This is a genomic window from Mycobacterium pseudokansasii (genome assembly GCF_900566075.1).
Taxonomy (GTDB): Bacteria; Actinomycetota; Actinomycetes; order Mycobacteriales; family Mycobacteriaceae; genus Mycobacterium; species Mycobacterium pseudokansasii.
The window spans coordinates 3,342,662-3,398,254 of record NZ_UPHU01000001.1 but is presented as its reverse complement, the minus strand read 5'-3'; the positions used below and the strand labels follow the sequence as shown (position 1 = coordinate 3,398,254).

Annotated in this window: 56 protein-coding genes and 3 pseudogenes (1 of these 59 running past the window's edge); 30 read left to right on the top strand and 29 right to left on the bottom strand. The window is 66.4% G+C overall.

The window, feature by feature from the left end; translation table 11 throughout:
* Nucleotides 1-17: 17 nt before the first annotated feature.
* Entirely contained in the window at nt 18-419 is a 402-nt protein-coding gene (locus tag EET10_RS15465; protein ID WP_122502281.1) for a type II toxin-antitoxin system VapC family toxin, read from the bottom strand.
* Nucleotides 416-709 (bottom strand): type II toxin-antitoxin system Phd/YefM family antitoxin, encoded by a 294-nt coding sequence (locus tag EET10_RS15460; protein WP_036405403.1) that lies wholly within the window; start codon nt 707-709, stop codon nt 416-418. Before EET10_RS15460 ends, EET10_RS15465 begins: the two co-directional genes overlap by 4 nt.
* A gap of 315 nt (nt 710-1,024) precedes the next feature.
* On the opposite strand from EET10_RS15460, the gene EET10_RS15455 reads away from it, so the two are divergent.
* Complete coding sequence (locus EET10_RS15455) at nt 1,025-1,618, top strand: TetR/AcrR family transcriptional regulator (protein ID WP_036405402.1); 594 nt, start codon at nt 1,025-1,027, stop codon at nt 1,616-1,618.
* A gap of 52 nt (nt 1,619-1,670) precedes the next feature.
* Here the strand turns inward: EET10_RS15455 and EET10_RS15450 are convergent, their stop codons facing one another.
* Nucleotides 1,671-2,633, bottom strand: a complete 963-nt coding sequence (locus EET10_RS15450) for a carbohydrate kinase family protein (RefSeq protein ID WP_244601960.1) — start codon at nt 2,631-2,633, stop codon at nt 1,671-1,673.
* 148 nt (nt 2,634-2,781) lie between these two features.
* Between EET10_RS15450 and EET10_RS15445 the strand changes: the two genes are divergently transcribed.
* Both EET10_RS15445 and EET10_RS15440 read left to right on the top strand, forming a co-directional pair.
* Nucleotides 2,782-3,411 carry a nitroreductase family protein gene (locus EET10_RS15445; RefSeq protein WP_051490664.1) on the top strand — a complete coding sequence of 210 codons (630 nt, stop codon included), beginning with the start codon at nt 2,782-2,784 and terminating at the stop codon, nt 3,409-3,411.
* A 96-nt stretch (nt 3,412-3,507) separates the two neighbouring features.
* Nucleotides 3,508-4,275: a fructosamine kinase family protein gene (locus EET10_RS15440; protein WP_063466665.1), complete on the top strand. Its 768-nt coding sequence runs from the start codon at nt 3,508-3,510 to the stop codon at nt 4,273-4,275.
* Between the two features lie 68 nt (nt 4,276-4,343).
* On the opposite strand, the gene EET10_RS15435 is transcribed toward EET10_RS15440, so the two are convergent.
* Nucleotides 4,344-6,131 carry a PE family protein gene (locus tag EET10_RS15435; RefSeq protein WP_122502280.1) on the bottom strand — a complete coding sequence of 596 codons (1,788 nt, stop codon included), beginning with the start codon at nt 6,129-6,131 and terminating at the stop codon, nt 4,344-4,346.
* Between the two features lie 849 nt (nt 6,132-6,980).
* On the opposite strand from EET10_RS15435, the gene EET10_RS15430 reads away from it, so the two are divergent.
* A complete protein-coding gene (locus EET10_RS15430; protein ID WP_167480182.1) occupies nt 6,981-7,958 on the top strand; it encodes an NAD(P)H-hydrate epimerase in 978 nt (325 codons plus the stop codon).
* Between the two features lie 40 nt (nt 7,959-7,998).
* Here the strand turns inward: EET10_RS15430 and EET10_RS30240 are convergent, their stop codons facing one another.
* Nucleotides 7,999-8,208 carry a hypothetical protein gene (locus EET10_RS30240; protein ID WP_136624737.1) on the bottom strand — a complete coding sequence of 70 codons (210 nt, stop codon included), beginning with the start codon at nt 8,206-8,208 and terminating at the stop codon, nt 7,999-8,001.
* A gap of 94 nt (nt 8,209-8,302) precedes the next feature.
* Between EET10_RS30240 and EET10_RS15425 the strand changes: the two genes are divergently transcribed.
* The gene (locus EET10_RS15425; protein ID WP_036405395.1) at nt 8,303-9,358 is read left to right on the top strand and encodes an LOG family protein; all 1,056 of its coding nucleotides are present in this window, start codon (nt 8,303-8,305) and stop codon (nt 9,356-9,358) included.
* Nucleotides 9,359-9,422: 64 nt separating this feature from the next.
* Here EET10_RS15425 and EET10_RS15420 read toward each other — a convergent pair whose 3' ends face one another.
* The 4 genes from EET10_RS15420 to EET10_RS15405 form a co-directional block, all read right to left on the bottom strand.
* Nucleotides 9,423-11,246 carry an adenylate/guanylate cyclase domain-containing protein gene (locus tag EET10_RS15420; protein WP_063466514.1) on the bottom strand — a complete coding sequence of 608 codons (1,824 nt, stop codon included), beginning with the start codon at nt 11,244-11,246 and terminating at the stop codon, nt 9,423-9,425.
* Between the two features lie 225 nt (nt 11,247-11,471).
* Nucleotides 11,472-12,005, bottom strand: a complete 534-nt coding sequence (locus tag EET10_RS15415; RefSeq protein ID WP_063466515.1) for a phenylacetate--CoA ligase family protein — start codon at nt 12,003-12,005, stop codon at nt 11,472-11,474.
* Between the two features lie 25 nt (nt 12,006-12,030).
* On the bottom strand, nt 12,031-12,849 hold the full coding sequence (locus EET10_RS15410) for a hypothetical protein (protein ID WP_122502279.1): 819 nt from the start codon (nt 12,847-12,849) through the stop codon (nt 12,031-12,033).
* Complete coding sequence (locus EET10_RS15405; RefSeq protein WP_063466517.1) at nt 12,846-13,304, bottom strand: TetR family transcriptional regulator C-terminal domain-containing protein; 459 nt, start codon at nt 13,302-13,304, stop codon at nt 12,846-12,848. The genes EET10_RS15410 and EET10_RS15405 overlap by 4 nt, the downstream gene beginning before the upstream one ends.
* A gap of 337 nt (nt 13,305-13,641) precedes the next feature.
* Between EET10_RS15405 and EET10_RS15400 the strand changes: the two genes are divergently transcribed.
* Nucleotides 13,642-14,247 carry a Crp/Fnr family transcriptional regulator gene (locus tag EET10_RS15400; protein WP_036405385.1) on the top strand — a complete coding sequence of 202 codons (606 nt, stop codon included), beginning with the start codon at nt 13,642-13,644 and terminating at the stop codon, nt 14,245-14,247.
* A 21-nt stretch (nt 14,248-14,268) separates the two neighbouring features.
* Here EET10_RS15400 and EET10_RS15395 read toward each other — a convergent pair.
* Both EET10_RS15395 and hrpA read right to left on the bottom strand, forming a co-directional pair.
* A pseudogene (locus tag EET10_RS15395) lies at nt 14,269-15,062 on the bottom strand (FAD-dependent monooxygenase); the annotation flags it as partial.
* A gap of 139 nt (nt 15,063-15,201) precedes the next feature.
* Nucleotides 15,202-19,173: an ATP-dependent RNA helicase HrpA gene (gene hrpA, locus EET10_RS15390; protein ID WP_122502278.1), complete on the bottom strand. Its 3,972-nt coding sequence runs from the start codon at nt 19,171-19,173 to the stop codon at nt 15,202-15,204.
* A gap of 180 nt (nt 19,174-19,353) precedes the next feature.
* Between hrpA and EET10_RS29650 the strand changes: the two genes are divergently transcribed.
* The 3 genes from EET10_RS29650 (at nt 19,354) to EET10_RS15375 (ending at nt 22,280) form a co-directional block, all read left to right on the top strand.
* Nucleotides 19,354-19,524, top strand: a complete 171-nt coding sequence (locus tag EET10_RS29650; RefSeq protein ID WP_167480181.1) for a hypothetical protein — start codon at nt 19,354-19,356, stop codon at nt 19,522-19,524.
* Nucleotides 19,525-19,958: 434 nt separating this feature from the next.
* The gene (locus tag EET10_RS15380) at nt 19,959-21,506 is read left to right on the top strand and encodes a B12-binding domain-containing radical SAM protein (protein WP_218028470.1); all 1,548 of its coding nucleotides are present in this window, start codon (nt 19,959-19,961) and stop codon (nt 21,504-21,506) included.
* 111 nt (nt 21,507-21,617) lie between these two features.
* On the top strand, nt 21,618-22,280 hold the full coding sequence (locus tag EET10_RS15375; RefSeq protein ID WP_051490647.1) for a cutinase family protein: 663 nt from the start codon (nt 21,618-21,620) through the stop codon (nt 22,278-22,280).
* A 45-nt stretch (nt 22,281-22,325) separates the two neighbouring features.
* On the opposite strand, the gene EET10_RS15370 is transcribed toward EET10_RS15375, so the two are convergent.
* Together EET10_RS15370 and mmaA2 are read right to left on the bottom strand one after the other, a co-directional pair.
* Entirely contained in the window at nt 22,326-23,930 is a 1,605-nt protein-coding gene (locus tag EET10_RS15370; RefSeq protein WP_122502277.1) for a PecA family PE domain-processing aspartic protease, read from the bottom strand.
* Nucleotides 23,931-24,753: 823 nt separating this feature from the next.
* Entirely contained in the window at nt 24,754-25,617 is an 864-nt protein-coding gene (mmaA2, locus tag EET10_RS15365) for a cyclopropane mycolic acid synthase MmaA2 (protein ID WP_036405379.1), read from the bottom strand.
* 232 nt (nt 25,618-25,849) lie between these two features.
* Here mmaA2 and EET10_RS15360 point away from each other — a divergent pair, with 232 nt between their 5' ends.
* From EET10_RS15360 to katG, 3 genes are all read left to right on the top strand, one after another.
* Nucleotides 25,850-26,326: an SRPBCC family protein gene (locus tag EET10_RS15360; RefSeq protein ID WP_036405377.1), complete on the top strand. Its 477-nt coding sequence runs from the start codon at nt 25,850-25,852 to the stop codon at nt 26,324-26,326.
* 189 nt (nt 26,327-26,515) lie between these two features.
* Nucleotides 26,516-26,968 (top strand): Fur family transcriptional regulator, encoded by a 453-nt coding sequence (locus EET10_RS15355; protein WP_036405375.1) that lies wholly within the window; start codon nt 26,516-26,518, stop codon nt 26,966-26,968.
* A gap of 36 nt (nt 26,969-27,004) precedes the next feature.
* Nucleotides 27,005-29,245: a catalase/peroxidase HPI gene (gene katG, locus EET10_RS15350; RefSeq protein WP_122502276.1), complete on the top strand. Its 2,241-nt coding sequence runs from the start codon at nt 27,005-27,007 to the stop codon at nt 29,243-29,245.
* A gap of 60 nt (nt 29,246-29,305) precedes the next feature.
* On the opposite strand, the gene EET10_RS15345 is transcribed toward katG, so the two are convergent.
* Together EET10_RS15345 and EET10_RS15340 are read right to left on the bottom strand one after the other, a co-directional pair.
* Nucleotides 29,306-30,067: a C39 family peptidase gene (locus tag EET10_RS15345; protein ID WP_036405373.1), complete on the bottom strand. Its 762-nt coding sequence runs from the start codon at nt 30,065-30,067 to the stop codon at nt 29,306-29,308.
* Between the two features lie 151 nt (nt 30,068-30,218).
* Nucleotides 30,219-30,584 (bottom strand): annotated as a pseudogene (locus EET10_RS15340) (hypothetical protein); the annotation flags it as partial.
* Between the two features lie 132 nt (nt 30,585-30,716).
* On the opposite strand from EET10_RS15340, the gene EET10_RS15335 reads away from it, so the two are divergent.
* The gene (locus EET10_RS15335) at nt 30,717-32,003 is read left to right on the top strand and encodes a L,D-transpeptidase (protein ID WP_122502274.1); all 1,287 of its coding nucleotides are present in this window, start codon (nt 30,717-30,719) and stop codon (nt 32,001-32,003) included.
* Here the strand turns inward: EET10_RS15335 and EET10_RS15330 are convergent.
* The gene (locus tag EET10_RS15330) at nt 32,000-32,662 is read right to left on the bottom strand and encodes a hypothetical protein (RefSeq protein ID WP_246013642.1); all 663 of its coding nucleotides are present in this window, start codon (nt 32,660-32,662) and stop codon (nt 32,000-32,002) included. The two genes, EET10_RS15335 and EET10_RS15330, sit on opposite strands and share 4 nt — an antisense overlap.
* 163 nt (nt 32,663-32,825) lie before the next feature.
* Here EET10_RS15330 and EET10_RS15325 point away from each other — a divergent pair, with 163 nt between their 5' ends.
* The gene (locus EET10_RS15325; protein WP_036405371.1) at nt 32,826-33,371 is read left to right on the top strand and encodes an alpha/beta hydrolase; all 546 of its coding nucleotides are present in this window, start codon (nt 32,826-32,828) and stop codon (nt 33,369-33,371) included.
* Here the strand turns inward: EET10_RS15325 and EET10_RS30235 are convergent.
* Nucleotides 33,364-33,630, bottom strand: coding sequence for a hypothetical protein (locus tag EET10_RS30235; RefSeq protein ID WP_136622952.1), 267 nt, complete (start codon nt 33,628-33,630; stop codon nt 33,364-33,366). The two genes, EET10_RS15325 and EET10_RS30235, sit on opposite strands and share 8 nt — an antisense overlap.
* Before the next feature lie 421 nt (nt 33,631-34,051).
* Here EET10_RS30235 and EET10_RS15315 point away from each other — a divergent pair, with 421 nt between their 5' ends.
* Together EET10_RS15315 and EET10_RS29645 are read left to right on the top strand one after the other, a co-directional pair.
* Nucleotides 34,052-34,747, top strand: a complete 696-nt coding sequence (locus EET10_RS15315; protein ID WP_036405369.1) for a cutinase family protein — start codon at nt 34,052-34,054, stop codon at nt 34,745-34,747.
* Between the two features lie 95 nt (nt 34,748-34,842).
* The gene (locus tag EET10_RS29645; RefSeq protein WP_036405367.1) at nt 34,843-35,055 is read left to right on the top strand and encodes a hypothetical protein; all 213 of its coding nucleotides are present in this window, start codon (nt 34,843-34,845) and stop codon (nt 35,053-35,055) included.
* A 99-nt stretch (nt 35,056-35,154) separates the two neighbouring features.
* Here EET10_RS29645 and EET10_RS15305 read toward each other — a convergent pair whose 3' ends face one another.
* Together EET10_RS15305 and EET10_RS15295 are read right to left on the bottom strand one after the other, a co-directional pair.
* The gene (locus tag EET10_RS15305) at nt 35,155-36,198 is read right to left on the bottom strand and encodes a M48 family metallopeptidase (protein WP_122502273.1); all 1,044 of its coding nucleotides are present in this window, start codon (nt 36,196-36,198) and stop codon (nt 35,155-35,157) included.
* Between the two features lie 605 nt (nt 36,199-36,803).
* Nucleotides 36,804-37,661 carry a class I SAM-dependent methyltransferase gene (locus EET10_RS15295; RefSeq protein WP_122502272.1) on the bottom strand — a complete coding sequence of 286 codons (858 nt, stop codon included), beginning with the start codon at nt 37,659-37,661 and terminating at the stop codon, nt 36,804-36,806.
* 100 nt (nt 37,662-37,761) lie between these two features.
* Between EET10_RS15295 and EET10_RS15290 the strand changes: the two genes are divergently transcribed.
* The 4 genes from EET10_RS15290 to EET10_RS15270 all read left to right on the top strand — a co-directional run bounded on the left by EET10_RS15290 (nt 37,762) and on the right by EET10_RS15270 (nt 40,855).
* Nucleotides 37,762-38,775 carry an NADP-dependent oxidoreductase gene (locus EET10_RS15290; RefSeq protein WP_063467989.1) on the top strand — a complete coding sequence of 338 codons (1,014 nt, stop codon included), beginning with the start codon at nt 37,762-37,764 and terminating at the stop codon, nt 38,773-38,775.
* Nucleotides 38,776-38,835: 60 nt separating this feature from the next.
* Nucleotides 38,836-39,699, top strand: coding sequence for a glycoside hydrolase family 16 protein (locus tag EET10_RS15285; protein WP_122502271.1), 864 nt, complete (start codon nt 38,836-38,838; stop codon nt 39,697-39,699).
* A gap of 460 nt (nt 39,700-40,159) precedes the next feature.
* The gene (locus EET10_RS15275; protein WP_036405492.1) at nt 40,160-40,429 is read left to right on the top strand and encodes an EF-Tu/IF-2/RF-3 family GTPase; all 270 of its coding nucleotides are present in this window, start codon (nt 40,160-40,162) and stop codon (nt 40,427-40,429) included.
* Between the two features lie 159 nt (nt 40,430-40,588).
* Nucleotides 40,589-40,855 (top strand): hypothetical protein, encoded by a 267-nt coding sequence (locus EET10_RS15270; protein WP_122502270.1) that lies wholly within the window; start codon nt 40,589-40,591, stop codon nt 40,853-40,855.
* A gap of 63 nt (nt 40,856-40,918) precedes the next feature.
* Here the strand turns inward: EET10_RS15270 and EET10_RS15265 are convergent, their stop codons facing one another.
* The 3 genes from EET10_RS15265 to EET10_RS15255 form a co-directional block, all read right to left on the bottom strand.
* Nucleotides 40,919-41,650 (bottom strand): hypothetical protein, encoded by a 732-nt coding sequence (locus EET10_RS15265; RefSeq protein WP_036405359.1) that lies wholly within the window; start codon nt 41,648-41,650, stop codon nt 40,919-40,921.
* On the bottom strand, nt 41,647-42,471 hold the full coding sequence (locus EET10_RS15260) for a hypothetical protein (RefSeq protein WP_036405357.1): 825 nt from the start codon (nt 42,469-42,471) through the stop codon (nt 41,647-41,649). Before EET10_RS15260 ends, EET10_RS15265 begins: the two co-directional genes overlap by 4 nt.
* A gap of 439 nt (nt 42,472-42,910) precedes the next feature.
* Nucleotides 42,911-43,816, bottom strand: a complete 906-nt coding sequence (locus EET10_RS15255; protein ID WP_036405355.1) for an NAD-dependent epimerase/dehydratase family protein — start codon at nt 43,814-43,816, stop codon at nt 42,911-42,913.
* A gap of 590 nt (nt 43,817-44,406) precedes the next feature.
* On the opposite strand from EET10_RS15255, the gene EET10_RS15250 reads away from it, so the two are divergent.
* Both EET10_RS15250 and EET10_RS15245 read left to right on the top strand, forming a co-directional pair.
* Entirely contained in the window at nt 44,407-46,092 is a 1,686-nt protein-coding gene (locus EET10_RS15250) for a sensor histidine kinase (RefSeq protein WP_174719693.1), read from the top strand.
* The gene (locus tag EET10_RS15245; protein ID WP_036405353.1) at nt 46,074-46,739 is read left to right on the top strand and encodes a response regulator; all 666 of its coding nucleotides are present in this window, start codon (nt 46,074-46,076) and stop codon (nt 46,737-46,739) included. The genes EET10_RS15250 and EET10_RS15245 overlap by 19 nt, the downstream gene beginning before the upstream one ends.
* Before the next feature lie 142 nt (nt 46,740-46,881).
* Here EET10_RS15245 and EET10_RS29640 read toward each other — a convergent pair whose 3' ends face one another.
* On the bottom strand, nt 46,882-47,223 hold the full coding sequence (locus tag EET10_RS29640) for a hypothetical protein (RefSeq protein ID WP_122502269.1): 342 nt from the start codon (nt 47,221-47,223) through the stop codon (nt 46,882-46,884).
* Here EET10_RS29640 and EET10_RS29635 point away from each other — a divergent pair.
* A complete protein-coding gene (locus EET10_RS29635; RefSeq protein WP_167480180.1) occupies nt 47,207-47,383 on the top strand; it encodes a hypothetical protein in 177 nt (58 codons plus the stop codon). The two genes, EET10_RS29640 and EET10_RS29635, sit on opposite strands and share 17 nt — an antisense overlap.
* 162 nt (nt 47,384-47,545) lie before the next feature.
* Here EET10_RS29635 and EET10_RS15235 read toward each other — a convergent pair whose 3' ends face one another.
* Nucleotides 47,546-47,881 (bottom strand): PE family protein, encoded by a 336-nt coding sequence (locus tag EET10_RS15235; RefSeq protein ID WP_063467991.1) that lies wholly within the window; start codon nt 47,879-47,881, stop codon nt 47,546-47,548.
* Nucleotides 47,882-48,411: 530 nt separating this feature from the next.
* On the opposite strand from EET10_RS15235, the gene EET10_RS32315 reads away from it, so the two are divergent.
* From EET10_RS32315 to EET10_RS15220, 3 genes are all read left to right on the top strand, one after another.
* The gene (locus tag EET10_RS32315; protein ID WP_036405347.1) at nt 48,412-49,056 is read left to right on the top strand and encodes a PE family protein; all 645 of its coding nucleotides are present in this window, start codon (nt 48,412-48,414) and stop codon (nt 49,054-49,056) included.
* Nucleotides 49,057-49,244: 188 nt separating this feature from the next.
* Nucleotides 49,245-49,526: a hypothetical protein gene (locus EET10_RS15225; RefSeq protein ID WP_036405345.1), complete on the top strand. Its 282-nt coding sequence runs from the start codon at nt 49,245-49,247 to the stop codon at nt 49,524-49,526.
* Nucleotides 49,527-49,553: 27 nt separating this feature from the next.
* Entirely contained in the window at nt 49,554-49,955 is a 402-nt protein-coding gene (locus EET10_RS15220) for an NYN domain-containing protein (protein ID WP_122502268.1), read from the top strand.
* Nucleotides 49,956-50,002: 47 nt separating this feature from the next.
* On the opposite strand, the gene tpx is transcribed toward EET10_RS15220, so the two are convergent.
* Nucleotides 50,003-50,500 carry a thiol peroxidase gene (tpx, locus tag EET10_RS15215; protein ID WP_036405341.1) on the bottom strand — a complete coding sequence of 166 codons (498 nt, stop codon included), beginning with the start codon at nt 50,498-50,500 and terminating at the stop codon, nt 50,003-50,005.
* Between the two features lie 119 nt (nt 50,501-50,619).
* Between tpx and EET10_RS15210 the strand changes: the two genes are divergently transcribed.
* Together EET10_RS15210 and EET10_RS15205 are read left to right on the top strand one after the other, a co-directional pair.
* Nucleotides 50,620-51,570: a GlxA family transcriptional regulator gene (locus EET10_RS15210; RefSeq protein ID WP_122502267.1), complete on the top strand. Its 951-nt coding sequence runs from the start codon at nt 50,620-50,622 to the stop codon at nt 51,568-51,570.
* 19 nt (nt 51,571-51,589) lie between these two features.
* Nucleotides 51,590-52,327, top strand: a complete 738-nt coding sequence (locus tag EET10_RS15205; protein ID WP_122502266.1) for a DJ-1/PfpI family protein — start codon at nt 51,590-51,592, stop codon at nt 52,325-52,327.
* Between the two features lie 35 nt (nt 52,328-52,362).
* Here EET10_RS15205 and EET10_RS15200 read toward each other — a convergent pair whose 3' ends face one another.
* Nucleotides 52,363-52,839 (bottom strand): nuclear transport factor 2 family protein, encoded by a 477-nt coding sequence (locus EET10_RS15200; RefSeq protein WP_036405335.1) that lies wholly within the window; start codon nt 52,837-52,839, stop codon nt 52,363-52,365.
* Nucleotides 52,840-52,970: 131 nt separating this feature from the next.
* Between EET10_RS15200 and EET10_RS15195 the strand changes: the two are divergent.
* Nucleotides 52,971-53,123 (top strand): annotated as a pseudogene (locus tag EET10_RS15195) (short-chain dehydrogenase); the annotation flags it as partial.
* 28 nt (nt 53,124-53,151) lie between these two features.
* Nucleotides 53,152-53,577, top strand: coding sequence for a hypothetical protein (locus EET10_RS15190; protein WP_136622951.1), 426 nt, complete (start codon nt 53,152-53,154; stop codon nt 53,575-53,577).
* A 3-nt stretch (nt 53,578-53,580) separates the two neighbouring features.
* Here EET10_RS15190 and EET10_RS15185 read toward each other — a convergent pair whose 3' ends face one another.
* The 3 genes from EET10_RS15185 to EET10_RS15175 all read right to left on the bottom strand — a co-directional run.
* Nucleotides 53,581-54,366 (bottom strand): YqjF family protein, encoded by a 786-nt coding sequence (locus tag EET10_RS15185; protein ID WP_036405331.1) that lies wholly within the window; start codon nt 54,364-54,366, stop codon nt 53,581-53,583.
* Nucleotides 54,367-54,461: 95 nt separating this feature from the next.
* Nucleotides 54,462-54,830: a SpoIIAA family protein gene (locus tag EET10_RS15180; RefSeq protein WP_099187314.1), complete on the bottom strand. Its 369-nt coding sequence runs from the start codon at nt 54,828-54,830 to the stop codon at nt 54,462-54,464.
* A gap of 577 nt (nt 54,831-55,407) precedes the next feature.
* Nucleotides 55,408-55,593, bottom strand: partial view of a hypothetical protein gene (locus EET10_RS15175; protein ID WP_051490644.1) — the 3' portion only. The gene runs 105 nt beyond the window's last position; only the last 186 of its 291 coding nucleotides appear in the window; its start codon lies off the right edge, out of view; it ends in the stop codon at nt 55,408-55,410.

The window sequence follows — 55,593 nt, the reverse complement described above, 5'->3', positions numbered from 1 at the left end:
TCCACTTGGCCTTGCTCTTACACGGTGATGATGCGCAGGGCGCTGTGAATGCCCCGGAAGTCGTTCTCGTTGCGGGTCATTAGCGGAATCCCGAGAGCGACGGCGACCGCGGCGATCAGTATGTCGAATCGGCGCGGCTTCGGATCTCGGCCGACCGCACGAACATTCGCGCACAAAGCCCCGTAGATGCGTGCGGCACCCGCGTCGAACGGTATTGGCTCGAATGTATCGGCGATCCAGTGGTATCGCTGCTCGCGCGCGGCGCTAAGCAGCGGATCCTCGGTATGCAGGCCATACGACAGTTCGGCAAGTGTGATTGTGCTGACCGCGGCCGCATCAGCATGAGCAGCTACCGCGTCGGCCGGATAGTCGATCACCACGGACGTATCCAGCAGCACGCGTTCATGAACCGTGATCACCGGGTGCTGCCCCAGGGCTCGGCGTCGCTGTCGTCCACCGTGGCGTCGAGCCGACGTAGTTCGGCGGCGAAGCGTTCAACGTCCCAGTCCGGAAGCCGCCTGAGGCCGGCTGCGACCTCTGCCACCGGCACGAATCGTCGGCGTCGATCTGCCGCGGCCCGGTCATGGGGCACCAGGTCAGCCACCGGGATTCCATTCCTGGTGACCGTGAAGCGCTCTCCTCCCTCGACGCGGCGCATAATCGCCCCGCTGTCGTTTCGGAGTTCCCGCTGACTGATCGTGGTCCCCATAACGACAAGTGTAGCGACACAAGTGCTACGCAATGTAGCACTTGTGTCGCTGCTGTGCGTAATGGCTCACCGCCGCACCGCCACCAACTCTTCAGGAACCAGCAGCAACGTCACAACCGCAAACCCGTTCCGAGACCATGGGTCCGGGGGTGCGACTCGTCATTGGATCAACGGATTGCGGCGGCAGAGACAGTCGCGACCTATTACGCGCTCACTGACGTTCAAAATAATGCTCTGCGGCCGAAGAACTGTTCAGCGCCGAGCCCCCCGCGGTCTCGGTACGATTCCTGCGACTGCATTAGAAGGAGGTCCGATGTGCAGAACCCCCGGGCGACAAACGATGACCTGACCGCCAAGGCCAGGATCCGAAACGCGGCGTTGGATCTGTACGCGCAGTACGGCGAGGACCGGGTGTCGCTGCGCGCGATCGCGGCCGAGGCCGGGGTGACGCTGGGACTGGTCCAGCATCACTTCAAGACCAAGGCCGGGCTTCGCCAGGCCGTCGATGAGCTCGTCGCGGACTATTTCTGGCAAGCGGTCGCCGAAGTAGACAATCAGGCCGGCCCCGCGGAGGCGGCAACCGCTCGGCGGGAGGCGGTCCAGCGCATGCTGGCCGAAAACCCCCCGGTGCTCAATTACATCCGCCGTGAGGCGTTCGAATTAGAGAAGAATGAGCGGATACCGCTGCTCGACGTCTTGATCGATAACGTCCGTCGTGAGGTCGCGGAACTGCGTGCAAGCGGAGTGGCCTCCACCGGACGTCACGAATCAAAGCAGGCGATCGCCGTGCTGGTGCGGCTCATGGGCGAGCTGTTTCTGCAGCCGTTGGTCGATGCAGCATGGCAGCGGCTCCCCCACAGTGATGACGACCCGACGCCGCGAGTGTCCGTGACAATCAAGGATTACTGATCTCGCTGTCCCGACATCCTCGATGTGCGACGAAGACTTCCAACGCGTTTCATTAAGCGGTGGCACTGTGATCGCCGCTCGCGAGCGCTTCGACCACATCGAAATCGTATGCGCCGGCGTCGGTTCCGATTCCGGTGGCGACATGCGCTGCGGTAGCGCATCCGAGGCGAGCCGCACCTCTGAGGTCGCGCCCGAGCGTGCGCCCGAGTATGAATCCGGCCGAGAACGCGTCACCGCAACCGGTGGTGTCGACCACATCAATGGCAAACGCGGGCACTTCGACGGTTTCGTCATGGGAGACGATCAGTGCGCCTTTGCTGCCCTGGGTCACCGCCACACAGCCGGGGCCTGCGGCAAGCAGACAACGTGCGCCGGCTAAGACGTCAGCCGCGCCGGTGAGACCGAGCACCTGTTCGTCGTTGGGTAACAGATAGTCAGTGTGCGCCAGGACGTCGGCGATCCACTGCAGCAGCCCGGGGTCCCCCGCCGCGAGAATGTCCACAGAGGTGCTGAGCCCGTTGCTCTTTGCATACTGCAGCAGCTCGCCGGCCGCCGGACCCCCGAGAAACTCGGGACCGCCCAGGTGCAGGTGCGACGACCGGATCACCTCGTCCAGGTTGAGGTCTTCGAGCCGAAGCATGGCATTGGCGCCCACGCAATGCCAGGCCGGGCGGTCACCATTTGGGCGCACCGGGATGACCGACGCCGAGGTCTGGGCCGCCGTGGTCCGAACCAGGCCACCGACATCGACCCCTTCACGGCACAGCATCGCCAGCAGGGCGTCGCCCATCGCGTCGGCGCCGATCGCGCCAAAGGAATGGACTGCGGCCCCGAGCCGGCTCAGAACGACGGCCGTACCGCCCGCTGTGCCTGCGGGGGAAATCTTGATCGTCGGAACGAGCTGGCCCTGCGAGCCCTCCGGAATGGACGTGATGCCGAGGACGTGGGTGTCGAGGACGTGCACACCGACGACAGCGATCTCGACTCGGGTCATCGGGCGGTCCGCCTTTTCCATGTCCGGCACCGATGAGGCGATGGCGGCCGTCTTCGCCAGGGCAACAAGACCACGCGGTCACTCTATGACGGGGCCGGTGGGACGGCATCGCATCCTGGGTCGGCCGTGTTGAATTGTGGTCATGACAGCGCACCAAGAGCCCTTGACCATGCCACTCGAAGAGGCGATGCGCACTCAGCGTGCCATCCGTCGGCTCAAGAGCGATCCGGTCGATGACAGCCTCGTGCTCCATCTACTCGAGCTGGCGATGAAGGCGCCAACCGGTTCCAACGCGCAGAATTGGGAGTTCATCGTGGTCAAGGATCGCGAAATAGTCGCAAAGCTGGGCCGTTTGAACCGCAGAGCCATGAACCTCGTCAGTCCGATGTACAAGCGTTCCTTCGAACGCCGCGGTGACGAGAAGATGCTTCGGCTGCAAAAGGCCGTGCAATGGCAGGCCGACCATTTCGAGGAGATCCCCGTCGTCGTCGTCGCGTGCCTCAGGGGCGTCATTCCACCCTGGCCGACGGTCGCGACGAGCAGCGCTTATGGTTCCATTTTTCCCGCGGTGCAGAACCTGCTGCTGGCCGCACGTGCGGCGGGGCTGGGTGCGGCATTGATCACCGTGCCGCTGTGGAGCACGCTACTGGCGCGGCGGGCATTGGGGCTGCCATGGAATGTCACCCCGTGCGCGGTAATCCCTCTTGGCTGGCCGATCGGCAAGTACGGTCCCACGACGCGCCGGCCAGTCGGAGAAGTCGTCTCCCTCGACAGATACGGCAATCGGGCATTTCGGTAGGCCGCCTGCCGCCAGTGCCGGCCGTGCGACGGCACAGATTCGGCGGCCCATGTTGGGAGAAGCGCGACAGATGACCATCGCTCCTCTGAAAGTACCGTGACCGAGTTCGTCAAGCGCCATGCTGGCGCGCCCGCCGGCTACTTCGCCTGGGAAGCCGCAGGGCTGCAATGGCTTTCAAGTGTCGACGGCGGCGTGCCGTGCGCCACGGTCGTATCAGTCGACGCAACGAGCCTGACCCTGCGGCGGCTTGATTCGGTGACACCGAGCCCTGAAGCGGCATACACGTTCGGCAGCCGGCTTGCCGTCACCCACGACGCGGGTGCACCGGCGTTCGGCGCAGGGCCCGACGGGTGGGACGGACCGGGGTTCTTTGGGCCGTTGTCGCAGCTGTTGCCGATGTCGCTACGGCGGCACCAACGCTGGGGCGAATTCTATGCCGAGGAGCGGCTGGCCCCGATGGCCGATCTGGCAGCCGCGCGCCTGGACGCGTCGACCCGGGGCCTGATCGACGGTGTCGTCAGGCGTTGCCGTGCAGGTGATTTCGACGACGACGACCAGCCCGCTCGGCTGCACGGGGATTTGTGGAGCGGCAATCTCGTGTGGACGCCCACCGGGGCGGTGCTGATCGACCCGGCAGCGCACGCCGGCCACCGCGAGACCGATCTGGCGATGCTGGCGCTGTTCGGCTGCCCGCACTACGACGCTATTCTTGCCGGATACCAACGGGTGCGATCGCTGAAACCCGGGTGGCGCAACCGAATCGGGCTACACCAGCTCTTCCCGCTACTGGCGCACGTTGTCCTGTTCGGCGGCGGGTACGCACGACAGACGCATGCCGCCGCCCGCGCCGCGTTGGCCCCCTGACGTTCCTGGTCACATTGCGAAATCAGTTGTCGGGAGCCCAGGCAACCGTTGCGGAATCGGCCGGGTTCCTAGGCCAACCCGTTAACCCCGGTTGCGCCGAACAACAGCCCTCCGGTGCCGCCGGCACCGGGAACGCCGGGGGGAACACCAGGCCCGGCGTTGCCGCCGCTGCCGCCGTTTCCGACCAACTGGGCGTTGCCGCCGTTGCCGCCGTTGCCGCCCTTGCCGACCGGGCCCCCGCCGCTGCCGCTCCCGCCGCCGGCGCCGCCGGTGCCTCCGCCACCGAACAGACCCGCGTTGCCGCCGGTTCCGCCGTCGCCGCCGTTGCGCTGGAAGGAGTTTCCGCCGTCGCCGCCGTCGCCGCCGTTGCCGATCACCAGGGCGCCGGTGCCACCGGCGCCGCCCTTGCCCGCGGTGATCCCACCGATCCCGCCTTCTCCCCCGGCTCCGCCGACGCCGATCAGCAAGCCGGCGTTGCCGCCCGCACCTCCGGCGCCCGCACTTTGGTTGCCGGTGCCGCCGGCTCCGCCGGCCCCGCCGTTACCGAAGAACAAGCCCGCCTTGCCGCCGGCCGCGCCGGCCCCGCCAACGCCGACCATGCCTAACCCGTCTCCACCGTTTCCGCCGACTCCGCCATTGCCGACCAGCCCACCCGCGGCACCGATCCCGCCTTTACCGGCGGTGGCGCCGGCGCCGCCGCCGCCACCGGTGCCGCCGTTGCCGATCAGGGCGGCGGCCGTACCGCCCGCGCCGCCGGTCCCGCCGGTGGTGAGGCCGCCGCCGCCCGCCCCGCCGTCCGCCCCGCTACCGAACAGCATGCCGGCGTTGCCGCCGGCCCCGCCGTCCCCGCCGGCACCGGTCAGACCTACGCCGCCGGTGCCGCCGTGGCCCCCATTGCCGAACAGCAGGCCGCCGGTTCCGCCGGTGCCGCCGGTTCCGCCGTTGACGTTGCCCGCTGCGCCGCTCCCGCCGGCACCGCCGGCGCCGCCCACCAAGCCGCCGGCACCCCCGGTTCCACCGGCGCCGCCGCTTCCGACGTCGCCGGCCCCGCCCGAACCGCCGGCGCCGCCGGTCCCGAACAGCGCGCCACCGGTTCCGCCGACTCCGCCGGCCCCGCCGAGACCGTTACCGCTGGACCCGCCGGCCCCTCCGGCGCCGCCGGTGCCGAACAGCAGGCCGCCGGTCCCGCCCGCCCCGCCCGCGCCGCCGAGGTTGTTGCCGGAGGCGAGCCCGCCGGCTCCGCCACGGCCGCCGTTGCCCAACAGCAGGCCGCCGGCTCCGCCGGCCCCGCCGTTACCGCCCGTGCCGACGACTATCCCGCCGTTTCCGCCCGCCCCGCCGGCGCCGCCGTTGCCGATCAACCCGGCGGCCCCGCCGTTGCCGCCGTTGTGGTTGGTTGCCCCCGACCCGCCGGCTCCGCCGTTGCCGTACAACAGGCCGCCGGGCGCGCCGTTGGCCCCGGTTCCCGGGGCCCCGTTGGCGCCGTTGCCGATGAGTGGGCGACCCAGCACGGCCAGGGTCGGCGCGTTGATCACATTGAGCAGGTCCTGCTCCACGGCTTGCAGAGGCGAGACATTGGCGGCCTGGGCGCCGACGTAGGAGCCCGCTGACCCCGGCAATGCTTGCACGAACTGGTCGTGCAGCACGGCCATCTTGGTACTGAGCGCTTGGTAGTCCTGACCGTGCGAAGTGAACACTGCCGCGATGGCCGCTGACACTTCGTCGGCACCCGCGGCCAGTACCGCCGTCGTCGGCCCCGCTACCGCCGCGTTCGCAGCGCTCAACGCCGAGCTCATCGTGGCCAAATCCGCTGCCGCAGCAGCGATCATCTCCGGCGCAGCGATCACAAACGGCATTGCCATCTCCTCACCCGCCGAACTCGATGACTCAGTGGTGCAGCGGCCATATGGGTGCCTGCGCTGCGGCAATTGCGGTGGTGCAATTGGATTCGACATCAGCAACCTGCCGCCTGTTGCGGGCAAGGCTGATCACCGACCTCTCGGCTTAGCGCGAGCGTAATTTCGCTTCAGTCGCGCGGTTAGACTTTCAGCCAGCTTTCAGCTGGCCCACAGCTAATGCTCGGGATGGCGGAAACCAGTCTCGGCCGGCTGATGAATGCCTTCCGGGGCCGAGACACGATCGGGGCGTCGGACGGCGGTATCGACGTACCGGCGCTCCCGGCACCCTCCAACGGCGAAATCGTCGGTGCGCCAACCATTGTCGTCCCCGATGTCCGACGACGGACCTCACACCGGATTTCGCGCCGACCTGACCCACCCAACCCGACCCAAGCCGACCTAACCCGACTTAAGCCGACCTGAGCCGGGAAGCCGGAATGGGCCCGGGGTCGTTGAATCCGTGGTCGAATCCGAATGCCGCCGGGCGCCAGCATGCGCGCGTTGCCGACGCTGTGGCCACGCGGTGAGGTAAACCCATGTCAGCGTTGGGCTCCCAGGAGTAGCGTGATGCCGGCCGCAGTGAAACCCGAATGCACCACACCAGGAGTGACGATTGGTCGCCACAATCGAGGCGGAGCCGGTTGAGCGGCCGACGACCGCGGACCCTATCCGCGCAAATCCCGGACGAGCCCGCCCGCGCACGAGTGATGCCACTTCGGGTCCGAACCCGCCGAGGGCGGTCAGGCCCCCAAGCGACCAATGCCTCGGTGCCCCAACGCCGAACAACAACATGATGGGCGTAACGACATGATCTCGATCACCGTGGCAGAACTGGCAGACCTGCTGGTGGAGACCGGCGAACGACACCATCAGGCTTACGCCGACACCGACGGTGCCGACCCCGAGTGGGCCTTGTGGTACAGCGGTTACCTGCAGGCGCGGCTGTGGGACCGCGCCGGGCGGTTGCCGTCCCGGAGCCAGCTTGTCGGGCTTCTCCAATCCGCCGAGCGGCGTTACGGCGGCGCTGAAGGCTGGCCGGCGCGATACGCGGGCCACCTACTGGCCGGGCTCGACGTGAGTGGACCGTCCAGCGACGTGTTTCCCGCCGTGATTGCCGACGACATCGGTTGGCTGACCAGGGAGCAGATGGTCGAGGTGGACCGCGTGATGATGCAGGACTTGCGTATCGACCTGATTCAGATGATGGAGAACGCCGGTCACCGGCTGGCCCGTTTGGTGCTCGCCCTGGCCGCGCCCGACCGGGTTGCTGTGGTCGCGGGTTCCGGCGGCAATGGGGGCGGCGGTCTGGTAGCGGCGCGGCATCTCGCCAATGCAGGCGTCGATGTCGTGGTGACGCTGGGCGGTCCAGCAGACCAGCTGAACCCGGTGCCGGCACACCAGTTCGACATTCTGCGACGGATGAAGGTGGCGACCAGCGACACCGTCGTCGATGCCGACCTCACCGTGGACGCGCTGATCGGCTATTCCCTGCGCGGCGCACCACGGGGGCGCGCCGCCGAACTGATCGCCGCGATGACGTCCGCCAGTTCGGTGGTCGCGTTGGACACGCCTAGCGGACTTGACGTCACATCGGGAGAGGCGCCCGGAGATGTCATCAGCGCCGAGGCAACACTGACGTTGGCGTTGCCCAAGATCGGTATGCGCAATGCACCGCAGGTCGGTGCTCTCTACCTCGCCGATATCTCGGTGCCCCGGTCGGTCACCGCCGCACTCGGTCCGCAACCACCCGACTTTTCCGCCTCGCCGATCCTGCGGGTGGTCTGACGCCGTAGCCACCACTACCAAGCCAGTGTTCGGCGCGCGTTCAGAGCCACCTGAGGGCTTTCACGAAATGTTCTGTACCGCTTGCTGATTTGTGTGTCCGACGCGGCAAGATCAGCTGGGCCGAACCTGTTCCTCGCGGATGGGCGAGGTCGGTATATTCCAGCGGAGGTCGATATTGATCGGCGCGAAGATTGCTGTTTACCGGCAAACCGGCTGCATTCGTTTTAGTTTGTTCTTCAAGAGATTTCATGAACGGTGCGGTTGCTCTTGTGTAGCGACGCGGTCTACCGGAGACCGCACATGTTCAGCCGACCGATGACCAGACATGAAAGTGCTGAGCTCAGATGCCGAACCTGGAAGTTCCGTTTCAGCCGCTCCGCAACTCGTTGTACACGTCACTGGAGCTGATGAGCGGCTTCGAACCGCACCGCCCACTCAGCTTCGCCGAGACATTGGATTTCCGCTCGTACCGGTACTTCACTGCCAACGGCGGCGCATGCCCCACCGATCCCTACGCAGGGATGATGCAGGCGCTGCACGACCACTCGATCATGCGTGCCCTCACAGTGTTTTTCCACAGCGTCAAGTCACCCACGGTGGCCATCATGGGTGGCCACGACGAGACTCGCACGACCCCGAACTATGCAAATGTGGCACGCCTCGCGCGGACACTGACCCAGTGCGGCTGCCTGGTCGCCAGCGGCGGCGGGCCCGGCGCCATGGAAGCCACCCACTTGGGCGCAATGCTCGCCAACACGTCGGACCAAGACGTGACCGAGGCACTGAAACACTTACAGAACCAGCCGACGTTGCCCGAGAGTGCGGCGGTGGTCTCCTGTACCGGCGAGATCGATACCGGGATCGTGCGCCAGCTACACGATTGGGCCGCGCCCGCCTACGAGATAGCCCAAACATTCGCCGACACCGGGGGGCGCAGCATCGCGGTTCCCACCTGGTACTACGGCAACGAACCAATGTCACCGCTGGCTACGGACGTCGCCAAGTATTTCCAGAACAGCATCCGCGAAGACATCCTGCTTTCCCTGGCGGCCAACGGGATCATCTACACCCGCGGCGCGGCGGGCACCATCCAGGAAGTGTTTCAGAACGCCGCCCAGAACTATTACCCGAGAAATGCGGTGGCGTTCTCCCCGATGATCTTCCTCGGCCGGGAGTTCTGGACCGAGAAGCTCCCCGTGTTGCCGGTTTTGCGGGCCCTGTTCGTCGGCGGCAAGAAGCTGACACCTGAGGACTTTGACCAACTGGTGCGCATCGTCGACACCCCCGACGAGGCGGTCGACGCATTGCTGCAGCAACGCCCGTCACCCACGAAGATGATGGACCGCATGGAAGCCGTCGGCTTCGGACCCCTCATGAAGGCCACCCGGCCACTGACCTGAGCGCGTTCGGGGCCCGAGTGCGGTATCCCGGGACAATCCTGGCTGGTCGGGCCGGAAAGTTCTGTCAGACAGGCTGATTCGATTCTTGCGAGGTCAATAGGCGCACAAAGCCGACGGGGGTGGCGAAGCCCTTGAGCATGACCGTCTCGTGCCGCTGGGGCACGTCGGCCACAATTTCCCGTACCGCCGGATCGTCGGCGACGGCGTGTGACAACACGATGTCGCCACCGGCACTCTGGCCCTGCAGGCGTGCGGCCATGTTCACCGTGGAGCCGAAGTAGTCCAGGCGGCCGTTCAACGTCACGACAACGCTGGGACCGGCATGCACGCCCACCTTCAGCACAAGGTCGCGGCTTACGGTCGCCGACGCGGCTATCCCCGCTTGCATGGCCAGCGCCGCGCGGACCGCTTGCGCCGGATCGGTGAATGAGGCCATGACCGCGTCACCGATCGTCTTGACCACCGCACCGTCATGCTCGCGCACGATCGCGGCCAGCAGCGTGAAGTGCTCGCGCACCAGGTTGTAGGCGGTGGCATCGCCGACCCGTTCGTACAGGGCCGTCGAGCCCCGCAGGTCGGTGAAGAGCAACGCGACCTGGCTGATCCCCGCATCGTCGCCCGGGCGCAGTGTCGCCTCGGCGAACAGATCGCGAAAAGCCTGCAGCGAGATCACTTCTGGCGCTGTTAGCGTCTCAAGAGCCCAGGTTCGGTCCTCGATCAACGCGGCCAGCTCAAAGCCGGCATCGTTGACAAAGGTCACGCGTCCCGGCGCGTTATCCCCATCCGCGACGTCCAGCACTTCCACGCCCGAGGCGGTGATACGCAGGCCGGGAAACGCGCCGGACCGGTACTCGATGTCGACGAAATCGCCCGGATGCAACGTACGTAACCGATACGAGCCCGCGGCCAGGTCGACGGCCACATCGCGCCGCTCCCCCGCAGCCAGCAGAACCTGCACGACGACATGTTGGGTCTCCATCGGCCCGGACAGGCAGAAACGGCCGACGGGCAAGGGGCGCACCGTGGGTGCCGGTGCGAACGTCAGCTCGACGTTGCGCTCGAAGTCGCGGTCGTAGTCGATGTTGCACGACGAACAGTGCGCGCCGTGCGGCAGCTCCGACAGGGTGGCAACGCTGACCTTGGCTCCGCGGCAGTTGGGGCAGAGCAACTCCCATTTCATGCTGAGCAGTCCCGCTTTCACGGCCGCCAGACAGGTCTCGGTCGCGGCGCGGGCCGGCACGCCGAGGGTGCTCGCCAGTACCTTGGGCCGAAGACGGGTGAGGTCGGTGGTCATCCCGTGCAGCACCAGTTCGGCGAGCCGCGCGCCCAGCCCGTTACCGTAGGGGCCGCGATCCAGGTCTTGCGCCATGGCCGTGGCCCGCTCCCGGGCACCGGGAGGCAGCGTGGGCTCCGGCACCACGAACGGTGTGATGCGGTCGGGCGGATGATTGCCGTGCGCAAACCCGACCGCCTCCACGACGCGTTTTCCCACCGCTTCGCCCGCCTGGGTGGCAAGCCGCGCGCCGAACAGGCGGCCGACCAATCCCAGTGGCTCCCATTCGAGTGAGTAGGTGACGCGCGAGCCCCCGTTACCGTCGGACTCGAGATCGAAGACCGGGCCGAAGCGACGGAATGGCCCCTTGGTAAACACCCGCGATTGGCGAAAGTGCCGACCCGAGATCCATTCGTACGGCTTTTCCTCCCACTCCAGCGAGAAGCCCGCCACCCTGCCTCGCCCGCGGCGCCGGACCGTGCCGTTGGCTTGCGGGGTCTCTTCGAGCGTGTAGGGCGGCAGCCCGAGCGCCTCGTTGAACCTGTCGGTGTCGGCCAGCACCGGCCACAACTGATCCGGCGGCAGGTCGAATGTCCAGGTCCACGTACGACGCATCGACCGGAACTCTAGACCGCTGACGGACGGTATGCGAGGTGCCACGACGCGCCAGGCGTTGAATCACCCTGGGATTCGATGACAGCCGGGCCTATTGGATTGTGGCCTGGGATAGCGCGGTCCGCTTGGTAACGTGGAACATCGCTGCGACCGGGTGGGGGCGCTGTGTGCCATTGGCGAAAAGGCACCCTCGACGCAAACTCGTCGTGGGCTCTCATCGAGCGGCTATGCGGCGGTGAGGGGAACGAAGCTCCGCAATTTTCCGCTGACCGGGTGACGGTCGAGCCGGTCGACGCGGTGCACGGTCACATCGGCTTCACGCAGACCGCCGTCGAAAAGTGCCTGGCGCAGGCGATCAGCGAGACCACTGAGGCGGCACTCGTCGGCTGTGACAGCGAATACGTTGATGCCGCATCGGGTTTGGCGCACCTGATAGTCGACGACCTCGGGCGTCCTGACTAGCACTGAACGGATCACGATGGGATGGACATCGACCGTGTCGTAGTGCAGCACGTCGTCGCTGCGCCCGTGCACGCGCGCCTGTAGATAGCCGTGTTCGGCGGCATCGGGCTGTTGGACGAAGGCGTCGGTGAGCTCATAGCGGATCAACGGCTGGGTCAGGTTGTACAGATTGGTGACAAGCACTTTCGCTGATGCCGCACCCCGTGCCACTGGCTGGTTGTGGGCGTCGACCAACTCGACGATGCACATATCGGTGCTGAACACCAGGACGTCATCGTCGGGTCCGGTTCGGCCCACGAGTCCTTCCGTGGATCCAAAGCCGTCAACAACCGGCACGCCGAATGCTGCACGGACGGCCGAGCGCATCTCGGGCAGCAGCGTTTCGCTCGTGGAACTCACCTGTGCCGGGGTGATCTGTAAGCGCCCGGCGCGGGCTTCTGCGGCCAGCCGTACCAGCATCGAGGCATATCCACTGAGCATCGGCGGCTGCAACACGTTGAGCCGGCCGACAATCTCGCCCAGTGGCAAAGTCGCTGGTACCAGGTGGGGATCGAACGGGCGAATCCGCACCACAGGTCAGCGCGCTCACCATGCCCGTGGCATGCACCGGCGATGCCGCGGCGACGAAAGCGATCCGAGGTCGCTCATCGAGCGTGTCCGACGCCAGCGGGGTTCCGATCGGCTGGCGGGCCACCGCGGCCGCAAAGGAAGTCACCGCGGTTCGGTCCAGGACAAACACCCCTCGCTGGCCGGAACAGCCACCGGAAGCCAGCGCGATGTAGTCGTCCAGGAGCGGCACCGGGGCAGCGGTGGTCGCCAGTGCCGACTCGACATGGGTGCGCCGCAGGCGGCGGTCGGTGAAGACGTCGTCGAGCGAGTCCATCATCTGTGTCTTGGTCATCACCGGCAACGCTGACAGGTCAGCAGGGTCGATGCCGGCGAGATCGATCCCCGCCAGGCAGCGGCGATGAAACGGCGAGCACTCGGCCGCCTGCATTAACAGTGTCTGCAGACGCTCACGCTGTTCTCGCTGGATCCGCTCGGCGCTCCAGGTCAGGCGGGCAAGCTGCTCAACTGCACCGTCTCGCATCGCGGTCAAAACGTCCTCACGAAAACGCTCCCAGCCCGGGCCGGCGGTCATCCGCGACGTCCTTTCTCGGCGGAGGTCACAGCCATGTCCAACAGCCCGAGCGCTCGCAACACGAGCTGCTCCACGTCGCTATCGGGCAGTGCATCTGGGTTGGCGGGCCTCTCGAGCGCGATACCGACGGCGCCGGCCTGCATAAGCTCAGCCATCGACCGCACCGGCACTGGAGGCTCGAGACCGATTGGCTGGTAAAGACTTTCCAGCACTGATGCGATACCGGCGACGGTGCGTGCATGAGCCTCGGCATGGCGCCGGTTGAGTTCGGCATCCCGCATCGCGATCGCGCGGAACTCAGCCAAGAGGTGCGGCCACCCCGGCTCGGCAGCAGCATCCTCTCGGGCCACCCGCATCAGCGCCCGCAGACCGTCCGCGCCCGCCAAATCTGGAGCGGCCCGCAGATTCTGCGATGCCCGATCCTCGATCCGACGCTCAAGCAAGGCGAAAAACATGTCCGCCGCGTCGAACGCGTGTGCCTGCTAAGAAGCCCGTCGGCGCTCAACGGGTCAACGCCCCACGTCCACGTGGGCGCCATAAGATCCCGTTTGGCTTGCCAGCCAATTGATTACGCATTCTGTTGGCTACTCCTGCTCGTGGCAAGTCGGACCTGACTCGGCTCGGCTTCGCGCTGATCTGGGGTCACAACGGCGCCGCTCTGACGACCTGGATCACGAGCCGCGCTGCCGCGATGCTGCGGTTTTGAAACGATCGGTCGTGCTCGCGATACTGCAACAACGACAGGGCGTAGGCTCCCCGATGCCGGGTCACATCGCATGTCAGGAGTGCACTATGAAGTCGGATGCGGGATCTGGGGAAGACGCCCGTTATGGGGATTACGCCCATCGGCTACGCGAGTTCACCGCATTCGACAACTTCTCCGATGCCGAGCTGGAGCTGCTCGCCCGAGTAGCCCATCACACCTCGACGTCCAAGCCGTGGCCGATGATTCATGAGCAGACTCCGGCGGATGCCTGCTACATCCTGCTCAGCGGGGAGGCGCGGGTATACGTGGGCCGGGATCCCGTTGCCGTGTTGGGGCCGGGTGAGGTGATCGGCGAATCTGTGCTCCGCCGTGGGAAACTGCGGTCTGCGACAGTAACAACAGCCGGTCCGGCCGAGGTGCTGCGTATCGAGCGTGATGATCTCGCGAGATTGCTGGACGTGATTCCCGCACTGCGTGAAACCATGGACGCAACTGTGGCGCGACATGCGCCGACGGTCGCTGTCCAGCCGGCCAAGCCAAAGCCGACGCGGGCCAAGGTAAACGCCTCGGCACCGGCGGATCTGGTCGACCGGTTCGAGCAGGCCGCCAGCAGCGCCGGTGTGACCGTCGCGGCCGCGCTGGAGGATGCGCTCATGCAGTGGATCGAACGAAACGGCGCCGCGCAATCCTGAGGATGGTTGGCCTCGATCTTGTCACTGGCCGCTAAAGGTCGAGGCAGTCGCGGCACGAGGTGGCCCGAACCAGGCGGTAAGGGCCGCACGCAGCCCGAAATCGGATCGAACCGCCACCCAGGCAACGTGACCGTCGGGCCGAAGCAATATCGCACTCGGCGCTGTGACCGCACCGAGCACCGGAAGCTCTAATTCGCCAACGTATTTCGCGTCGATCAGCATGACCCGATCGGCCCACGCAGCGATGTCGAAGCCGGCGGGCTCGGACAAGTTGAGCAGCACCGGTCGGGCACGATGCAACAGGGTGACTACCCGCGTCGGGCCGTCCGTGGTGACTACGTCGAGATCGGGCATGCGGCGCCCGAGCAGCGGATGTCCGTCCCCGAACGCGTGTGGATGCCCAGGCCCGACATCATCGCGGCGAATCGCTTGCGTGGCTCGTCCATGCCGACGAGCTCGGAAACGGTGTCGCGCAAGGCCTTGGTGCGGTCATCTGGACGGCGCAGCAGCGCAATTTGCGCCATGCTGTTGCGCAGCACACGAGCAGCGACCGGGTGCCGCTCGGCATGGTAGCTGTCCAGGAGAGTTTCGGGTGATATCTGGTTTATTACCTGACCCAGCTTCCATCCCAGGTTGACCGCGTCCTGCACACCGGTGTTGAGGCCCTGCCCGCCAACCGGGTGATGCACATGCGCGGCATCACCGGCCAGCAGGACCCGGCCGCTGCGGTAGGCCGCGGCCTGCCGCGCCATATCGGTGAACCTGGAAATCCATGCGGCCCTGCGGATCCCGTAATCCGTTCCTGTTGCCCCCAACTCCTGCCGCAATTTCGTTCCCCCAATTGCGGAGTCTTGGCCTCCGGCCAGTGATTTTGCGGCATGACCCGGGTCTTGCCGCAAGCCCCCGGGTGCCCTCTATGGTGAGAGTGGGAATGATCGGCACGTTCCTCCAAGGTCAGCAACCGCCGCGCACCGCCTCGATCGCGCGGTAGATCCGCTGCTCGCTGACGGCCCGCGGCGTGCCGAGCTGCTGGGCCCACAGGCTGACTCGCAGCTCCTCGATCTGACGCGTGATGTCATGGACGTCGGCGGCCGCGGCGGATGCCGGCGGCAGCTGCTGCAGCAGTTGGTGGTAGCTGTCTTGCACGGCGTGCACCCGCTGCATCCGCTGCCGGTCGGCCTCGACCGCGTACGGCAGCCGCTCGAGGCGCCGGCGGATTGCGGTCAGGTAGCGGGTCAAGTCGGTGAGATGCGCGCGTCCGGTGGTGGTGACGAACCCGGGTGGCAACAGTCGGTCCAGCTGGGCGCGTACGTCGGCCGTCGCCTCGGCCTGTGCGGGAGTCGGCGTGGCCGCCAACAAAAGCCGCACTTCCCGCGCCGCGGACAACGCCTTCTCGACACTGCTCACGATCTCGATGGTCGTCGGTACGAGCTTCGCCGCCACCCGATCGCGCAGCGTGGTGAACTCCTCGCGCGTCCACACCGGCGCCGCCACCAGCGCGTCCGTCGCCGCGTCGGCGCAGTCGTCGAGCAGCGCGGACAGGGACCCGTCCGGGTTCGCGCCGAGCATCAGACGCGTCCGCGGATCCAGTTGCCGTTCAATGGCTTTGAGAGGTGCGGTCACGCTCAGTCGTAGCAACCGCCGGGTGCCCGGACCCATCGCATATTCCTGCTCGGCCGGCGTGGCGAACACGCGCAGGTCAACGGCGCCGCCCGCGTCGACAAACGCCGGAAACCCTCGCACGGTGCGCCCGTCGACCGCACGCTCGACGACCCGCGGCAGCGCGGGCAGATCGTCGGGCCAGGTGCGCAACCCGGTTCGTTCCATCTCCCCCGCGACCGCATGCGCGACGGCCTCCCGGGCAGGCGTGGCCAGCCGCTCCTGCAGCGAACGCAGATCCTTGCCGCGGGCGACCTCGGTGCCGTCCCGGGACTCGACGGCGAACGTCACTCGCAGATGGGGCGGCAGCGTCTCCAGGTCGAATGCGTCGATCGGCACCAAAACACCGGCGCGACAGCGTAATTCACGCTGCAACGCCATCAGCAGCGACTCCTGTCCCGGATCGATCCCGGCCAGCACGGCCCGGGCAGCATCGGGAGCGGGAACGAAATTGCGGCGCAAGTCTTTCGGCAGCGAACGGATGAGCGCGGTAACCAGCTCCTCCCGCAATGCCGGCACCTGCCAAGCGAACTCGTCGCCACCCAACCGCGTCAGCACGTCGATCGGGACGTGCACCGTGACACCGTCGTCGTCGGCACCGGGCTCGAACCGGTATGTCAGCGGCAGCGCGACATCGCCCGTCTGCCATACGTCCGGCCGATCGGCACCGGCGGTATCCTCGGCGCGCAGCAGGTCGTCGCGACGGAACGTCAGCAGGTCCGGTGTCTTGCGCCGCTGCGTCTTCCACCACGCGTCGAAGTGGCGTGCCGAGACGACGCCGGCGGGGATGCGGGCGTCGTAGAGCGCGTAGACATCGTCGTCACCGACCAGCAGGTCGCGGCGACGGGCCCGCTCCTCGAGGTCCTCGAGCTCGGCCCGCAACCGCGCATTGTCGCGGAAGAACTGATGGCGCGGCTGCCAGTCGCCCTGCACCAGCGCATGCCGGATGAACAATTCCCGCGCCACCTGTGGCTCAACGCGGGCATATCCGACGCGGCGGCGGGCCACCAGCGGCAGGCCGTAGAGCGTCACCCGCTCGTATGCCAGCACCTCGCCGCGCTTGCCGTCCCAGTGCGGTTCGCTGTAGGTGCGCTGTACCAGGTCGCCGGCGACCCGCTCCACCACGTCCGGCTGGATACGCGCGGCGGTCCGCCCGTACAGCCGGCTTGTCTCCACCAGCTCCGCCACCACGACCCAGCGCGGCGGCCGCTTGGCGAGCGCCGAGCCGGGCGCCAGAACGAACCGCGAGTTGCGCGCACCCAGATACTCGCGGGCCTCCTCGCGGCGCATCCCCACATGCGAGAGCAACCCGGCCAGCAGCGCCGCGTGGATGCGGGCCGGGTCGGACTCGTCGGTCTCGACCCCGGACTCAGTCACGCCGAGGTCGCGCGCAATGCTGCGGAGCTGCCCGACGAGGTCCTGCCACTCGCGGATGCGCAGGTAGTGCAGGAATTCATCACGGCACATCCGCCGAAACGCGTTGCCCGACAATTCCCTCCGCTGCTCACGCAGATAGCGCCAGAGGTTGAGGTAGGACATGAAGTCGGAGTGCTCGTCGGTGAACCGGGCATGCCGCTGGCGGGCAGCCTCCTCGCGGTCGGCCGGGCGCTCCCGCGGATCGGGAATCGTCAAGGCCGCGGCCAGCACCAGCACCTCACGCACGCATCCCTCGGTCTGGGCCTGCAGAATCATCCGCCCCAGCCTCGGGTCCACCGGCAGCCGCGCCAGGCGGCGGCCCAGGTCGGTGATCGCGCCGTCGCGGTCGAACGCGCCGAGCTCCTGCAGCAGTTGCACACCGTCGCGGATGCTGCGCCGGTCGGGCGGGTCGAGGAACGGGAACATCTCGACATAACCGGGTGGCGCACCGAGCTGCAGCGCCGCCATCTGCAGTAGCACCGCGGCGAGGTTGGTCCGCAGTATCTCGGGATCGGTGTAGCGCGGGCGAGCCGCGAAGTCCTCCTCGGAGTACAGGCGGATGCACACGCCGGGGGCGAGTCGACCGCACCGCCCGGCTCGTTGCGCGGCAGACGCCTGTGAGATCGGTTCGATCGGCAACCGCTGCACCTTCAGCCGGCGGCTGTAACGCGAAATGCGGGCGTTGCCGGGGTCGACGACGTAGCGAATACCCGGCACCGTCAGTGACGTCTCGGCCACGTTGGTCGCCAGCACCACGCGGCGTCCGGTATGGGGCGCGAACACCTTCTGTTGTTCGGCGGTGGGCAGCCGAGCATACAGCGGCAGCACCTCGGCATTTCTCAAACCAGTCAAAGCCTCTGCGGTGTCACGTATTTCGCGCTCACCGGAGAGGAACACCAGGACATCGCCGGGCGGTTCGGCCTCGAGTTCGTCGATCGCGTCGACGATTGCCTCGATTTCGTCGCGGGTTTCGGTGCGCACGATTTCGTGGTCGGGGTCGTCGGGGTCATCCTCGGGGCCCAGCGAGACGGCGACTTCCAATGGCCGGTAGCGGATTTCCACCGGGTAGCTGCGCCCGGACACCTCGACGATCGGGACGCTGGGCCCGCCGTCGGCTCCGGCGAAATGCGCCGCGAACCGGTGCGGCTCGATCGTCGCCGACGTGATGATCACCTTGAGGTCGGGGCGCCGCGGCAGCAGCTCACGCAGGTAGCCGAGCAGGAAGTCGATGTTGAGGCTGCGCTCGTGGGCCTCGTCGAGGATCAGGGCGTCGTAGCGCAGCAGGCGGCGGTCACGCTGGATCTCGGCGAGCAGGATGCCGTCGGTCATCAGCTTGACCAGCGTGCGGTCGCTGACCTGATCGGTGAACCGGACGGTGTAGCCGACCACATCACCGAGCGGGGTGTGCAACTCGTCGGCGATGCGTTGCGCGACGGTGCGCGCGGCCAAGCGTCGCGGCTGGGTGTGTCCGATGATTCCACGGACGCCGCGGCCGAGCTCGAGGCAGATCTTGGGCAGCTGGGTGGTCTTTCCCGAACCGGTTTCGCCGGCAACGACGACCACCTGATGCGTGCGCACCGCGTCGGCGATCTCCTCCCGTCGCTCGCTGATCGGCAGCTCAGGATAGGTGATCGTGGGGACAGCGGCGTGCCGCGCGGCCACCAGAGCTTCGGCCGCCGCGATCTGGTCGCTGAGCTGTTGCAGCTTGTCGGACCTGGCACCGCGGAGATTCTTCAGGCGCCGGCCGAGGCGCGCCGCGTCGCGGATGGTCAGACCGTCGAGTCGGCTGCGTAACTCCGCCCTAGACGTTTCGATGGACGGCTCGGACACTCCGGCCAGGATAGGCGCCATCCGGCTGCCGCGGCGACACACTTCAGGTGGCCAACCGGCCGTCCGGTACCGCCGGGATGTGACGGAATATCAACCGTATGCTTCGCGGCGTTACCAACCGCGCACGGCAGGGTATGGGGTGCCCAGGACCTCGCACCGACGGCGGGCCAACAGGAAGATCTGACCTCAACGGAAGCGCTCATGACTGAATTCGATAGCGAGCACCTGGACCACTCTCAGAAGCTGGAGAACCTCGTCGACCGGCTCGATGAGAAGGTCGCGGACGAACGCGAAGCAGAAGGTGTTCCGGGCAAACCCAGCGACCGGGAACGTGCTGCTGCCGATGGCTCGGAGGACGAGCCGCCGGATTAGCCGGCGCCGCGCGTATCGGCACCGGCCTGCAGTTGTGCTGCGATGCGCCATGTTGGGCCGGTGACGCACGGCGACAATTCCGGTGGCCGGCAGTTGCCTTCCCGCCGGCGCGCGGTGATATTTCGGCTGCCGGCAGATTTGTGCACCGAACAGGTGTCCCCCGATTGGCGGACATGGTATTCATCCAACGTGTCGGTCGATCGGCGGACAGACCGCCTTGGGGAGTAACGGAAAGATGAGAATATATCCCTACCGCCTGGCATGGCTGAGATAGCGCGTTGCCAAGAAGTGACGATGTTGTTGGCTGAGAACGGTTTTGAGACATCACCGCCAGTGAGGGTCCGGCTGCCCGGTTTGCCTGGGAGGCCCGCATCGTGGCGATCGGACGTCAGCGGGTGCTCGCTGCTGGTTGATGGTGTGGGTCGGGTGGTGGCGTGACGGTTTTGTTGGTCAATCCTGCCGGGGTTCGTGGCAACGGGCGATCCTATGTCGGCGAGCAGAAACTCGGCGATCCGTGGGTGTATTCGTCGATGCCGATGGAGCATTTGGGGATGATGTCGATCAAGGCGTACGCCAAGAGGCGTGGGCTTGAGGTCGTGACGGTCAATGGTTTGGTGGCCGGGCATGAGGGTGTGGAGCAGACGTGGCAGGCGATGCAGGCCGCGGTGGCGGTCTCGGGTGTGCCGCGGTTGGTGGGGTTTTCGTGTATCGACACTTTTGCCGAGGTGTTGTGGTTGGCTCGGCGGGCGCGTCAGTGCTGGGAGGGTGTGCAGATCGCGTTGGGCAATGTGATTGCCACGCTGAACTATGAGCGCATTCTGGGTGAGTATGACTGCTTTGATTTTGTGGTGGTCGGTGATGGGGAGGTGGCGTTTACCGAGTTGGCCTTGGCGGTGGTCAATGGTGCTGGGGTAGAGGGTATTGCGGGGCTGGCGCGCCGTGACGAGCAGGGCCGGATCGTGTGCTCGCCGTCGGGGTTGGTTGATCTGGACGAATTGCCGTGGCCGGCTCGTGAGGAGTTGCCGACGGTGCTCGGCGATGGTTTTGCTGCGTCGGTGTTTACCACCCGGGGTTGTCCGTATCGGTGCACGTTTTGCGGGACGGGGGCGGTGTCGGCGATGTTGGGCCGCACCAGTTATCGGGTTAAGTCGGTGGATGCGGTTGTTGACGAGATCGGTTATTTGGTCTCGGATTTCGATGTCAAGTTTTTGTCGATTACCGATGATTTGTTTGTGTCCAAGCATCCTGGTTCGCAGCAGCGTGCGGTCGAGTTTGCCTCGGCGATGATTGGCCGGGGTATCGATGTCAACTTCATGATCGATATCCGGTTGGATTCGGTGGTCGACCTCAAGGTGTTCAAGCAGTTGTACCGGGCGGGTTTGCGGCGGGTGTTTGTCGGGTTGGAGACCGGTTCCTACGATCAGCTGCGCGCTTACCGCAAGCAGATCCTCAACCGTGGCCAAGACGCCGCCGACACCATCAACGCGTTGCAGCAGTTGGGAATTGACGTGATCCCCGGGACCATCATGTTTCACCCCACGGTGCGTCCCGAGGAGCTACGTGAAACCGCCCGCCTGCTGCGGGCAACCAAATATACCCAGCCTTTCAAGTTCATGGGCCGGATCACGCCGTATCCGGGAACGCCGTTGTACCAGGCGTATTCGGCGGCAGGCTATCTGAGTGCGGAATGGCCGCTGGGCCAATGGGACTTCGTCGACCCGCACGCCGCCCGGGTCTACGCCGATGTCGTTGCCCGCATCGCCCCCGACGAGAACATCAGCTTCGACGAGGCCGAAGCGTTCTTCCTGGCCCGCCTCGACGAATGGGAAAACGCCAGTGCACCCCAAATCGCTGGAACGGCAGGCCCGGACATCGGCGCGGCTGCCACCCGGATCGACCGCAGCGCGTCCAAGGCCCCCTGCTTGCCGACTGGACATTCGGTCCGAACCGAGCATTCTTCGCTTCAGCTCGTTCAAAACTGAAGGTTGTCCCGGCTTGCCGACCGTCTTGGGGGCGCCGGCGGTATAGACGGTATGGCTGTCGGCCCCACCCCGCCGGCACCTTGCTCGTCAGCGATATGTCAGCATGTGCGGATGACTGCACGCAGCCTTGCTCGCATCGTTGGTGTCGTGGTTGTGACGGCGTGGGCGATGGTGAGTGCAGCCGTCGTCAGCCCCGCCGCTCAGGCCGACCCATGCTCCGACGTCGCGGTGGTGTTCGCTCGGGGCACCCATCAGGCGCCTGGTCTCGGGGACGTCGGCCAGGCATTCGTCGACTCACTCGGCTCGCAGGCGGGTGGGCGTTCCGTCGGGGTCTACGCGGTGAATTACCCCGCCAGCGACGACTATCACGCGAGCGCGTCAATCGGTTCCGACGATGCGAGTGCTCACATCCAGGACACCGTCGCGAGTTGCCCGAATTCGAAGATCGTGCTTGGCGGCTATTCTCAGGGCGCGGGCGTAATCGATTTGGCATCCTCGGCGATGCCGCCCTCGGTGGCCGATCATGTGGTCGCGGTGGCCCTCTTCGGCGAGCCGTCCAGCGGGTTTTCGAGCATGTTGTGGGGCGGCCAGCCGTTGCCGACCATCAACCCGCTGTACGGCTCCAAGGTCATCAGTATGTGCGCCGCCGACGATCCGATATGCACCGGCGGCGGAAACATCATGGCGCACGTTTCCTACATCCAGTCCGGGATGACAACGCAGGCCGCCACATTCGCCGCCAGCAAGCTGGGCCAGGGCACCGAACGCGCGTAGCAGCACGCCCTTGCACGCCCGGTCGGTGCCGCGTTTCACGCCGGCTTAGTGAAAGACCGTCGTCCCCACGCCGGACGGGCTGTACGAGATGTACACCGGTTTCTTGTCGAAGGGCACATACCCGGTGTTCATCAGGCCACTGGAAATGACCCGGGGGCCGTTCCCGTTCACGATGTACTCGTACAGACGCGTCGAACCGTCGTTGGTGTAGACCTCAATGCGAGTTCCGTTCGGCACGTCCCCGGACACCTGGCCGGTGCCGAGTACGGACGCCGGCATGGTGCCCAGCACCCCGCCGGAATCGACGATCATCGGAACGTGTTGCAGGGACCCGGCGTTGATCTTGAGACCCAGCGTGGCGATCGGTGACCCGGTCACCGAGACTCCTGCGCCCAGCGGATCGGGGCCGAACCGCATGGTGCCCTCGGGGATGTTGATGAGCACACCCTGATTGAGGTCGCCCGGCAGCGCCTGGTTCGGAATGCTGGGACCGGGGCCGGTCGCATTGGGTCCGATGCCCAACACGCCGTTGACACCTGCGGGCGCGAAATACCCGGAGAATGTTTGGGGGAATGACAGCAGGACGACGTTGACGTTGGTCGGCGGGGTGGCGATGCCGTTCCCGAAATCGACCGGCGCATGGTAGGTGGCATAGAGGTAGGTCAGCCCGCCGCTGTAACCGCTGAGTCCGAAACTGGTCGGCAAGCCCATGCGGAACAGGCCGAATATTCCCCCTACTTCGTTGGGCGTGACGACAAGGCCGGCGGATCCGGTGTCAACCAGTATGGGCACGTTCGGTCCGCCGTTGACGGACATGAATACCACCGGCTCGGTGACCGCGTGCATGGTCAGCGGCACGGTTCGGCCGTCCAGGCCCGGCCCGCTGATCCCGGCGTTGCCCCACAACAAGCCGCCGCGCCCACCGGCGCCGCCGGTGCCGAGCATTCCGCCGTTGCCGAGACCGCCGGCGCCACCGCCGCCGCCCCAACCGAACAGGCCCGCAGGCCCGCCGACGCCACCGGTCCCGCCAATGCCAAGCGACCCGCCGCCGGCTCCGCCGGGCCCGCCGTAGCCCCACAGCCAGCCACCGTTACCGCCGGCCCCACCGGGTGCGCCGGTTCCGCCGGTACCCCCGGCACCGCCATTGCCGATCAGCCCGGCCGGGCCACCGGCGCCGCCGGGTACTCCCGACGCGGTTTGCGAATAACCGTTGCCGCCGTTGCCGAGCAACAGCCCGCCGGCCGCGCCGTTCGGACTCGACCCCGTCCCGGTTGCGCCATCCCCGATCAGCGGGCGACCCAACAGCGCCAGGGTGGGTGCATTCACCGCGCCCAGCAGATCGAGTTGTGCCGTCTGCAGCAGCGACACGGCCTGGGCTTCTCCGGCCTGATACGACCCGGCCGACGAGTTCAGCGCCGCCACGAACTGCTGGTAAAAGGTGTTGGCCTGGGTGCTGAGCGCCTGGTATTCCTGACCGAACCCGGCGAACAGGGTGGCCACCGCCGCCGACACCTCGTCAATGCCGGCGGCCGCAAGCACAGTTGTCGGTCCGGCAGCCGCCGCGTTCGCCGCATTCAGCGCCGAGTTGAGGCTCTCCAGATCCGCTGCCGCCGACGCCACGATCTCGGGAGCCACCACCAGAAGTGACACGCCGCTCCCTCCGCGTCAATCGCCCACCCGTGTGTGCACTAAGCGTATCCAGGTCCTGGCTGGGGATATGCGTTTTCGGCACAGCGGCCCGATATCGCGTCATGAATCGGCCCGGGGCACTTCGTGTCACCTTGCTGGCCTCAGGCGATCGGCGTGGCCGTCGCCCAGTACGAAATTGCCGGTGGCCGGCAGGTAGTGTCTGCGCGGGTTGATGAGAAGGGTTCACTCGGAGTCAGGCCAAGGGGCCCACCAGCGTTCGGCGTCGGACGATGGGGTCTGTGCATCACCGCTCTAGCCGGCCCGAGCAACGGCGCACGGCCCGCCACGACACCTACATCTGACCTACCCCGCCGGCGCCCTATCGGTGGTGCGCCCGGGCTGTCGTCCTGGGCCGCGCGCCGGAACGGCGTCAATGACGTGTAGACAAACGGCCGGCTAAGTGTGGCCGGACCCGCCGGCGGCAAGGCTGCAGGATTCGATCAAAGCCGGCCCATAGGTAGCCGCACCGCACTCGCATTGCCAACAGATGTGCCGGCCGCAGGAACATCGGATGGTGGCCACGATCATGTGCCCGGGCAACAGCCAGTGGCCACGCCCGCAGCGCCGGGGCGGTCGGTCCGCCCAGTGCGCTGCCGAGCGATGCACCAACTCGCCGACGTCAACACTCACCGCAACACACTCGCATCCGCTTGCGGACCATTCCAGGGTGGGCGCCGAATCGTTATGCTTCGTTTTCCGCTCTTAGCCGTGTCGTTGCATCCGAAATGGTGCCGCGTGCTCCCCGCCCGCTTTGGCCACGTGTCGCCAGAGTCGGCGCGAAATGCTATTTCTGCAAGGTGAACTGGTTGACGTCGATGTAGCCGGTGCGAAACGCCTTGGCGCAGCCGGTCAGGTACGTCATGTAGCGCTCGTAGACCTCTTCGGACTGGATCGCGATGGCCTCGTCCTGGTGCGCCTGTAGCGCCGCGGCCCACAGGTCCAGGGTCCGCGCGTAGTGCTGTTGCAGTGACTGGCGTCGGGTCAGGGTGAAGCCCGACTTTGCCGAGCGCTCCGCCACCATGTCGATCGAGGGCAACCGGCCGCCCGGGAAGATCTCGGTGACAATGAACTTGACGAAGCGGATGATGTCGATCGAGATGGGCAGACCCTGCTCGCTGAGCTGCTCTCGGGTCAAGCCGGTGATGGTGTGCAGCAGCATCACGCCGTCGGCGGGCAGAACCCGGTGTGCCATGGCGAAGAAGTCGTCGTAGCGGTCGTGGCCGAAGTGCTCGAAGGCGCCGATGGACACGATCCGGTCGACGGGCTCGTCGAACTGTTCCCAGCCCTTCAGTAGCACCGTCCTAGTGCGCGGGGTGTCGAGTTCGTCGAAGCTCTTCTGGACGTGGGCGGCCTGGTTCTTCGACAGGGTCAGGCCGATGACGTTGACGTCGTACTTTTCGATGGCCCGGCGCATGGTGGCGCCCCAGCCGCAGCCGACGTCGAGCAGCGTCATCCCGGGTTGCAGGCCCAGCTTGCCCAGCGCCAGGTCGATCTTGGCGATCTGGGCCTGTTCCAGGGTCATGTCGTCGCGCTCGAAGTAGGCGCAGCTGTAGGTCTGGGTCGGGTCCAGGAACAGCCGGAAGAACTCGTCGGACAAGTCGTAGTGCGCCTGTACCTTGTCGAAATGCGGTCTCAGCTTCTGAGCCATGATCGTGTGCCTTTCTGGCCCCCCTGAGGCCCCCGCGGGGTGGCGTGCACCGGTCTGCAGCCTCTCCCCGTGTGATCCATCAAACCAGCCGGCGGGCCATCCGCCCGTTCGTACCCCGGCCCGTCGGGTGCACCCGACCGGGGCCGGGGCGCAAACACAGGTGGACTCCCGGTGTGGTTGGCTGGACTTTCGTGGCGAGTAATCGCGTGAGCCTGTGGACCGAGGACAACGCATGAGCGACAACGCCGAGCGATTTGCCGTCAGCCGTACCATCGCCGCGACGCCGGCCGAGATTTTCGCCGTGCTGGCCGAGCCGGCACGCCATCGGGGCACCCAGCCCGGCGACTGGGTCCGCGACGCGATAGACACCGCACCGATCACCGGCAGCGGTCAAGTGTTCGCGATGAATATGTACCTGACTCAAGCCGGGGGCGATTACGTCACCTACAACCTGGTCAATGTCTTCGACCGGGACCGGGCCATCGGCTGGATGCCGGGCCAGCTCGACTCCGCCGGAAACCACGTTGCCGGCGGTTGGTGGTGGCGCTACGACCTCGTGCCCAACGGCGAGCACACCGACGTGACCCTGACCTACGACTGGAGTGCCACCCCACAGAGTTTCCGCGACCAGGTCGGCGGGATGCCTCCCTTCGCGGAGGACTACCTGGCCGCGTCACTGGAGAGCTTGGAGGGCCTGGTCTCCAGTTGAGCGGCGATTCGCGATCGCGGCTCAACTGCTTGCGCCGCAATGCTATTGAACTCATGAGCCGATGAGTCGAGGCGAACGACGCCCGATGGTCCGACCTGTCGCAGCCGACGAAGATGGTCCCCGACGGGTCCGCCAAATCCCGCCCCTAGAAGTCTTGACTGGTTCAAGAAAAGGGGTCATAGTGGCGAAGTGGCGTCAACGGCGCACTACACACAAAAGCTGCGAATGGCCGACCTGCGTGTCACCCGGCCCCGGCTTGCCGTACTCGAAGCCGTAGACGCCAACCCACACGCCGACACCGAGACCATCTTCTCGGCGGTTCGGACCGGCCTGCCCGAGGTATCCCGCCAGGCGGTGTACGACGTGCTCAATGCGCTCACCTCGGTAGGTCTGATCCGTCGGATCCAGCCGTCGGGTTCGGTCGCCCGCTACGAGTCCCGGGTGGGCGACAACCACCACCACGTCGTCTGCCGCTCGTGTGGAGTCATCGCCGATATCGACTGTGCGGTCGGGGATGCCCCGTGCCTGACCCCCGCGGACGACGGCAACGTTCTTGATGGCTTCGTTCTCGACGAGGCCGAAGTCATCTACTGGGGTCTGTGCCCCGACTGCTCGACCGCAGTACCTCGATCACAGCCGTGATCGCAGCCCGTTTCACCCACACCCGGAAGGAATGCTGTGTCATCCGATACATCCGAAAGCCGCCCGCCGCACCCGGATACGAACACGGCGAGCACCAGTGAGAGCGAAAACCCGGCGATCCCGTCGCCCAAGCCCAAGACCCATGCACCGCTGACGAACCGGGACTGGTGGCCCGACCAGATCGACGTGTCGATGCTGCATCCGAACCCCCCGGCGGCCAGCCCGCTGGGCGCGGACTTCGACTACGCCAGCGAGTTCGCCAAACTCGACGTCGACGCGCTCAAGGCAGACCTTGTCGAGGTGATGACCACCTCGCAGGACTGGTGGCCCGCCGACTACGGCCACTACGGCGGCCTGTTCATCCGGATGAGCTGGCACGCCGCGGGCACCTACCGCATTCACGACGGCCGCGGGGGCGGTGGCCAGGGCCTGCAGCGGTTCGCCCCGCTCAACAGCTGGCCGGACAACGCGAGCCTGGACAAGGCCCGCCGGCTGCTGTGGCCGGTCAAGAAAAAGCACGGGAACAAGATCTCCTGGGCGGACCTGATCATCTTCGCCGGCAACGTCGCCCTGGAATCGATGGGATTCAAGACCTTCGGCTTCGGCTTCGGCCGCGAAGACGTCTGGGAGCCCGAAGAAATCCTCTGGGGCGAGGAGGACGAATGGTTGGGCACCGACAAGCGCTACTCGGGCGAACGTAACCTTGCCCAGCCCTACGGCGCCACCACGATGGGCCTGATCTACGTCAACCCCGAAGGGCCCGAGGGCAAGCCGGATCCGATCGCCGCGGCGATCGACATCCGCGAGACGTTCGGCCGGATGGCCATGAACGACGAGGAGACGGCTGCCCTGATCGTGGGTGGGCACAGCTTCGGCAAGACCCACGGGCGCGGCGATCCCGAGCTGGTCGGTCCCGAGCCGGAGGCCGCCCCGATCGAGCAACAGGGGCTGGGCTGGAAGAGCTCCTACGGCAGCGGCAAGGGCAAGGACGCCATGACCAGCGGCCTGGAGGTCGTCTGGACACCCACCCCGACCAAGTGGGACAACAGCTTCCTGGCGACCCTGTACGGCTACGAGTGGGAGCTGACCAAGAGCCCCGCCGGAGCCTGGCAGTTCACCGCCAAAGACGGCGCCGGCGCCGGCGTGATCCCGGACCCGTTCGGCGGACCGGGCCGCGCCCCGACCATGCTGGTCACCGACATCTCGTTGCGCGAGTCGCCGATCTACCGCGACATCACCCGGCGTTGGCTGGATCACCCCGAGGAGCTGCAAGAGGCATTCGCCAAGGCGTGGTACAAGCTGCTGCACCGCGACATGGGGCCGATCAGCCGCTACCTGGGTCCGTGGGTGGCCGAGCCGCAGCTGTGGCAGGACCCGGTTCCGGCCGTCGACCACGAGCTGGTCGACGACCAGGACGTTGCGGCGCTGAAGAGCAAGGTGCTCGAGTCCGGCTTGTCGGTTCCGCAGCTGGTCAAGACGGCATGGTCGGCCGCGGGTGGCTTCCGCCGTACCGACAAGCGGGGCGGCGCCAACGGGGGCCGGTTGCGCCTCGAGCCGCAGAAGAGTTGGGAGGCCAACGAGCCCGCGGAATTGCAGAAGGTGCTGCCCGTGCTGGAGCGCATCCAGCAGGAGTTCAACGGATCAGCATCCGGCGGCAAGAAGATCTCGCTGGCCGACCTGATCGTGCTGGCCGGGTCCGCGGCGGTGGAGAAGGCGGCCAAGGACGCCGGCTATGAGATCTCGGTGCATTTCGCTCCCGGGCGTACCGACGCCTCGCAGGAGAACACCGACGTGGAGTCGTTCGCGGTGCTGGAACCACGGGCCGACGGGTTCCGCAACTACGTGCGTCCCGGTGAGAAAGCTCCGCTCGAGCACCTGCTGGTCGAGCGGGCATACCTGCTGGGGGTGACCGCTCCGGAGATGACGGTGCTGGTCGGTGGGTTGCGTGCCCTCGGCGCCAACCACGGTGGCAGCACGCACGGTGTATTCACCGACCGGCCGGGCGCGTTGACCAACGACTTCTTCGTCAACCTGCTCGACATGGGTACGGAGTGGAAGGCGTCGGAGGCCGCGGAGAACGTCTACGAGGGTCATGACCGGGCCACGGGCGCTCTGAAGTGGACCGCGACCGCCAATGACCTCGTGTTCGGGTCGAATTCGGTGCTGCGCGCACTGGCCGAGGTTTACGCCCAGGACGACAACGCGGGCAAGTTCGTCGAGGACTTCGTCGCGGCCTGGGTCAAGGTGATGAACAACGACCGGTTCGATCTCGTCTAATCCGCCGACGTGACCAAGCGACACCCCGCGAACCGCCGGTTCGCGGGGTGTCGTTTTCGCTCAACCCGCGGCGGCAGTGACCACGATCGAATCCCCGCCGGTGTGCCAGGCCGTCGTGAAGGTGGTCACGGCGACCTGCTCGTCGGCGTGGTCGGCGCCGGGGTCGTTGAGGTGGACGATCTCGTTTTTGGTGTCGATCCCGGTGACGACGAGGAAGTGGTCGGCCGTGCTGCGCTGATCGCCGCTGTTCCAGATGGCCGCGGAATTGACCCAGGCGATGATCTTGCGGTTATCGGTGAGGTACTGCTGCAGGGCGGGCAGCCCGGTCTCATCGGGGTGCGTGGAATCGGTCATCACGGATGTGATGCCGTAGTGCGCGAGCAGTACGATCGTGTCCCCCAGCTCGATGCCCCCGGTGCCGTTGGCGTGGCTCGGGTCGTTGGCGGGGGCATAGATGGGCCCCGGGTTGGTCTGCGAAGGAGTGCTTTCCGCCAGCGCGATCATCTCTTGCTCGGTCGGCGCGTGCCCGGTGATCTGACCGACCACATCGGCGACCGAAACCAGCCCGCAGTTGTCCTCGAGCGACTGCTGCTGCCAGTACCTGGCGGCCGCCACGGGGTCGCCGTACATGCCGGCGACGGTGGTCGGGGACGCCGTGACCGGGAGATTGGTGGACGTGGTGTCGGCGATGACCGTCGACAGCGTCGTCGACGGCTCCGGCGGCGCAGGGTGGCCACACGCCGAGGCGATGGAAATACCGGCCACGACCAACGCGGCTCGCACCGCATTGCGCGCGGCGGCTGCGATCCGGACGTCGGGCATGGTGCTGATTATCGATCACGGTCTGGCTGCGGTTGTGATTTCGCCTCTTTGACCAGATCCGCCGCGGCGCGGCCGGCTTCTTGGGCCTTGCGATAACGCTCTTCGGCGCGGCTCAGCTCGCGCTCTGCGGTCCGAAGATCAGCCAGCGCCTCGTCACGTCGTCACGCAGCGCCGACGACGGGCTTTTCACGTCGGCTGCCTCGAAAGCGGTGCGAGCCAGGTCGGTGATCAGCCGGTGTTGCGCGGTGGACAGGTCGCGGATACGGTCGCCGTCCATCCCGGTGTGCGCGTCGCGCAGGCCGTCACCGATGTCGGCCAGCTGCCGAGCGACATTCCCGTGCGTGAGCACCAGCCGGTTGACAATCCATGCCGCCGTCGTAGGCTTGCGCGCCGCGGAGATCCGTTTCGCGGCGGCGGCATCGCCGCGCTGCCTGGCCTCCGCCACCAACCTGGTGCGTTCTGCGGTGAAAGCGTCCGGCGCCACCGCGTACAGGGTGTCGAGTTCGTCGTCGGCCATAACGTCATGATCTCTCGCAGTGGCGCCACACTGGTTTCAGACCACCCGCCCACGGGTTACCTCATACCCGAGCTGCCGAGCGCCCGACATCAACTTCGGGCCAGCACAGAAAAACCGGGGACCACAACGTCAATGACGTCCACAGACAGCGCTGAGCTCGTTCGGCGGATACTGGGCATCAGCGGGCCGCGCCGTTTCCTGCTGGCCGTATTCGTCGTCGTCGGGGTGGTCGGTGCGATTCGGATCGTCGGGTTGCCGGGTTGCCCGGACTGCGGTAGGTCCGGGGCCGCGGCGGAGGCGTCTGGATCCGCACACGTGACGATCACCCCCGGACCCGACGCCCATGATGTCGACCCGGTTGCGAACGTGGTGGTGAAAGCCGATGTGGGAACGCTGACCGAGGTCCGCATGGTCAATGACCACGGCACACCGGTGCCGGGCATCATGACCCCGGACAACACCGTGTGGAGACCCACCGTGCCCCTGGGCTACGGACGCACCTACACCCTGACGGTGTCCAGCCGTGGACCCAACGGTATTGCCGCGCAACACGTGTCGTCGTTTTCCACGCTGCGGCCGTCCAACCAGACCAAGGTCTCTCTGACCACCACCTCGCAGGCCCGGCTGCGCGAGGCCGGCACTTACGGCGCCGGAACGGTGATCGTCGCCCGCTTCGACGAACAGATCGCTGACCGCGCCGCCGCCGAGCGACAGCTGGCGGTGACGACCGAACCCGCGGTCGCCGGCTCCTGGTTCTGGGTCGACGACCAGAACGCCCACTGGCGACCCGAGCATTACTACGCGCCGGGCACCACCGTCACCGTCGAGGCAAAGATCTACGGAATCGCCTTGGGCAACGGCGTATTCGGGCAAGAAGACAACCGGGTGTCATTTCGCATCGGCAACGCGCACATCGCTATTGCCGACGACGCCACCAAGCTGGTCAGCGTGTTCGACAACGGCGCCCTGGTCCGCACCATGCCCACCTCCATGGGGATGGGCGGCACCGAAACGGTGGCCGGGCGCACCCTGTCCTTCTGGACGCCCCCCGGCATCTACACCGTGCTCGACAAGGGCAACCCGGTGGTGATGGACTCGTCGACCTTCGGGCTGCCCACGAATTCCCGCCTCGGATATCGCGAGAACATCAACTACGCCACCCGCATCAGCACCGACGGCATCTATCTGCATCAGCTTGACGCGACGGTGTGGGCTCAGGGCCACACCGATACCTCGCACGGATGCCTGAACCTCAACGCCGACAACGCGAAATGGTTCTACAACTTCTCCGTGCCCGGCGACGTGGTCGAGGTCCGCAACAGCGGCGGACCGCCGTTGCAGCTGGCACAGAACGGCGACTGGACCCTGAGTTGGGACCAGTGGCGCAAGGGCAGCGCCTTGAATGGCGGCGGTCACTAATTTCCGGCGAACCACGCGGTGGCCACCGCGCGAGTCTGCGGCGGCGGGAGGTGCTCACCCGGTGTGCCCAGCCGGCCCACCCTGACCGTCCACACCGGCGCCGAGCGGTCGACGCAGGTCCCGGCGCCCTGACTGGGGAGCCACAAAACCGCGAGGTTCGCGTCGGGCGCGCCACAACCGTAGACCCCGACGTACCCGTCGTCACGGCCCCCCCAAGCGCCGCCGTTGCGTAGCAGGCAATGGGTGCCGTCGTCGAGAGCCAGCGCGAACGGGTCGGGTGTGGCGATCGGGTGCACCAGTGGGAGCGGGCCGCCGTAGGTCACCCGATGCAGCCGCTTGTCCCACGGATTATCAACGCACAGAAGCGATTCCGGTGTCGATGGCCAGCAGGTTCCGGCATTGGCCGCGCTTGGCGAGCAATAGTAGATGTTGTCGGCCACCGCCGACGGCGACGGTGTCGTGCAGTTGTCGACGGCGGTGACATTGCCCTGGGCAGGGGCTTCTCGGTAACCATTGACCGGCTGGCCGTCGGATCCGACCGCCACCGCGGTGATCACCCGGGTCGCTGCCGGATCGGCGAGCGCCGGCCCGCCGACCGGCAAGCCGCCGAGCGCCACCGCCACGATCGGCACCGCGACCACGCGAAGCACGACGTCCACGGGATCAAGCCTCCCCCACCGCGTCGAGCATGTGAAGGCCGGGGACGCATCACGTTTCGGCCGTTGAGATGTCGCGGCTGGGCAGCCGCCTGCCCAACACCGGGGAACAGCGCTAACGTCGGAGACGGGGCGGGTTCATCTATCTACCAGCGAGGTCACCGATATGGCGAACCAAGACACGGCGCAGGCAGCTTTCGACAATTGTCTGCAACTGTGGACGACCGGCACGACCGCGGGGCGCCGCGCTCCGGTATTGCGCCGCCCCGACGAGGTCGGATTGGACTACCAGGACGTTTTCTTCCCGTCGATGGACGGCGTTTCTCTCGAAGGCTGGTTCATACCGGCCGAGTCGGACCGGCTGCAGCCGGTTTCCGGCCGCTACATCGTCGAGGAATTCGTGAAGAGCATCGGCATGGCGGACGGCTACCGCAAATTCGACGACGCGGTGCACCAACGTACCGGATTCCATCTGGCCGAGCAGTCACCGCTCGAACACGTGCGCGCCGTGGCCGTGCCGACGCTGGTGGCCCAGGTGCACGACGACACGATGACGCGGCCCCAGGATGTGCAGGACATCTACGACGCGATTCCCGTCGCTGAGAAGCGGTTGTACTGGATAGAGGGCACCGAACGCCGGTTCGACGGCTACAACTTCTTCGGAGTGCATCCCGAGGTCCCCATCGAATGGTTCGACAAACACGTCAACTGAACTTCCACGATGGGTGACGCCGAAAGTCGCAGCGGCTCAGCAGGATTGACAAGCCTGGATGCCTGCGGTCGGTGAGTCGCACGCGTCGGCGGAGGTGGCGAACAAGGACCAACACGATCAGGCTGACCGCGATGTTGGCCAGCGCGGCCCGCCGTCGTCGTTTGCCCCGCGGTGAACGTGCCGCACCGGCGCGGCGGCCGAAGCAGTAACCGACGCCCAGTGCTATCGCCAGCGCAGCGATAGTTGGCAGCGCTGTCATGAATCGAGCATCAGTCGCCGCTGTCGCGGGCAGATCACGTGCGGGATACGCCTTGGCCACTACTCGAGACGTAGTCCTCGTCAAACGCCGCCGTTGTGCCGGCCATGCCGGCTGGCCGGGCGGTGCTGCTGGCCACGGCGTCGAGTGTGCGTCCAGGGCATCGAAGGCGCGCTGAGGGTTCCCAGTGCGTGGGTTCACGTCGCCCCACAGCTGCGGGCCTTCGGAGGCCGGCATGTTCCACTCGTCGGCGTGGCGGGCGATGAGACGCAGCATCTTTGGCCCGTACCCGCCATCACGATTGGCGGGCGCGGGAACTGAAGGGGCTTGGGCTCGCATCGCGCTTATCCGCTCATGCGCGGCCAAACCCGGCGGTCGGCGTCAAGCCGGCCAACGGCTGGGCCGGAATGGCTACCATCTTCGTGTGCGCGCTCCGCTTGCCGTGAAGTCGGTTGAACAATTGTTGGTGGCTGCTGCAGTCTCTGCCGCGCTGGCGATCGCCGCGGCCGTGGTGCCGCCCGGCGCGCCGGGCGCCCCGCGGCGGGCCAGTGCGGCAAGTTGCCCGCAGGTGGAAGTCGTCTTCGCGCGCGGCAGATTAGAGTCGCCTGGGCCCGGCGTGATCGGCAATGCGTTCATCAGCACTCTCGCCTCCAAGGTTGGCGGTAGGAGCATGGGCAGCTATGCCGTCAAATACCCGGCCGACACCGAGGTCGACGTCGGCGCCAACGACATGAGCCGCCATGTTCAGTACATGATCAATGCCTGCCCGGCCACCCGGCTGGTGCTCGGCGGCTACTCCCTCGGGGCCGCGGTCACCGACGTGGTGCTTGCGGTGCCGATGTCCGCATTTGGGTTCGACAGCCCGCTGCCCCCCGGTGCCGACGAGCACATCGCCGCCGTCGCGTTGTTCGGCAACGGAAGTCAGTGGGTGGGTCCGATCACCAACTTCAGCCCGGTCTACAACGACAGGACCATCGAGCTGTGCCACGGCTCCGACCCCGTCTGCAACCCGGCCGACCCGAACACGTGGAAGCAGAACTGGCCGCAACATAACCCCAGCGCCTACATCCAGGCAGGCATGGTAAACCAGGCAGCGGACTTCGTCGCCGGCAAGCTCTAGAGGGTTGGATATCGGGCGACTCGTCACGCACTACGTCCGCTGGTTCTGCCGGGTGCACGCCGGCGTGCACCCGGTGTCGTCGTCGCTGGCCGTGGTTGCTCCTCGTCCGGGTCGCGCCGGCGGCGAGCGGTCGGGTCCGCGACGACATCGAGGACCTGCTCGGCACCGACGCCGAGCATGCGCGCTGGGCGCTGGACGAACTGCTCGCCGACCCGCCCGATGTCATCCGGGCCGAGCGCGAGGGTGTCGTCGGTGCTGTCGCGGTCGGACGCTGCGTTTCGGCCATCCCTACGCGGTGGTGGCGGTGACCGGTGCGCGTCGGCGCGGTGATCCGTGGGCGGGTGTGCCGGTGTTCGCCGCCTGGGTGTGAGAACCCGCCGACGTCGCGTCGCCCGGCTAGCGGGCAGTCATTTGGGCTGCCGCCATTCGCTGATTTTGCGGCCCAGCGAATCGGCCGCGCTCGTGGCGGCGCGCCCGACACCGTCGACGAAGCCGCCAAGGCCGTCGCGGATGCCCTTGATCAGCGGGTCGTCAGATTGGTCGAATCCGTCGCGGTAGTGCCGGGCAGCCTGGCCCAGGTCGTCGGTGAGCGAGGACTTGTCGTCGTCGGCTCGGCGCGGATAGTCGCCGGACATCACCTTGCCGTAGCCGCCGGTGTCCACCCATTTGTTCAGGGCGGCGGCGCGCAGCACCGAGAACGGGTGTGTCTGCAGTTCCAGGTTCAGCAGCTTGAGCAGCCCGTCGCGCATGTCTCCGGACCGTTCGTACTCCCGCGCTTGGGCCAGGAAGGCCTCTGAATCCAGCTTGTCCAACCGGCTACCGCCGGCGAGCTTCATCTCGACCCGAATCGCGTTGTCCAAGTCCTGGCTGCACAGCAGCCCGGCCCGGTCACCGGACAGCTCGGATTTGCGTTGCCACTCCAGCAGAGCGGCGGTGATGGCGCGCAACGCCCAGCCGCCTACCGGCACAATGCCGAACGACCGTGCCAACCGCATCAGATGCATCATCATCGTGCGGTACACCGCGTGCCCGGACAGCGCGTGGCCCAGCTCGTGACCCACTACGAATCGAAGTTCGTCGTGGGTCATCAAGTCGTAGAGCCCGGAAGTGATCACGATGAACGGCTGTTCCATCCCGATCGTGTACGCGTTCACGATCGGCGATTGCACGACGTACAGCTCGGGCTTGGCCGGCGCGTCCAGAACGTGGGCGCATTCGTCCAGCAGGGCGTCGAGGTCAGCGAATTGACGCGGCCCGACGCGGGCGGCGCTGGCCAGGTAGAGCAGCCGGTGTTGACGCTCGCGCAGCATTCCGGAGAGGAGTTTCAGGATCTGGTCGAAGCCCTTGAGGCGGCGCAGCGCCGATAACGCGGTCCGGTCGGCGGGATGCTCCCAGGCGCGCGAGCTGATGCCGGGGAAGGTGGTGCGGGTGGTGGCGGGTGTCTGAGACATGGCGCTCCCCTCGGTGTTCCGTATCAGGATACGGAGGCCGGCGCGGGGCGCCATTCACCTGAATATGCCCAGGCTTTAGGCCAGCTTTAGGCCGGTGCGTCGGCGCTGACCCATCCTGGGGTGGCGGGCACACCGGCTCCGACATCGTGCCCTCTTGCTGCTGCGCGTTGACGACCTAGATATGCGGGATGACGACGCATCTCTTCGAGGAGTTGACTTTCTCGCCGCTGGGCCGCAATCCAAGCCGGGTGTGACTCCAGACTGATCACCGTTGCCCCTGATGCCTTCGCCACGATTGCCCGCTCCTCTCATCCCACCGACTCAGGTTCACACGGCGCTGTGCAACGTAAAGTTAGGATTCTTAGCAAACCTGTGATCAAACCGTGTCTTTAGATAAGAATTAGCCATGAATTTCCGGCGGCACCCGGTGTTCCCGCAGGTCCGGCGCCGGCGGCGGCCCGCCGGTCGGTCGCTAAACGACGTCGCTGCATTGCCGGTGGATCCGAAAACCGGCAGTTGATGATGCGCGGTGCCCGGTCCTTTGGCGAATTGTTATCGGCCGCAGCGGAAATCCGCGGAGACGTTAATGTGTGTAGTTGGTGGATTCACTGCGTGAGCAGGGCCACCGCACTCCATGGTCTACGCCCCGGGTGACGTGGATCGGGCTGGGGAAACCATGCGACTGTGCGCATGGATTTGGGTAACCGGTGAAATCGAATTGCGGCCGCAAACAGTGATTCCGATTCGGTTACTCGCCACCCGAGGCTTTCAAAGAAGGCCAGCTCATTATCGGGCGCGAAGATGAAGGGCGCATTCTCCAGCATGCCGGCCATCCTGTTGTTCATCATCTTCTTCAGACCCGGACCGGCGAAATCGAGCATCCACCACCCGACTTCGGGTCGGCGTATCGCTTCCGAAAGCGCAACGACGTCCTGCTCGTCGAGATACATCAACAGGCCCTCGGTCAGGACCAGCGCATTGGCGGCGCCGTCCAGGGCCTCGGTAAAGAACGCCTCGCGAGCAAGCGGGTCGGCCAGGTCAACGGCGCTGCGGGTCAATTGGCATCGCGGCGTCTGGTCGGCCAGCAATTCGGTTTTTTCGGCGAGCAACTGCGGCAAATCAGCTTCGATCCACCGCAATCGAGAGGGCAGATTCAGCCGATACGGTCGAGTGTCCAGACCGGCGGCCAGGTTGAGCACTCGGTCACAGCCGTCCGCGATTGCCCTGGCAAGGGTGTCGTCGATGATTTTGGTGCGCGCGACCAGCCACCAACCATTGCGAAGTGTCCACGGCGCGTGCCGGACGATCGCGCGGCCACGCTGACCGGCCAGACGCTGGGCAAGCGGGTCGCTGAACAATGCGTCGGGCCGGGCCGATTCGGTGGCCCGATGCAGGGCCGTCAACCTGGCCGTGTCGGAAACATGCGTGATGACGTGCCCGTCGCCGGACTCAGAGCCTGACATAGAGGCGTTATAGCATCCCCGTCGAAGTCTGCCGCGGTTCGCAAGCAAATAGGATTTCGCGCATCTGCCGCGGCGCTGATGTGTCGGGTACGGTGCGCTCATGCCCGATCGCAACCGCCGATTTCTGCTCCGTGAACGACCGACCGGACGCATCGGCGCGGATACCTTCGAACTCAGCGAAGCGCCGGTCCCCGAAATCGCCGACGGGGAGGCGCTGGTCCGCGTCGACTGGATATCGCTCGATCCGACGAACCGCGCCTGGATCAACGACATCCCCTCCTATCTGCCGCCGGTCGGTATCGGCGAGGTCATGCGTGCGGGCGGGCTCGGTGAGGTCATCGCGTCGAAAAATCCCAGATACCCGGTCGGTCGGACGGTGCAGGGTCTTGTCGGCTGGCAGGAATACGCGGTGGTCTCCGACGCCATGCCGTTGCTGCCGGTCGACGTCGCCGAGGGCGTCTCCCCCAGCGCCTACCTGGGCGCGCTCGGGATGACCGGGCTCACGGCGTGGATCGGGATCCGTGACATCGGCAAGCCGCGGCCTGGGGAGACGGTGGTGGTGTCGGCGGCGGCCGGAGCGGTCGGCTCGGTTGCCGGCCAGCTCGCCAAAGCCGATGGGGCACGCGTCGTCGGGATCGCCGGCGGCCCGGAAAAGTGTGCCCTGCTGACCGAACAGCTCGGCTTCGACGCCGCTGTCGACCACCGAGCCGACGATTGGCCGGCGCAACTGGCCGCCGCGACTCCCCACGGCATCGACGTCGACTTCGAAAACGTCGGCGGCGACATCATGGACGCGATCTTCGCGCGCCTCAACATTGGCGCCCGGATCGCGTTGTGCGGCCTGATCTCGGGATACAACTCGGCCGAGCCGCCACCGGGACCGCGCGCATTCGGCAATCTGCTCGTCCGGCGCGCGACCCTGCAGGGCTTCATCATCCTCGACCACCTGCACCGCGCGCCCGAGGCGATCGCGGAGATCTCCGACCTGATCGCCCAGGGCAAGCTCACGCCGCTGGAAACCGTCGTGACGGGCTTCGAGCAACTGCCCACGGCGATCAACATGCTGTTCGACGGCAAGAATGTCGGCAAGCTCGTGGTCAAGGTGTCCGGGTAGCCCCGCCGATCACGCTTTAGCGCGGTACGCCTTGTCTCGGGCTGCTATCGTCCCTGGCTAATGCCTGAGATGGATCGTCGTCGCATGATGCTCATGGCGGGTTTCGGTGTGTTTGGCGCGCTGGGGGTGGGGATTCCCGTTCCCGAGGCGCATGCCGGCCCGTCCAGGCCCGACGTGCCGGCGGGACGAACGCCCATGCCCGCGGCGCCGGCACCCAACGGTCAGTCGAGCAACTACGTATTCCACGACGAATTCGACGGCCCCGCCGGTTCGGCACCCGACTCGTCGAAGTGGACGATCGCCCGGGCGCGCGAGCAGATGAAGGACCCGACGTACTGGGAGCGGCCCGAGAACGTCGGGCAGTACCGCGACGATCGCCAGAATGTGTTCCTCGACGGGCACTCCAACCTGGTCATCCGGGCCGCAAAAGACGGCGGCACGTACTACTCGGGCAAGCTGCAGAGCCCGTGGCGCGGCGGCATCGGCCACACGTGGGAGGCTCGCGTCAAACTCGACTGCTTGACCGCCGGATGCTGGCCGGCGTGGTGGCTGTCCAACGAAGACCGCGGCGAAATCGACATCCTCGAGTGGTATGGCAACGGCAGCTGGCCCTCGGCCACCACGGTCCATGCCAAATCGAATGGCTCCGAATGGAAGACGCACAACATCGCGCTGGACAGCGGATGGCACACGTGGCGATGCCAATGGGATGAGACCGGCATGCGGTTTTGGCAAGACTACGTCGACGGCGCGCAGCCGTACTTCACGGTGGCGGCGCACTCCCTGCCGGACTGGCCGTTCAACGACCCCGGCTACACCGTGTCTCCGGTGGTGAACCTCGCGGTCGCCGGCTCCGGCGGCGGGGATCCGGGGCCAGGGATCTATCCCGCCCAGATGCTCGTCGACTGGGTGCGGGTCTGGTAGTCACAACGTCGCGACGACAAGGACTTTCGACAGGTCCCGGGGATCCACCCGTACCGGCACGTCGGCGCCGACTGCGATGTGCGGGGCCGTCGCCAGCTCCAGCGCGATGCACCGCGTCGCTCGGTACGAATCACGTTCTGGCAGTTGCACATCCAGTTTCAGCTCGTGCCGGGATACCGGCGCTGTGGTCGCGACGTACTAGCGGATGCCGACGATTGTGGCGACAACCCGCCAGGCCGTCGCGCAGCAGCCGATCCCGGTCGGCGCCCAGCTCGTTGAGTTCGGCGAACGCGTGCGTTGTCCGCTGCTGGTCAGGAGCGTGACTCGTTGACCCGCAGCGGCTTTCCTCGCTCGACGCAACCAGTTCATGCCCGGCGGGGTACGGCGCGACGCGGTGGTCGTCGATCGGGTCGGCTGGAACCCGGAGCCGGCGCAGGCCGGAACACAGTACCGTTGCCGCATGTTTCGCATGACGGTCCAGGACGTGTTCTTCATCCGCGGTCGCGGGATCGTGGCCACCGGCCGCGTGGAATACGGGCAGTTACGCGTCGGTGACCAGGTGCGGATCAACGACGGGCCCGGGGTGCGGGTCGACGCCATCGAGGCGTTCCGCAAGAAGCTGGATATGGCGACTGCCGGTGACAACGTGGGCCTGCTCTTCAAGAAGCTCAGCAACCGCGACCTGGCCGCCGGGGACGTGATCACCTCGGCGGGTGTGTTTCTGGCCTAGCGCCAGGCCTTCCCGGCGGTGTTCCGCCGCCCGCCCGCGTCCGGTCCGGCGGCCGGGACGCGTTGTTGGGATCGGTAGCGGCCTCACGGCTCTGTACTTGTCGTACTTGTCCCAACGACGACGCCACCGAGGCGGCGCCTGACGCGAAAGGAAGAGCACATGAACATCATTCCCGCCGGCATCGAAGAAAAGATCAACCGTGTCGATCGCCAACCAAGCCTGGCGATCGGCATCAGCCTCGGCCTGCTGGCGGCGTGGTCCTTCTACCGGGTGATCTGGCTGCTGTACCTCTCGATGACGTTCGGCTGGTTTATGGGCTCGGTAGCTTTCCAGTTCGTGCTGTGGACGGTGACCGGCGCCCTCGCGGCGATCGCGGCCACCGGCTTCCTTACCCGCTACTTCAAGGGACCCGGCGCTGACCATTGATGGCTCGCGGCGGAACCGTGCCGAACCCGAACCGGGTTCGGCACGGTTCCGTCTGTAGGCAGGTCAGCGGTTGGAGATTCGGCTCAGCGTGCTGTCGAAGAGGGCATCGAAGGGTTGCTGGTGCCCCGTGCTGGCCGTGCCGCTCAGAATGAGTCCCGATGTGCGCGCGTAGGAGTAGTAATCGGTCCGGGCGGCGTCCGGCTCCCCGCCAATGGTTGCGGTGATCGAGTACCGGAACCGCTGCGGTCCGTGGGAAGAGTGCGAATCCTCGAGGATGCGCACCTCATAGGAGCCGACGGCGGCGCTGCTGAAGCGCAGACACCGTGATACCAGGCCGGTGAACGCGTCGAATCCGGTGGGGTCGAATTCGCGGCCGACCATGAGCCGGATGTCTCGACGGTCGGCGACCTCTGGCGGATCGGCGGGGTCGTGCCCGAACACCTCGGCCGCATCGAAAGCGCCGGTCGAGGCGACCCCCACCACCGCGAAGCATTCGACGGGACTGAAGCCCAGGCCTTCGTCGGACACGTGGTATCTGAAGTACCCGAACGTATCGGACAGTTCTTTGACATCGCTGACGGTCCACGAGGCAGGAAAGTCGCTCGGTTTGGGCAGCAGGTCCGCCAATTGTTGGTCGCTCAACGAGGCCAGCTTCGGTGCGAGTGAGCCCGGGGCCGCGGGATTGCTATGCGGCAACGCGCTGAGCACCCCGGGTGCGGTGATCACGATGGCGGCCGCTGCCAGCACGCACAGCGCGGCCGCGATCACCCATGGCCGTCGCGAGAGTCGGTTCATAGCGCGCGTAGCCGTTGCAGCGTTTGGCCGGCGAGCTTGTGCACCAGATCGAGCTCGGGACCCTCCATATAGACGGTGCATTCGAGTAGTACGCCGCGTACCGCGTAATAGGTGACGTGGTAGGTCGACGACGGGTCGCGGCTACCGATCGTGGTGAACGTTCTGGTGACTGTGACGGCGGCATCGGCACCGGCGGCCGAGCGCGCTCCCACCTGAGTGGTGACGGTCCGATGGTTTTTGACCCGGCCATCAAAGAAATAGTTGGTGACGCGATAGGAGCCGCAACGGCCCAGCCAGTCCAGGTAGTTCGCGATCCGTGCCGCCGCGTCCGGAACGACCCAGATCGCGAAGCGGGCATTGGGTCCGTGCTCGCGGCCTTCGCCGGTCGCGGCGAAATCGGCCGCCGCCGCGTCCTGCACGAATAGTTGGGCGTAACGGTCGACCTGGACGTATGCGGCCAACGCACCCCCGGCATGGTCCAGGATCTTGGGAATGTCGCCGCAGCTGCCCGGTTCGTAGGCCGCTGCCGGGTCCTGATGAGGCGCCGTACCCAACGCGCCCGGATCTGGTGTCGCAGCTCGCCGCAACCGCCCCGTCACCGAATATCCCCAGTCGGACGGGAAGTCGGCGGCGGCGGGCAACGCCGTCGCCAGGTCCCAGTCGGTTCGCGATGCCAGATTCGCCTGGGCGGTATCCGGGCGCGGAGCCGTCACCAACAAGGCCGCACCGCACGCGCCCAGCACGGAAAGAGCGCCGGCCCCTACCACTCGGGGCCATGGTTGGCTGCGCGAGGTAGCGGGTCCTGCAGCCTGGGATCCCATTCGCGACTCCTCCCGCGGGCCGGCCGGTGCGACGTCCGCATCGCCACCGGGGTCGCCGGCGTAACACTATCGCGGCAGCCCAGCCGTCAACCCGATCGACACAGTGCTCCGTTTCGGCAAAACGGCCGCTACGGGGTCGTGGTCGACGTGGGGTCGATACCCCGATGTCGCGTCAGTCGCAGGCCGAAGGCAGGCCGGGACCGCCGGACTAACTCGCGAAACCTATTCCGTTGGGCCGCATGGGTTCTCCGGCTGAGCCTGCGGCCGCGGTGGGGTTTCGGTGCTCACCGGATGCATCACCGGTCAAGTGCTCGGCGTCAACGGCGAAACGGTGATGTGACGAACTCGAACGTGTGCCGCGAGCGTCGACGGCTGCAGTTCGCCGGTCCTCGGGGCGGACACCGGTCCGCCAGGACGGCGCTTGGGCGTTTTGCTACCGTCAGGCGTGGACCAGCTCCGGGTGAAATCTGGCCACCATCCGACGTAATCCCTCGCGCCAGTCGACTGTGGTTGCGCTGCCGATGAGTTCGCGCATCCGGGTCAGGTCGACGGGATTCCCGCGCAGCGCCCGATCGCTCTCGGTGAACATCGGCACCTTGCCGATCAGGGTGCCCAGGTAGGCGCACCATTCCTGGATGCTGACCATCTGGTCACCGGCCCAATTGACCGTGGTCGCCGGAATCGATGCCACTGCAAGCAGTTTGGGGATAGTGGCGATGATGTCATCCTGATGTATCGGGTTGTAGCGTGCCGGTTCGCCGGGCGGAACCGGGATCGGAATGCCGGCGAGCATCATCTCCATGTGGAAGTACGGCCACCCGCCGGTGTCCCCGTACGGCACGTTGAGGCGGGCGATGGTGGTGGGTACTTCCAGGATCCGTGCCGTCGACCGGGCGACCGCCTCACCGGCGATCTTGGAGATCGAATACGTGGGGAACAGAAACCGGTGGTTGTCGCCGAGGGCCGCACGCTCGGTGCGCGGCTGGTCGTCCGGCGGATCGTAGACGGCCGCTGATGAGCAGTGCAGGAACGCCTTGGCACCGCGGCACCAGGCCATCAACAGACCAACCGACTCCGCGTTGGCGCTCAGGTCCTTGTCCCAGTTACCGCTTTTGGCCACCGCAAAGTTGAGGACGTAGTCGAAATCGGATGGGATCGCGGCGAAGTCGCCGGCGGCCAGGTTGACCGATTGGCAGCGAACACCGGCCTCCTCGAGGCCGGTACGCGCGGCGGCGTCGGTGAAGCGGGCGATGCCCCAGACTTCGTTGTCGGCCGCCAGAGCCCGGGCGACGGGCGTGGCGACCTGGCCGGTGACACCGGTAATCAGGATTTTCGAGTCGGCCATGACCGCGATAGTAAGCGGTTTGGCACCTTGCAGGATCCGATCGTTCGGCCGGCGGCGCGTACGTCGCCCGGGTCCCAAGAGTTTGTCGAGGATTCGGTGAGCGGTTGCCGCCAGCCTCGTCCGACCACATCACGGTCGTCACAGCCGCCCGTCAGAAAGAAATGGTCATAGTTCACCCGAATAATGCCCATGCCCTGCCGGATGCGTGCGCTCACGTCGGCAGGCGGCCATGCGATGGCCCTGGCCGCGGACTGCTCCGTCCGTGGCTGGTGACCGGCCGATTCGAGCCCGCGGCTGGCCATCCGGTTGGGACGTTCACGGTGACGTCCTGGTACGTGTCGGCCAACGTCGAGAACCGACTCCGTATGCTCAAGCGACAGGCGCTTTCGATGTACGTCGATGAGCGACTCGCAGAACCTCGTTATTGCGGCGCATTGGCTTGCGAGGAAAAGGCTTTCATCTTCGTCGAGGCGGTAGCTGCTCCATCGTGCTGAACGCCGGGCGCCGCCGGCAACCCCGGTCACGTCCGGGAAGGCATGAGACCCGCAGACTTTCGCGCATTCTGCTCATCGGCGCGGTAAGGTCCCCTCATGGCGTACCGGGGTCGTATCGACTTGCGGCTCGCCAGCCGGGTTCTGCTGCTGCAACTCGTGCTCGTGACGCTGACGTTGGTCGTCGCCTTCGCGTTGTTCGCCCAGTTCAATCGGCACCGCTTGGACCTCCAGTACGGTGTTCACGCGTTGGACATCGCGCGCGTGGTGGCGTCGTCCCCGACAGTGCTCACCAACATCTCGCGCTACGACCAGATCCCGTTGACCCCGAGCCCCGCGCTGGTCGACGAGCTGGCGACCGGACCGCTGCAAAGCGTTGCCTCACGAGTCGAGCAACGCACCCATGTGCTGTTCGTGGTCATCGCCAACAACCAGGGCATCCGGCTCGCGCATCCGCGTCGCGACGAGTTGGGTGGTCGGGTCAGTACCGATCCCGCCGAGGCGCTGGCCGGTCACGAACAAGTAGTACACCAGTCCGGCACCCTTGGGCGGTCGATCGTCGCGAAAGTGCCGGTGGTGGAACCCGGTTCAAACCGGGTGCTGGGAATGGTGAGCGTCGGCATCTCCACCAAGGCATTCGATGAACAGTTCTCCAAGAATCTGAGGGTGCTGGCCCCGTTGGGAGGTGCGGCGCTGCTGATCGGTGTGGCCGGGTCGGTGGCGCTGGCCCGCCGCTGGCGCGGGCTGACACTGGGTCTGCGGCCGACCGAGATGGCCGAGCTGGTCCGCACTCAGGCGGCCGTGCTGCATGGCATCGGGGAGGGCGTCCTGGCGGCCGACGAAACCGGAAACATCACCTTCGTCAACGACGAGGCGTGCCGATTGCTCGAGATCGGTAACGACGTGGGCCGCCGCATTGACGAGATCGGGCTGACCCCACGCGTTCTCGACGTGTTCACCGCGGCCGAGGCCGCTCCCACGCTGGCCACGGTCGGCCAACGGATCGTCGTGGCCTCGGCGCGAAAGGTGTCCCGCGACGGGCGCGAGCTGGGAACGGTATTGGTGGTGCGCGACCGGACCGATGTCGAGTCGCTGACCCGCCAACTCGATGCGGTGCAAGTGATGAGCACCGCGCTGCGCGCGCAACGCCATGAGTTCGCCAATCGCCTACACCTGCTGAACGGGCTGTTGCACACCGGCCATGTCGAGCAGGGATTGCAGTATCTGGAGGAGCTGCTCGGGTCGGGGCCGCTGGCATCGGCGGTACCCGGTATCGACACCATCCGCGACACCCATCTGCAGGCGTTTTTGGCGGCCAAGGCCGCGGCCGCCCGCGAGGCCGGGGTCACGTTGCGGATCGGCGAGAACACCTGGATTACCGGCCGGCTCGAGTTGCCCGTCGACGTCACCACCGTGGTGGGCAACTTGCCGGACAATGCCATCGACGCCGCCCGCGTGAGCCGGAACGCTCCCAGGGAAGTGGAAATCGAGCTGCTGCAAGAGGGTTCGACGTTGCATGTCACGGTCGCCGACAGTGGCGACGGCGTGGCACCCGAATTCGTCGAGCAGCTGTTCACCGAGGGCACCACGACCAAGCAGGACTCCGGAATACCGGGCGGGCGAGGTATCGGGCTTGCGTTGTCACGTCAGATCAGTCGTTCCCTGGGCGGCGATCTTTGGCTGTCGAGCCGGGGCGACCCGGCATCACCGCTGCGAGGCGCAGAGTTCATCGCCCGGCTGCCGGGCGTGCTGGCCGAGGAGGGGCAATGGGTGGGTCAGACCTGACCGTGCTGGTGGTTGACGACGACTTCCGCGTCGCCAACATGCATGCCGGAGTCGTTGCCGCGATGCCGGGTTTCGCGGTGGCCGGCACCGCCAACACCGTCGCGGCCGCGCGCGAGGCGCCTGCCGTCGACCTGGCGCTGGTAGACGTATACCTGCCCGACGGCTCCGGAATCGATTTCGTTCGCGAACTGCGTTCCGACAGCATGATTTTGACGGCGGCGACCGAAGCCGAGACCGTTCGCGCAGCCATGGCCGCGGGCGCGTTGGGCTACCTTGTCAAACCGTTCTCGACCACCGAGCTTGCCGCCCGGCTGTCCGGCTACGCCCGCTACCGGAAGATCCTGGCCAGCGCCAACCTCAGTGCCCGCGACGTCGACGCGGCACTGGATGCGCTTCGCCCCCGCCTAGCCCCCGCCCAGTCCTCGGCAACCGCGGCCTCCCCCACCAAACAGCTTGTGCTGCAGGCATTGAAGAAGTCACAGACGCCCATGTCGGCTGCCGAAGTATCCGCGGCCATCGGCATATCCAGAGCCACCGCACAACGGTATCTGGCGGCAATGGCCTCCAGCGGCGACGTGAGCGTTGGGCTGCGCTACGGCGCCACGGGCCGGCCCGAGCAAGAGTTCGCGGCGATCGTCGCGCGCTGAGCGGGTGGGTGCGACGCCACGGTGACCAATCGCTTGACCAGTCCCTTGGGCAGCGCCGGCACCAGCGGCATGAGTGCCCACCGCGCACTGGACTCGTCGCCGGTGGCGGATACCGCGTGAGCGTGCGCGTGCATCCCATTCGTCAGCGTCCACAAAAACCGTCGTCATCCGGCAGGGCCGCCGGCTGGTCCGCTCCTGCCGGGATTGCCGTCGGCTTCCGCGACGCCGGCGGCGGGGTCAGGCGGGCAGAACCGGCAGGGGCAGCTTCGGTCCACGCGAATCGGGCCGCGGCGGTGATGGCACGCCCGACGCCGGGCATATCGCGCATGGTTTGGCTGGCGTCGGCGCGAAACGCCCGCCACCGCGGCCGCGAGCCGGCGGCGGGCCAACCGATCGCGCGGCCGCGCCCGCTGACGGCGTCCGCCAGGGCTTCGCACAGACCCAGGCCGTCGGCGAGGCAAGGTGCGATGACCAGGATGATCATGGAATCGGCGCAGCCCGTCGAAGTCGAGCGCGCGGTTGCCTACCCAGGCGCACTGCACCAGGCCGGTGGCCCCTGTTGCCTGCTCGCCGAGGGACATGGCTTGGTCGGCCAGGTCAATGACATTGTTGATTTTCCCCGGGACCCGGTATGGGCGCGGTGAGCCGGTCACCCGACGGCCATTCTTTGACGCTGCTGGATGCAACCATGACTTTATTCCTGTCTGATTTCGGGTCTGATTCGGAAATTACTTGGTCACCGGAAAATCGGGTCCACCAAGAAATGGCCGATGGTGATTACGCCGACAATCGACCGGCCCGCGTGCTCACCACGCCAGCCACGGGTTGGTGATCGGAAAGAGGGCCAACAGCAGGCTCTCGGCGGCGGCTTCATCGACCTCGGTGTAGGACTGGGCGACTTGCCTGAACGCCGCACCGGTTCGCATCAGCTCTTCCTGTGCTGCCTGGTTCAGTGCCAGCATCGAGGCCGCTTGGGTGTGGAAGGCCGCTACCGCCTGCGCGGAGACTTCATCCGCCCCGGCGGGAGCGAGGCCGGTCACCGAGATCGCCGCCGTGGCGCCGGCCTGCAGGGACCGGGTGCCCAGATCGGCCACCTGGCTACCGATGTCGGCCACCACCGGATCAAATGACATGGGCTGCATTGACGTACTCCTCGTCTGCTCGTGTCGAAGCCGTTTGCCCGGTGCGAATGTGGCAGATCGGCAATTCGAGAATGGATATTCAATCCGCGCCAATTAACTTCGCGTGCTGATCGCGAATATCTTCGGCGCTTGTTAGACCGAATTTAAGACGTCGCTGCTCATGTGTCGCGCTTGTGGGCGATACCCGGCATAAGTGACGATTTCCAGCTTTTGCGCATTATGCTCAAACCCGATGCCGGCAGCCGGAGCCCGGTGATTGCGCCGCGCGGTAGCACAAGCGGCGTGGTGCGCTGCGTCACAATTGGCCCCAGGGATTCCGGCAACGTCCCCAATGGCGCCGCCGCTAACCCGTCCTGAAAAGAAAGTGGCTGGCTAGGGCTCCACGAGGCCGTAGAATTGAACAATCGTGCAGCGCAGCTGTACCGGAGTTTGCGGCGGCAGCCGCGCCACGGGCCCCGCTGATCGTTGAATTGCTAGGTGGTCACGACCACGGTCCTGTCCGCGCACAAATACATAGGAGCAGCAGGCAAATGGACACCATGTCACACGACCCGTCGGCAGGCGATATTGGTTCGCAGTTGGTCGACATTGGCAACCAGGGCATAGGCGCGGGCAGCACAGCGGCGATGACGGTGCTGACCGGACTGATCCCAGCCGGCGCTGAAGAGGTCTCGGCGCAGGCGGTGATGGCGTTTGCGCAGGAGGCTGCCTCGATGTTGGCGTCCAACGTAGCGGCTCAAGAAGAGCTGATGCGGACCGGCTCGGCGTTGACCAACATCGCCCGGATGTACGGTGACGCCGACGACAGCGCCGCCGACGCCCTGGCCTTCCGTGGTGCGGCGATATCCCACTCGGCCGCCGGTGGCTCCGGCGCAACGCTTGGCCCGGGACTCATGGGCCCCGGCGCAGTTCAGGCAGCGGCTGAATCGGTGGCGCGCACCCCGCTTATGTCGCAGATGGTGGAAGCGTCATCCTCGCCGATGGCGTCGACCGTCGCCAATGCCGGATCATCTGCGATGAGTGGCGCAGCCCCGCTCAGCAGCGGAATGGGCGGCGGCGCACCGGCCGGCGGTGCCTCCAAAGCAGGACTGACGTCAGCTACCGGACCCGCGGATCAGGACGAACGCGAACGCGACGAGCAGCCCGACGCGCAATCCGGTGAACGCCTGGCCTGACAGACCTCCCCGTCCGGCAGTTGTCCGCTAGCTGAACCGTGCATCCACGGTGAGCGCACGACCGCCTGCATGCGGTAGTGAACAGCCGAACATCACGGTTCTGTCTGCGGCGCACCGCCGAACCGCGGCCCGCATCTCCTACGCTTGCGCTGTCCCGTGGTAGCGCAGGAAGCGAAAGAGAGGGCGTAGTGACCAACCCGGACATGGCCACCATCTTGCGGGAGATGAAAATCCCGGAGCGGATGACCGGCAGCCAGGCGCTGCGCGACTTCTTGCTCATCTACATCGATGACCAGGAGTCGCTGGCGAACAACCCGGAACGACTCAAGCAGTTGAACGGCCTGCTCATTCTTTCGCACCTGGAGGTGGTCAACGCTCTTGGGTCGCTGGAATCGGCAGCCGCTGAGCAGCACGTGGAGAGGTTCCGGAAAGAGATCAACCGAAAATACCGGAAACGCTGGTGGTTCTAGCCAGGATCTCGCATCGTACGGTGAGGTGTGCGTTGGATCGTCGACGGTATGAACGTGATCGGGAGTCGCCCCGACGGTTGGTGGAAGGACCGTCACGGCGCCATGGTCGCGCTGGTGGACAAGCTGGACCGGTGGGCCGCTGACGAGCGTGGCCGGCACGGTAACGCGGTGACCGTGGTGTTCGAGCGACCACCGTCCAGGCCTATCCGCTCCTCGGCGGTCGAGGTGGCGTATGCGCCCAAAGCGGCTGCCAACTCGGCTGACGACGAGATCGTCCGGCTGGTGCAAGCCGACGCCCAACCGGATGCGATTGCAGTAGTGACGTCGGACAAGGCGTTGACCGACCGGGTCCGGCAGTTAGGCGCCACCGTCTACCCGGCGGAACGTTTTCGTAGCCTCATCGACCCGTCCGTGACCGGACAGGCTTAACGCGCGCCGCAACCGATCCGGCCAGCCGGTAGTGGGGCGTCGGGGCGTCAGCCGCTGACCGCCGCGAGCGCGGCATCGTAATCGGGCTCTTGCCCGATTTCCGGGACCAGCTGGGTGTAGGCGACGTTGCCGTCGCCGCCGATCACCACGATGGCTCGGGCAAAGAGCCCGGCCATGGGGCCGTCGGCGATGGTGACGCCGTAGTCCTCACCGAAGCTGTCCCGAAACGCCGAGGCTGTCGTGACGTTCTCGATCCCCTCGGCACCGCAGAATCGCTTCAGCGCGAACGGCAGGTCTTTCGACACGCACACCACCGTCGAGCCGGTTGCGGCGACACGCTCGTTGAAGGTCCGCACGCTGGCCGCGCACACCGGCGTATCGATCGACGGAAAGATATTCAGCACGACGGCCTTGCCGCGGAACTGGTCGCTGCCCACGGCGCCGAGATCGGCGCCGGTCAACGTGAACGCGGGGGCCGAAGTTCCGACAGCGGGCAGTTCGCCGACAGTGTTGATCGCATTTCCGTGCAGGGTTATCTGTGCCATCGGCACAGTCTGCCAAGGTCGGGATCGCGGCTTGTGAGCAGGTCCGCCACGGACTTATGTCCTAATTCGTGGGGTATAGGGCATAGACGCCATGCAGTTGTCTGGCCAACATTGAGTCCATGGCCCGCACTGTGCTGATCGTCGGCTTCTCCGGGGTGCAGGCGCTTGACGTGGTGGGACCGTTCGAGGTCTTCGCCGGCGCATCGCTGCTGACCCGGGGCGGCTACGACGTCACCCTGGTCTCCCCCGGCGGGCACCCGGTGACCACCGCAACCGGCCTAGCCCTGATGACCGAGCCGCTGCCGGATCCGAGCGCACCCGTGCACACCGTGGTGCTGCCCGGCGGTGCCGGGGTTGATACCGCACGCGACAACCTCGAGTTGATGGAGTGGATCGCAGCGGTTGCGCGCACTGCCGGCCGCCTCGTCACCGTCTGCACGGGCGCGTTCTTGGCGGCGCAGGTGGGATTGCTCGACGGTCGGCGTGCCACCACGCACTGGGCCTTCGCCGACCGGTTGGCCCGCGAATTTCCCGCCGTCGAGGTGGATCGCGACCCGATCTTCATCCGCAGCTCCGAGACGATATGGACCGCCGCGGGGGTGACGGCGGGGATCGACCTCGCGCTGTCGCTGGTGGAGGATGATCACGGCACCGAAGTCGCCCAGACCGTCGCCCGCTGGCTGGTGCTGTATCTGCGCCGCCCCGGCGGTCAGACACAGTTCGCGGCTCCGGTCTGGCTGCCGCGGGCCAAACGGCCCACGATCCGCCAGGTCCAGGAGGCCATCGAAGCAGAACCGGGCGGCGCCCACCGGGTCGACGACCTGGCGCGCCGCGCGGCGATGAGCCCACGTCATTTCACCCGGGTGTTCACCGATGAGGTCGGTGAGGCGCCGGGCCAATACGTCGAACGCGTCCGCACCGAAGCCGCGCGCCGGCAGCTGGAACAGACCGACGACACCGTCGTGGCCATCGCCGCCCGCTGCGGGTTCGGCACCGCAGAAACGTTGCGGCGCGACTTCATTCGTCGTGTCGGCATCTCGCCCGACCAGTACCGCAAAACCTTTGCCTAACACACTGAGGAGAACATCGATGACCCAAATCGCGATCGTCACCTATCCGGGATTCACGGCGCTGGACATGATCGGCCCCTACGAGGTGCTGCGAAACCTTCCGCAGACCGAGGTGAGGTTCGTCTGGCATGAATCCGGACCGATCACCGCGGATTCCGGCGTGCTGGTGCTCGGGGCCACCCACACGTTGGCCGAAACACCCACGCCCGATGTCATTCTCGTGCCGGGCGGGCCGTCGACCCCGGTGCATGCGCGCGACGGGAAACTGTTGGACTGGCTGCGCCGGGCTCACCGGACTGCCAGCTGGACGACGTCGGTGTGTTCCGGCTCGGTGATCCTGGCAGCCGCCGGGCTGCTCAAGGATCGACGCGCGACGTCGCACTGGCTGACCATTCCCGCGCTGAAGGCATTTGGTGCCATCCCCGTCGCCGACGAGCGGATCGTGCGCCAGGACAACGTCGTTACCAGCGCGGGTGTGTCCGCGGGGCTCGACCTGGCGCTATGGCTGGCCGGGGAAATCGGCGGCGAAGGTCGCGCCAAGGCGATCCAGTTGGCAATCGAGTACGACCCACAGCCGCCGTTCGACTCCGGCCACATGTCGAAGGCATCGGCCACCACCAAGGCCGCGGCAACGGCTCTGCTGTCCAAAGACAGCATCACACCGGCAAACTTGACGGCCACGACGATGCTCGCCTGGGCGCAGGCGCTGGCGGCGGTTCGGTCACGGCGACGCAAGCGGCAGCCCGTGGGCCTGTAGGGATAACGCCTATACTTCGAAAAGCGTTACCGTGGTTAAGTTTTGGGCTGTAGGATGTGGTCGGTGGCAAGCCGGCCGCCCGCCTGCAGCCAGGCGCCGACCACCCGTGGCGCATCACGGTCGGGGTTGTAGATATCTTCTTCGCTGCAGAACAGGCCGCCGCCGGCGTAGCGCAGCCGCGTCCAGTTCGGGAACCAGAACGGCTCGCCGTTCGGATCGGTCGGGTGGTCGAGCAGATTCCTGACCTCGAGGACGACCGCGTCGTTGTCCTCGTCATAGGCGGTCCAGTTCGAGGGAAACCGCATGTGCGGAAACGGGGCCATCGCGGCAACGATCCAGTCCCGCACCGCCTCGCGCCCGCGAAAGACACCGTAGTGGTGTTCGATGTAGACAACGTCCTCGGTGAACAGGTCGGCGAATGGTCGCCAGTCACTCGACTCCGAGCACCCCTCCACGACGCTGGTGTAGTGCCGGACGGCTTGTTCGATCTCGGTTTTTGGGAACTTGCCCATACCGGACACACTAGAGCCTGCGTCGGTTGGCGGTCACGTCTGGAGGGGATGACGAATGAGCGTGGTGGACTTATTCGGCCTGGCCGCCGAGGAACTCACGGCGGCCGGCGGCACGGCGCTACTCCTCTGCTGCGATGAGCCCCGGTTACATTCTCACCGAACTGGTCGAACCCCGCGCCGAATACCACCGGCTGTGGGAGCCAAGAATTCCGCTCGGCGGCCTGGGCCGTCCGGACGAACTCACCGGCCTCTACCCCTACTTGGCCAGCGCGGCATCGAGTTAGATGGCGGGCTCCGATATCGTGATCGACGGTGGATATACCTGCCCCTGAGGCGAGCTTCGGTTGCGCGGTATGCGGCAACATGGCGGGACGGGTCCGACTGGCCGGACCAGCCGAACCGCTCGGTGACAAATCCCGGCCGGCCCTTGAGGCGTTGGCCGAGTTGGATGCGCTAGTGCGCCCGCAAGGCCAAGCCCGCGTCGTGGTGGAGACCTTCTTCGGCGTGGCCAGTCAGCCCGTCTCGGCCGACCGCGTCGACGCCGTGGCACAAGCGATCACCGGCGCGGACGCGTCCGCGCTGTATCGCGTCGGCTACGCTTACGCGCCCTTCCACTGTCCCGAGTGCGCGACGTCCTACTGCGGAGAGCATTGGGACTGGCGGGAATTCGACGACGACCCGTTCAGCGGCGTCGAAGGCGACTGCCCTCGCGGGCATTTCCACGTACTGGCCTATTGAACCTCACCCAGCGAGGCAGCGACGCCCGAAACGCGTTCGCATACCTGGCGAATACAGCGCACGCAAACGTGGGCCGGCGGGTCGCACCCCGCTGGCGTCGCGCAGTTCGTCATCCAATTCGACGATCTCCGCGGCGTGCAATGGCCAGGTGTCATGTTCATTCGGTATCCACCACGTGCGGCCGCCCCGGCGAGTGTGGGCGCCCCAGCGGGCGGTCAGCCAGATCTCCAGTGGCGTCGGTTCAACCACGTCACCGATGTCGACGGTGAGCCGGCTACGCAGCCCGGGTTGCGGCCAACGGCGCACACTGTCATACGTGATCCGGTTGCCGGAGTGCGTCATTCGCATCCTGGCCCACGTGTAGGGGACGCCGAGACCGATGCGGGTGACGGGCACTACCGCCAGCCGCGTCGTTTCCAGCGATCGAAAGAGAACACCGTGGCGACCGGCATTGTCGACGGAGTAGAGGCGGATGTTGGTTTCCTGAAAGCTGCCGAAATAGGGCAGCGGGAGTGCGGTGCCGAGTTTGGTGCTCGTCAAGAAGAACGGGACCAACCCCACATAGGTTAGGCCCTCCGTCATCCCATCGGCGAAAACGTCGGGTCGGGTCCCGGGTGGATATAGCTGCGCGACGCTGTGAGCCAGCACCGGCCAATGGACGAAGGTCAGATCGGTCCAGAGCTGGTCGAAAGTGACCGGACCGCTCAGTGGCGGGGCGTTGACCGGGTATCCCGCCAGGGCCGAATTGTCGTCTGGCGCTTGCGGCGACGGCGCGGGGGTGGCTGTCATTCGATCATCGTGGCACGCGGGCCGAACGGTGGGACGGATTCGCGAAGGCTCACCAGCGGGGCCGGCGCCGTCAATTCAGATCGGGAGCCGACGGTTTAGGAGCCGTCGATAATCCATTTCCGCGCTTCGTCGGTCTGCGCGGCGGGAAAGTGACGAATCGTTGCCGCCACGAAGTGCGACGTCAGATGCTCGGCGACATCTCCAAGATGAGAGTCGGTGACCACCGCGACTTTTTTCACGTGCTTGTGGTGATCCCGGACGAATCGGAAGTGGGTGACCATCGCCCCGAAGCTGTCCCAGCCGGGAAACCCGGGAGCCTCGATGATCAGCCCGGCCAGGTCGCCCGACGCCTCGATATGGGGGTCAACCGCCTTCGCGAGTTTGTCGAAGTCGTCGCTGTCGAGCGCGGATTTGGGTCGCACCAGCAGGATGGAGTGGTCGGTGTCCAAGTCGTATTCGATCATGTGTTACTCCTACCAGTAATACTTGCGCGAAGGTGGAACGAGATCGTCGAAGGCCGAATCATTGCCGTGGCGCCAGCGCCCGAGCGCGGCGTGGACGGCTAAGCGGTCACGATGCCGCTGATTGCGGTTCTCCTGACGATGCTGTGGCCCGGCATGGCACATCGAGCAGGAGCAGACGTTGGTGCCGGTGTAGTGAAGGCCCCAGTGACACTTGGTCGCTGGAAACCAGCTCTCCCACTTCGCGGGGGGACGCTCAGGAAGATCGCAGACAGCGTGAGCGGATGCATGCTGCGCTTCGGCAGCGAGATCGCCCCGGGCGAGTTGAACCCAGAACGGAGCATGGGCGTCGGTGCGGGACAAGGCGGAGCCTCCGGGGACTATGGCCCCTGCCCGCTACCCTCGGATGAGGACGGACAGGGGCTAAGGTGTCTCCACCGAGTCCCGGGCCCTGCGATATACCGTGCTCACGGACCCAAAGCTATCACCGACAGTAAACGGAAAAGGCACGCATGCCGGACCTTTGGGACGCGCTGTCGCGACACCGAGTGCTGAGTCCTGGACGTCGGGCGTCCCTACCCTAGGCGTCATAATTGCGGTTGGGTTGCTCGAACCACAGAAGTCCGCCTGGCTCCTCGGAACCAACGGCGTGACCCATCCCCCATAGCCAGTGGTCGTCTTCGTACCGCTCCATATGTGGCGGGAAGTCAACCTTGGGGAACGGGTTGCAGTCCACGCCGTCCCCTCGATGCGCAGCGGCACGGCC

Coding starts and splice junctions, on each gene's coding strand:
- EET10_RS15305 (WP_122502273.1), bottom strand. CDS start 36,198: ATGTCTCAGACACCCGCCACCACCCGCACCACCTTCCCCGGCATCAGC.
- EET10_RS15255 (WP_036405355.1), bottom strand. CDS start 43,816: ATGGCCGACTCGAAAATCCTGATTACCGGTGTCACCGGCCAGGTCGCC.
- EET10_RS15295 (WP_122502272.1), bottom strand. CDS start 37,661: ATGTCAGGCTCTGAGTCCGGCGACGGGCACGTCATCACGCATGTTTCC.
- EET10_RS15445 (WP_051490664.1), top strand. CDS start 2,782: ATGCCACTCGAAGAGGCGATGCGCACTCAGCGTGCCATCCGTCGGCTC.
- EET10_RS15425 (WP_036405395.1), top strand. CDS start 8,303: ATGCCGAACCTGGAAGTTCCGTTTCAGCCGCTCCGCAACTCGTTGTAC.
- EET10_RS15450 (WP_244601960.1), bottom strand. CDS start 2,633: ATGGAAAAGGCGGACCGCCCGATGACCCGAGTCGAGATCGCTGTCGTC.
- EET10_RS30235 (WP_136622952.1), bottom strand. CDS start 33,630: ATGACAGCGCTGCCAACTATCGCTGCGCTGGCGATAGCACTGGGCGTC.
- EET10_RS15180 (WP_099187314.1), bottom strand. CDS start 54,830: ATGATCGAATACGACTTGGACACCGACCACTCCATCCTGCTGGTGCGA.
- EET10_RS15245 (WP_036405353.1), top strand. CDS start 46,074: ATGGGTGGGTCAGACCTGACCGTGCTGGTGGTTGACGACGACTTCCGC.
- EET10_RS15205 (WP_122502266.1), top strand. CDS start 51,590: ATGACCCAAATCGCGATCGTCACCTATCCGGGATTCACGGCGCTGGAC.
- EET10_RS15265 (WP_036405359.1), bottom strand. CDS start 41,650: ATGAACCGACTCTCGCGACGGCCATGGGTGATCGCGGCCGCGCTGTGC.
- EET10_RS15185 (WP_036405331.1), bottom strand. CDS start 54,366: ATGACAGCCACCCCCGCGCCGTCGCCGCAAGCGCCAGACGACAATTCG.
- EET10_RS15405 (WP_063466517.1), bottom strand. CDS start 13,304: ATGTTTTTCGCCTTGCTTGAGCGTCGGATCGAGGATCGGGCATCGCAG.
- EET10_RS15275 (WP_036405492.1), top strand. CDS start 40,160: ATGTTTCGCATGACGGTCCAGGACGTGTTCTTCATCCGCGGTCGCGGG.
- mmaA2 (WP_036405379.1), bottom strand. CDS start 25,617: ATGGCTCAGAAGCTGAGACCGCATTTCGACAAGGTACAGGCGCACTAC.
- EET10_RS15250 (WP_174719693.1), top strand. CDS start 44,407: ATGGCGTACCGGGGTCGTATCGACTTGCGGCTCGCCAGCCGGGTTCTG.
- EET10_RS15410 (WP_122502279.1), bottom strand. CDS start 12,849: ATGACCGCCGGCCCGGGCTGGGAGCGTTTTCGTGAGGACGTTTTGACC.
- EET10_RS32315 (WP_036405347.1), top strand. CDS start 48,412: ATGGACACCATGTCACACGACCCGTCGGCAGGCGATATTGGTTCGCAG.
- EET10_RS15360 (WP_036405377.1), top strand. CDS start 25,850: ATGAGCGACAACGCCGAGCGATTTGCCGTCAGCCGTACCATCGCCGCG.
- EET10_RS15235 (WP_063467991.1), bottom strand. CDS start 47,881: ATGCAGCCCATGTCATTTGATCCGGTGGTGGCCGACATCGGTAGCCAG.
- EET10_RS15420 (WP_063466514.1), bottom strand. CDS start 11,246: ATGCGTCGTACGTGGACCTGGACATTCGACCTGCCGCCGGATCAGTTG.
- EET10_RS15210 (WP_122502267.1), top strand. CDS start 50,620: ATGGCCCGCACTGTGCTGATCGTCGGCTTCTCCGGGGTGCAGGCGCTT.
- EET10_RS29640 (WP_122502269.1), bottom strand. CDS start 47,223: ATGATCATCCTGGTCATCGCACCTTGCCTCGCCGACGGCCTGGGTCTG.
- hrpA (WP_122502278.1), bottom strand. CDS start 19,173: ATGGCGCCTATCCTGGCCGGAGTGTCCGAGCCGTCCATCGAAACGTCT.
- EET10_RS15400 (WP_036405385.1), top strand. CDS start 13,642: ATGAAGTCGGATGCGGGATCTGGGGAAGACGCCCGTTATGGGGATTAC.
- EET10_RS15290 (WP_063467989.1), top strand. CDS start 37,762: ATGCCCGATCGCAACCGCCGATTTCTGCTCCGTGAACGACCGACCGGA.
- tpx (WP_036405341.1), bottom strand. CDS start 50,500: ATGGCACAGATAACCCTGCACGGAAATGCGATCAACACTGTCGGCGAA.
- EET10_RS15335 (WP_122502274.1), top strand. CDS start 30,717: ATGACGTCCACAGACAGCGCTGAGCTCGTTCGGCGGATACTGGGCATC.
- EET10_RS15345 (WP_036405373.1), bottom strand. CDS start 30,067: ATGCCCGACGTCCGGATCGCAGCCGCCGCGCGCAATGCGGTGCGAGCC.
- EET10_RS30240 (WP_136624737.1), bottom strand. CDS start 8,208: ATGAAATCTCTTGAAGAACAAACTAAAACGAATGCAGCCGGTTTGCCG.
- EET10_RS15325 (WP_036405371.1), top strand. CDS start 32,826: ATGGCGAACCAAGACACGGCGCAGGCAGCTTTCGACAATTGTCTGCAA.
- EET10_RS15460 (WP_036405403.1), bottom strand. CDS start 709: ATGGGGACCACGATCAGTCAGCGGGAACTCCGAAACGACAGCGGGGCG.
- EET10_RS15430 (WP_167480182.1), top strand. CDS start 6,981: ATGATCTCGATCACCGTGGCAGAACTGGCAGACCTGCTGGTGGAGACC.
- EET10_RS15375 (WP_051490647.1), top strand. CDS start 21,618: ATGACTGCACGCAGCCTTGCTCGCATCGTTGGTGTCGTGGTTGTGACG.
- EET10_RS15270 (WP_122502270.1), top strand. CDS start 40,589: ATGAACATCATTCCCGCCGGCATCGAAGAAAAGATCAACCGTGTCGAT.
- EET10_RS15435 (WP_122502280.1), bottom strand. CDS start 6,131: ATGCCGTTTGTGATCGCTGCGCCGGAGATGATCGCTGCTGCGGCAGCG.
- EET10_RS29635 (WP_167480180.1), top strand. CDS start 47,207: ATGACCAGGATGATCATGGAATCGGCGCAGCCCGTCGAAGTCGAGCGC.
- EET10_RS15260 (WP_036405357.1), bottom strand. CDS start 42,471: ATGGGATCCCAGGCTGCAGGACCCGCTACCTCGCGCAGCCAACCATGG.
- EET10_RS15285 (WP_122502271.1), top strand. CDS start 38,836: ATGCCTGAGATGGATCGTCGTCGCATGATGCTCATGGCGGGTTTCGGT.
- EET10_RS15200 (WP_036405335.1), bottom strand. CDS start 52,839: ATGGGCAAGTTCCCAAAAACCGAGATCGAACAAGCCGTCCGGCACTAC.
- EET10_RS29650 (WP_167480181.1), top strand. CDS start 19,354: ATGACTGAATTCGATAGCGAGCACCTGGACCACTCTCAGAAGCTGGAG.